42 protein-coding genes are annotated in these 44,131 nt (G+C 53.8%); 16 read left to right on the top strand and 26 right to left on the bottom strand.

Going from position 1 to position 44,131, the window contains the following annotated elements; all coding sequences use genetic code 11:
• Positions 1-374: 374 nt before the first annotated feature.
• The 4 genes from KKG35_07720 (at position 375) to KKG35_07735 (ending at position 4,287) form a co-directional block, all read left to right on the top strand.
• Positions 375-1,979, top strand: coding sequence for a HAMP domain-containing protein (locus KKG35_07720; protein MBU1738017.1), 1,605 nt, complete (start codon positions 375-377; stop codon positions 1,977-1,979).
• Between the two features lie 241 nt (positions 1,980-2,220).
• A complete protein-coding gene (locus KKG35_07725) occupies positions 2,221-3,567 on the top strand; it encodes a sigma-54 dependent transcriptional regulator (protein MBU1738018.1) in 1,347 nt (448 codons plus the stop codon).
• Between the two features lie 79 nt (positions 3,568-3,646).
• Complete coding sequence (locus tag KKG35_07730) at positions 3,647-3,895, top strand: AbrB/MazE/SpoVT family DNA-binding domain-containing protein (GenBank protein ID MBU1738019.1); 249 nt, start codon at positions 3,647-3,649, stop codon at positions 3,893-3,895.
• The gene (locus tag KKG35_07735) at positions 3,892-4,287 is read left to right on the top strand and encodes a PIN domain-containing protein (GenBank protein MBU1738020.1); all 396 of its coding nucleotides are present in this window, start codon (positions 3,892-3,894) and stop codon (positions 4,285-4,287) included. The genes KKG35_07730 and KKG35_07735 overlap by 4 nt, the downstream gene beginning before the upstream one ends.
• Before the next feature lie 118 nt (positions 4,288-4,405).
• Here KKG35_07735 and KKG35_07740 read toward each other — a convergent pair whose 3' ends face one another.
• The 6 genes from KKG35_07740 to KKG35_07765 form a co-directional block, all read right to left on the bottom strand.
• A complete protein-coding gene (locus tag KKG35_07740) occupies positions 4,406-6,148 on the bottom strand; it encodes a hypothetical protein (protein MBU1738021.1) in 1,743 nt (580 codons plus the stop codon).
• Positions 6,114-6,641: a chemotaxis protein CheW gene (locus KKG35_07745; protein MBU1738022.1), complete on the bottom strand. Its 528-nt coding sequence runs from the start codon at positions 6,639-6,641 to the stop codon at positions 6,114-6,116. Before KKG35_07745 ends, KKG35_07740 begins: the two co-directional genes overlap by 35 nt.
• A 617-nt stretch (positions 6,642-7,258) precedes the next feature.
• Positions 7,259-7,462 (bottom strand): cold shock domain-containing protein, encoded by a 204-nt coding sequence (locus KKG35_07750; protein MBU1738023.1) that lies wholly within the window; start codon positions 7,460-7,462, stop codon positions 7,259-7,261.
• A 412-nt stretch (positions 7,463-7,874) separates the two neighbouring features.
• Entirely contained in the window at positions 7,875-8,090 is a 216-nt protein-coding gene (locus KKG35_07755; protein ID MBU1738024.1) for a hypothetical protein, read from the bottom strand.
• Between the two features lie 58 nt (positions 8,091-8,148).
• Positions 8,149-8,352 carry a hypothetical protein gene (locus KKG35_07760; GenBank protein ID MBU1738025.1) on the bottom strand — a complete coding sequence of 68 codons (204 nt, stop codon included), beginning with the start codon at positions 8,350-8,352 and terminating at the stop codon, positions 8,149-8,151.
• 52 nt (positions 8,353-8,404) lie between these two features.
• Positions 8,405-8,608: a hypothetical protein gene (locus tag KKG35_07765; protein ID MBU1738026.1), complete on the bottom strand. Its 204-nt coding sequence runs from the start codon at positions 8,606-8,608 to the stop codon at positions 8,405-8,407.
• 337 nt (positions 8,609-8,945) lie between these two features.
• On the opposite strand from KKG35_07765, the gene mtnP reads away from it, so the two are divergent.
• The gene (gene mtnP, locus KKG35_07770) at positions 8,946-9,710 is read left to right on the top strand and encodes an S-methyl-5'-thioadenosine phosphorylase (GenBank protein MBU1738027.1); all 765 of its coding nucleotides are present in this window, start codon (positions 8,946-8,948) and stop codon (positions 9,708-9,710) included.
• Between the two features lie 70 nt (positions 9,711-9,780).
• Positions 9,781-10,314: an adenine phosphoribosyltransferase gene (locus KKG35_07775; protein ID MBU1738028.1), complete on the top strand. Its 534-nt coding sequence runs from the start codon at positions 9,781-9,783 to the stop codon at positions 10,312-10,314.
• 27 nt (positions 10,315-10,341) lie between these two features.
• Here KKG35_07775 and KKG35_07780 read toward each other — a convergent pair whose 3' ends face one another.
• Both KKG35_07780 and KKG35_07785 read right to left on the bottom strand, forming a co-directional pair.
• Entirely contained in the window at positions 10,342-10,872 is a 531-nt protein-coding gene (locus KKG35_07780; protein MBU1738029.1) for a helix-turn-helix domain-containing protein, read from the bottom strand.
• Positions 10,869-11,789: a P-loop NTPase gene (locus KKG35_07785; protein MBU1738030.1), complete on the bottom strand. Its 921-nt coding sequence runs from the start codon at positions 11,787-11,789 to the stop codon at positions 10,869-10,871. The genes KKG35_07780 and KKG35_07785 overlap by 4 nt, the downstream gene beginning before the upstream one ends.
• A gap of 293 nt (positions 11,790-12,082) precedes the next feature.
• Between KKG35_07785 and KKG35_07790 the strand changes: the two genes are divergently transcribed.
• The 5 genes from KKG35_07790 to KKG35_07810 are packed head-to-tail and all read left to right on the top strand — an operon-like array spanning position 12,083 to position 17,159.
• Positions 12,083-12,811, top strand: coding sequence for an outer membrane lipoprotein-sorting protein (locus tag KKG35_07790; GenBank protein MBU1738031.1), 729 nt, complete (start codon positions 12,083-12,085; stop codon positions 12,809-12,811).
• A gap of 3 nt (positions 12,812-12,814) precedes the next feature.
• The gene (locus tag KKG35_07795; GenBank protein MBU1738032.1) at positions 12,815-14,032 is read left to right on the top strand and encodes an FtsX-like permease family protein; all 1,218 of its coding nucleotides are present in this window, start codon (positions 12,815-12,817) and stop codon (positions 14,030-14,032) included.
• 4 nt (positions 14,033-14,036) lie between these two features.
• Positions 14,037-15,263 carry an ABC transporter permease gene (locus KKG35_07800; GenBank protein ID MBU1738033.1) on the top strand — a complete coding sequence of 409 codons (1,227 nt, stop codon included), beginning with the start codon at positions 14,037-14,039 and terminating at the stop codon, positions 15,261-15,263.
• Positions 15,264-15,279: 16 nt separating this feature from the next.
• Complete coding sequence (locus tag KKG35_07805; GenBank protein MBU1738034.1) at positions 15,280-15,969, top strand: ABC transporter ATP-binding protein; 690 nt, start codon at positions 15,280-15,282, stop codon at positions 15,967-15,969.
• Positions 15,966-17,159 carry a hypothetical protein gene (locus tag KKG35_07810; GenBank protein ID MBU1738035.1) on the top strand — a complete coding sequence of 398 codons (1,194 nt, stop codon included), beginning with the start codon at positions 15,966-15,968 and terminating at the stop codon, positions 17,157-17,159. The genes KKG35_07805 and KKG35_07810 overlap by 4 nt, the downstream gene beginning before the upstream one ends.
• A gap of 145 nt (positions 17,160-17,304) precedes the next feature.
• On the opposite strand, the gene KKG35_07815 is transcribed toward KKG35_07810, so the two are convergent.
• The 4 genes from KKG35_07815 to KKG35_07830 all read right to left on the bottom strand — a co-directional run bounded on the left by KKG35_07815 (position 17,305) and on the right by KKG35_07830 (position 22,302).
• Entirely contained in the window at positions 17,305-17,850 is a 546-nt protein-coding gene (locus KKG35_07815; protein MBU1738036.1) for a DUF4118 domain-containing protein, read from the bottom strand.
• 362 nt (positions 17,851-18,212) lie between these two features.
• Complete coding sequence (locus tag KKG35_07820; protein MBU1738037.1) at positions 18,213-19,646, bottom strand: NapC/NirT family cytochrome c; 1,434 nt, start codon at positions 19,644-19,646, stop codon at positions 18,213-18,215.
• Positions 19,647-19,902: 256 nt separating this feature from the next.
• Positions 19,903-20,319, bottom strand: coding sequence for a MerR family transcriptional regulator (locus KKG35_07825; GenBank protein MBU1738038.1), 417 nt, complete (start codon positions 20,317-20,319; stop codon positions 19,903-19,905).
• 222 nt (positions 20,320-20,541) lie between these two features.
• The gene (locus KKG35_07830; protein MBU1738039.1) at positions 20,542-22,302 is read right to left on the bottom strand and encodes a hypothetical protein; all 1,761 of its coding nucleotides are present in this window, start codon (positions 22,300-22,302) and stop codon (positions 20,542-20,544) included.
• A 362-nt stretch (positions 22,303-22,664) separates the two neighbouring features.
• Between KKG35_07830 and KKG35_07835 the strand changes: the two genes are divergently transcribed.
• From KKG35_07835 to nrfD, 3 genes are read left to right on the top strand one after another with little or no spacing between them, the layout of a single operon-like run.
• Entirely contained in the window at positions 22,665-23,135 is a 471-nt protein-coding gene (locus KKG35_07835) for a cytochrome c3 family protein (GenBank protein MBU1738040.1), read from the top strand.
• The gene (locus tag KKG35_07840) at positions 23,135-23,908 is read left to right on the top strand and encodes a 4Fe-4S dicluster domain-containing protein (GenBank protein MBU1738041.1); all 774 of its coding nucleotides are present in this window, start codon (positions 23,135-23,137) and stop codon (positions 23,906-23,908) included. Before KKG35_07835 ends, KKG35_07840 begins: the two co-directional genes overlap by 1 nt.
• 20 nt (positions 23,909-23,928) lie before the next feature.
• A complete protein-coding gene (gene nrfD, locus KKG35_07845; GenBank protein MBU1738042.1) occupies positions 23,929-25,167 on the top strand; it encodes a polysulfide reductase NrfD in 1,239 nt (412 codons plus the stop codon).
• 100 nt (positions 25,168-25,267) lie between these two features.
• Here nrfD and KKG35_07850 read toward each other — a convergent pair whose 3' ends face one another.
• The 9 genes from KKG35_07850 to KKG35_07890 form a co-directional block, all read right to left on the bottom strand.
• Entirely contained in the window at positions 25,268-25,933 is a 666-nt protein-coding gene (locus KKG35_07850; GenBank protein MBU1738043.1) for a response regulator, read from the bottom strand.
• A gap of 242 nt (positions 25,934-26,175) precedes the next feature.
• Positions 26,176-28,326: a 5-bromo-4-chloroindolyl phosphate hydrolysis family protein gene (locus tag KKG35_07855; GenBank protein ID MBU1738044.1), complete on the bottom strand. Its 2,151-nt coding sequence runs from the start codon at positions 28,324-28,326 to the stop codon at positions 26,176-26,178.
• A gap of 291 nt (positions 28,327-28,617) precedes the next feature.
• A complete protein-coding gene (locus KKG35_07860) occupies positions 28,618-30,084 on the bottom strand; it encodes a hypothetical protein (GenBank protein ID MBU1738045.1) in 1,467 nt (488 codons plus the stop codon).
• 59 nt (positions 30,085-30,143) lie between these two features.
• Complete coding sequence (gene ftsH / locus KKG35_07865; GenBank protein MBU1738046.1) at positions 30,144-31,952, bottom strand: ATP-dependent zinc metalloprotease FtsH; 1,809 nt, start codon at positions 31,950-31,952, stop codon at positions 30,144-30,146.
• A gap of 276 nt (positions 31,953-32,228) precedes the next feature.
• On the bottom strand, positions 32,229-34,346 hold the full coding sequence (locus KKG35_07870; protein ID MBU1738047.1) for a U32 family peptidase: 2,118 nt from the start codon (positions 34,344-34,346) through the stop codon (positions 32,229-32,231).
• A gap of 37 nt (positions 34,347-34,383) precedes the next feature.
• Complete coding sequence (locus KKG35_07875) at positions 34,384-34,743, bottom strand: iron-sulfur cluster assembly accessory protein (protein MBU1738048.1); 360 nt, start codon at positions 34,741-34,743, stop codon at positions 34,384-34,386.
• 60 nt (positions 34,744-34,803) lie between these two features.
• A complete protein-coding gene (locus tag KKG35_07880) occupies positions 34,804-36,135 on the bottom strand; it encodes a protein kinase (protein MBU1738049.1) in 1,332 nt (443 codons plus the stop codon).
• 7 nt (positions 36,136-36,142) lie between these two features.
• Positions 36,143-36,874, bottom strand: a complete 732-nt coding sequence (locus KKG35_07885; GenBank protein MBU1738050.1) for a metallophosphatase family protein — start codon at positions 36,872-36,874, stop codon at positions 36,143-36,145.
• A 41-nt stretch (positions 36,875-36,915) separates the two neighbouring features.
• Positions 36,916-37,503 (bottom strand): zinc ribbon-containing protein, encoded by a 588-nt coding sequence (locus KKG35_07890; protein MBU1738051.1) that lies wholly within the window; start codon positions 37,501-37,503, stop codon positions 36,916-36,918.
• 261 nt (positions 37,504-37,764) lie between these two features.
• Between KKG35_07890 and KKG35_07895 the strand changes: the two genes are divergently transcribed.
• Positions 37,765-39,348, top strand: a complete 1,584-nt coding sequence (locus KKG35_07895) for an OFA family MFS transporter (protein ID MBU1738052.1) — start codon at positions 37,765-37,767, stop codon at positions 39,346-39,348.
• A 7-nt stretch (positions 39,349-39,355) separates the two neighbouring features.
• Here the strand turns inward: KKG35_07895 and KKG35_07900 are convergent, their stop codons facing one another.
• Both KKG35_07900 and KKG35_07905 read right to left on the bottom strand, forming a co-directional pair.
• Positions 39,356-40,174: a nitroreductase family protein gene (locus tag KKG35_07900; protein MBU1738053.1), complete on the bottom strand. Its 819-nt coding sequence runs from the start codon at positions 40,172-40,174 to the stop codon at positions 39,356-39,358.
• A gap of 76 nt (positions 40,175-40,250) precedes the next feature.
• On the bottom strand, positions 40,251-41,552 hold the full coding sequence (locus KKG35_07905; GenBank protein ID MBU1738054.1) for a hypothetical protein: 1,302 nt from the start codon (positions 41,550-41,552) through the stop codon (positions 40,251-40,253).
• 293 nt (positions 41,553-41,845) lie between these two features.
• On the opposite strand from KKG35_07905, the gene KKG35_07910 reads away from it, so the two are divergent.
• Complete coding sequence (locus KKG35_07910) at positions 41,846-42,046, top strand: cold-shock protein (protein MBU1738055.1); 201 nt, start codon at positions 41,846-41,848, stop codon at positions 42,044-42,046.
• A gap of 224 nt (positions 42,047-42,270) precedes the next feature.
• Here the strand turns inward: KKG35_07910 and KKG35_07915 are convergent, their stop codons facing one another.
• The 3 genes from KKG35_07915 to KKG35_07925 form a co-directional block, all read right to left on the bottom strand.
• On the bottom strand, positions 42,271-42,831 hold the full coding sequence (locus KKG35_07915) for a hypothetical protein (GenBank protein MBU1738056.1): 561 nt from the start codon (positions 42,829-42,831) through the stop codon (positions 42,271-42,273).
• Entirely contained in the window at positions 42,828-43,400 is a 573-nt protein-coding gene (locus KKG35_07920; protein MBU1738057.1) for a PspA/IM30 family protein, read from the bottom strand. The genes KKG35_07915 and KKG35_07920 overlap by 4 nt, the downstream gene beginning before the upstream one ends.
• Positions 43,401-43,474: 74 nt before the next feature.
• A partial coding sequence (locus tag KKG35_07925; protein ID MBU1738058.1) for a hypothetical protein occupies positions 43,475-44,131 on the bottom strand: 657 nt, incomplete at its 5' end.

Genomic DNA, 44,131 nt, shown 5'->3' on the forward strand with positions numbered 1-44,131 from the left:
GAGTGAAGAGTGAAGAGTGAAGAGTGAAGAGTGAAGAGTGAAGAGTGAAGAGTGAAGAGTGAAGAGTGAAGAGTGAAGAGTGAAGAGTGAAGAGAACTGTGGGCTACGCTTGCCGGAATGTCAAGCATTATTTTATTTATAAACGTCTGAAATTATTATAAAATACCCTCATTACATCCATTGAAATTTCTTCTCCCCCCGCTCATTAATTTTACATTTTGCATTTTGCATTCTTCATTCTTAATTCTTCACTCTTAATTCTTAATTCCCCTTCGGGGCTCACCTGATTTTCCCTTTTCATATTCCCTGTTTCCTTATAGAGTGAACCGAATTACCCGAAACGAAAAATCTGCCAGCGCAGGATAGAACCGCACATGCCTGAAGTCCGAAAAAAACTGAGCCGCTACATCATTGCCGCCTTCTTCCTGAACATCTTCGCGATCATGAGCGTCGGGGCGGTCTGCATCTCCCTGGTCGGCAACCTGGTCAACAATATCAAGGAAATCAAGGTGGAGAGCGAAGATGTCTTCACTGCCAATGATGTCAATATCAAGGTCTCCCAGATTATTTATGCGATCGACAAGGCAATCATCAAGGCCGACCGCCAGCACTTGAACTATGCCAGCGATATCATCCATGACCTGATCGGCGAGGTGAACGCCTTTCTTGCCGACCGTGCCGAGCTCGGCCATGACCGGGATGAGCAGGAAAAGCTCGGCAACATCCTGCCGATCCTCCAGCAGATCAGTGAGAAAGTGACCATTCTGCTGGAAAACCCGGCCAACATCATGTTCGACCCGGAACTCGTGAAAGATCTCGGCAAACTCGGCAGCAGGGTGCAGGCCAAAACCGTCGAACTGAAGGACTACCATGCCCCGATCATCACCACCCTGGTTGACGATTCCTACCATAAAATGCGCTCCATTCTCGCGCTTTATCTGCTCTCCTCGCTGATCGGGATCCTCGCGTCGATTGTCGGCTACATCATTCTGACCAGAAACACCATCACCCCGATCATGAACCTCGCCCGGGCGACCCAGGATGTGGCGAGCGGCGACCTTTCGGTCCGGGTCGACAGCCGTTCGCAAACAGAGATCGGCGCCCTTTACCAATCTTTCAACCTGATGACCAGTCAGCTGGAAAACCATGAGCAGAAAAGAGTCGAGTTCGCCAACGAGCTGGAACGGCAGGTCGAGGCGAGAACCGCCGAATTGCGGGAGGCCAATGAGAACCTGAAACGGACCCAGTCGGATCTGGTCCGGATGGAGAAGATCGCCACCCTGGGCCAGATCGCAAGTTCGGTCAACCACGAGATCAAGACCCCTTTAAACTCCCTCTACCTGAACCAGCAGCTCCTCGCCAGAAAGATCCGCAAGTATGACTGGCACGACGACAAGACCCGCGACAGTCTGCTTTCAGTCACCGATATCATCGACAATGAGATCAAACGGATCAGCGAAATTCTGGATGAATTCGTCCAGTACGCCCGCTTCGCGCCGCCGAATCTGATGGAATGCAACGTGAACGACCTGGTGGTCGAACTGCTCCGGATGGTCGGGGAGTCAGCCCGGGAAGCAAAGGTCGAAATTGTCAGTGAACTTGTTGACGGCCCTCTCAACGCGATGATCGACCGGAAAAAAATTACCCAGGCGCTGCTCAACCTCTCGGTGAACGCGATCCACGCGATGCCGGATGGCGGTCATCTGAAACTGATAACGCAGCGAACCAAAAACGGCGAAATCGTGATCAGAGTTGCCGACGACGGCATCGGGATCAAGGAGCAGGATCTTAAAAAAATATTTGAGCCGTTTTTTACCACTAAAGAGAAAGGAACCGGTTTCGGACTGGCCATCGTCCGCCGGATTATTGAAGACCACCGGGGCAAAATCACCTGCCGCAGCAAGGTTGGCGAAGGCACCGAATTTGAAATCGTGCTTCCCGAACCCGGTGCAGCGCGCAGAATTTTTGCAAAAACCTGAATCCGTGAGCGTTCGAGAGCGGTACAGATGCAAGGCGACGACGATGTTGATTATACATATGGTATATCAACGAGTTGTCAACGCAGCAGATGTGCGGCTCTCGAACGCCCCGCAGGGCGGCGGGTGAGTATTCACCTCCGCAACTAAGCAAAAAATTCTTGCGTAATCACAACCACCTGAGCTGATTGATCGCGCGAAGCCGTCACGGAATCAGGAAAAATTATAAACCAGCAGGAAGACCATGAATGACGTTCAGATCCTGATCGTGGATGACGATTCGATCACCCGGCAGACCCTCTCCATGTCCCTGGAGGATGACTTTACTACCGTTACCGCAGGAAGTGGCCCGGAGGCACTGAAAATTCTCGGCCGCGAGCATATCGATCTCGTCCTCTCCGACCTCGACATGCCGGGAATGTCGGGCATTGAATTGCTGGAGAAAATAAACCAGCTCGATAACCCGCCGCCGGTCATCTTCATCACCGGCCAGGGCACCATCGAAACCGCAGTCCAGGCGATGAAACTCGGCGCTTACGACTACGTGAGCAAACCGGTCAATGTAGACCGGCTGATGCTCCTCATCGACAAGACCCTGGAAAACAAGAACCTGAAAGAGGAAAACATCAGGCTCAGGCAGCAGCTGAAGGAATCCATGCCCGACCTGAACCTGATCGGCGCCTCCCCGGCCATGGTGAAAATCACCGACCTCGCCCGGCAGGTTGCCGGCACCAGGGCCACGGTGCTGATTGAAGGGGAGTCAGGCACCGGCAAGGAGCTGGTGACCAATATCATCCATTACAACAGCCCGGTCGCCCACGGGCCCTTCATCAAGGTCAACTGTTCCGCCTTTGCCGAAGGGGTCCTCGAGTCGGAACTCTTCGGCCATGAGAAGGGGGCCTTTACCGGGGCGGTCGCCACCAAGAAGGGCCGTTTCGAGCTGGCCGACAAGGGGACCCTGTTCCTGGACGAGATCGGCGAGATGCCGCCCTCGATCCAGGTCAAACTGCTGCGCTTCCTGCAGGAGATGACCTTCGAACGGGTCGGCGGCACCAGAACCCTGAAGGTCAACGTCCGGATTATTTCCGCCACCAACAAGAACCTTGAAGAACTGGTCCGCGAGGGAACCTTTCGCGACGACCTCTTCTACCGGCTGCGGGTGGTAAAGATCGAGGTGCCGCCCTTACGGAAAAGAAAGGAGGACATCCCGGCCCTGGTCAAGAGCTTTATCGCCAAATTCTCCCACCTCCACGGCAAGCCGATTTCCGGGATCACCGACGAGGTCATGGAGCTGATCAGATCCTACAACTGGCCCGGCAATGTCAGGGAACTGATCAACTGCATCGAAAGCTGCGTGGTGATGACCAGGAGCGAGACCATCGATCTGGAGAGCGTTCCCGAATATCTCGCCAATAAACCGATTGAATCAGGCAATGGTAATGAAGGCGGCATTCTCCAGGAGCTGGAGATCAAAGCGATCACCGAAGTGATGGATGAAACGGGGGGCGACAAGACCGCCGCCGCCAAAAAACTCGGCATCGGCCTGCGCACCCTGTACCGCAAGATCGAGAAATACGGCATGCCGTATTGATCCTTTATCAGAAATCTTGACAACAACCCCCTTACGCCTTACCCTGATGTAAGGAATTAAATCAAGTAAGGAGAACACTATGGCGCTGGCAACCATAACAACAAAAGGACAAATCACAATCCCGCAAGAAGTAAGAAAAAGTCTCAATCTTCACACCGGAGACAAGCTGGAGATCATTGCCACAAGCGAGGGTGAAGCCCTGATCAGGCCGGTATCCAGAAAAGTAGACGATGTCTTCTGCATGTTGCAAAAATCAGGCAGGAAAGCTGTCTCAGTCGACACCATGAATGCCACGATAAAAAAACGACTCGCAGAGAAATATAAATGAAAGGGGTCGACACCAATATTCTGGTCCGGTTCCTTGTTGGGGATGATGACCGGCAAACGAAGAAAGTCTACACAATTTTCAAGCAGGCGGAATCTGCGAAAAACCAGTTATTTGTTCCTCTGTTGGTTGTTCTGGAACTCCTCTGGGTTCTCGATTCCGTTTACAGTATCCCAAGAAATAAAATACTCGATTGCCTGAGCGAATTGATATTGATGCCTGTTCTGAAATTTGAAAGCCATACAACCATTCAAGAATTCATTTCAACTTCCCAAAAGAGCAAACATGATCTTGCTGATCTGTTAATTGCCCATTCTGCAATCTCGCAGGGATGCGAACGGATTATCACTTTTGACAAGAAAGCCGGCAGATTTGAACTGTTTGAATCTGCATAAAGAGTTCCAGACCCCCGGTTTTCACCGGGGTGACGAGTTGTTCCATGGTCATTAAAAGAAAGGGCCGTCCGGATCATGGACGGCCCTTTCTGCAAAGCTCTCTTTTCAATATCCGGAGTTAAAAATCCTCAAACTCCTCATCATCCATCGGGATTACCTCTTCGGGTTTTTTCGCCTTCGGCGCTGATTTGGCCGGTGCGGCGAGAGCGGGACGCCGGGTAACCGGAGCCGGTGTCCGCCGGTTTACCGGACGACTTGCGCCTGATGCCCGGTGCACAGGAGGAGCACTGCCGACCCCTTCAACCAGGGAACGCAGGTCCATGATTGAAGCCATCATCACCTCGGACTGGGCATTCAACTCTTCTGCGGCAGCTGCAGACTCTTCAGCAGTAGCCGAGTTCCGCTGGGTCACTTCATCCATCTGGGAAATGGCCTTGCCGATCTCGGAAAAACCGGTGGACTGCTCCTTGGAGGCCGCTGAAATCTCACCCACCAGACTGCCGACCTTGGAGCTGCTTTCCGCCACTTCCTTGAAGGCGGCATTGGTCCGGGAGACGATCTCCTTACCGGAGTTGACTTTAACAACCGTCCCTTCAATCAGGGCCGCGGTATTCTTGGAAGCTTCGGCGGCACGCATCGCGAGGTTCCGCACCTCGTCGGCCACCACCGCGAATCCGGCGCCCGCCTCTCCGGCCCGCGCCGCTTCAACCGCCGCGTTCAGGGCAAGAAGGTTGGTCTGGAAGGAGATCTCGTCGATGGTTTTGACGATTTTCGAGGTCTCGTCACTGGCCTTGGAGATTTCCTCCATGGACCGGCTCATCTCGTCCATCGCCTTGTCCGCAGCAGTGATCACGCTCAGCGCCTCGCGCATCAGGGTATCCGCCTGGTTCGCGTTGTCGGCATTCTGCCGGGTCATCGAGGTCATCTCTTCCATGGAGGCGGAGGTTTCCTCAAGGGAGGCGGCCTGCTCCGAAGCGCCCTCGGCCAGCGACTGGCTGGAGGAGGCCACCTGACCGGCGGCGCCGGAAACCTGCTCCGCGCCGCTGGTCATGTTCTTGACCGCCTCGTTGATCGGCCTGGTGATCGCGCTGGTGAGAAGAAAGCCGATGGCCAGGGCGATGACCAGGCCGACAATGCCGATTATGGTCGCAACAAGAATGGTCCGGGTGCTGACCGCATCATACTCCTTGTCCCCTTCGTTCATCTCTTCGTGAAGTGACGTGAAGAGTTTTTCAAGCTCATCGTCAACCTGGCCCCTTTGCACGTCGATCTTTTCGTCCAGCTCCCGGATCTTCTTCAGATTACTGATCCCCTCCTCACTTCCCGGCGCAACTCCTTTGTCCTTTTCCAGAACCGGGAACATTTGATCTTCGAAGATCGCGAGATACTCGGAGTAATCAGCGCCGAACTCCTTGGCAATCCGCCGCTCCTCATCAGTATCAACCAGTTCCAACACCCGGGCGATATCTTTTTTGCTCTGCGCCTTCAACTCGGCGAACTCCCTGCGGGTCGCCTCGAGATTCCGGTTGATCACCGCATCGGCGATCACGCTGTAGGAACCGGCCAGTCTTTCCATGATCTCTCCCATCTCAATCGCGTCATCGGCCCGTCCGGCGCCTTCATCCTGAAGAGCGGCCAGACTCTTCATGCCGGAGACCATATACAGGATGGCGAGGCCGAGAATGACCGCGACCATGATAAACCCGCCGAGAATTTTCTGTGACATCTTGAATTTTGCTAACATTGGCTCTCCTTTTTCTCTTTGATGAACATGTCCATAAAAAGACAGTTTTCCGAAAATATCCGGTTGCATCAGCCCGCCGGAATCAGGCCACCGCCTCCAGCGCGACGATCTCATCATCGTTCAACGCCTTGTCGATATCGAGGAGCATGATCACCTTCTTGTCCTTCTTGGCAATCCCCAGGATATAGTCGGTGTTGGCTCCCCTTACTTCAGGAGTATCCTCGATATCATGCGCGTTCACATTCATAACTTCCGATACGGAATCAACAATAATCCCCATCAGGGCGGTGGTCTCTTCCTTGTCGATTTCCATCAGGATAATGCAGGTCCGTGAAGTGTAGTCGGCCCGGGGCATCGCAAACTTGAGCCGCAGATCGATCACCGGGCTCACCTTTCCCCGCAGGTTGATCACCCCTTTGACGTAATCCGGCATCCGGGGGATCTCGGTGATATCGAGGATCCCGATGATTTCCCGGACCTTCAGAATCCCGACTCCGTATTCTTCATTGCCCAGGGTAAAGGTGAGATATTTCCCGCCTCTGCTGGTTTCCGCTCTGATCTGCTTGTTTAACTCTTCCGCCGTCACATCGCACCTCCCTGAGTCAATCATCTTTTCCGATATTGTTTTCATCCCACCTTTCGATTATCGGCCTCCTGATAATTCAAAGTCAACCCCCCCCAAAAAAAAAAGATTATCAATGAGTTACAGCCAAGGTTGAGATTGGACTCCCCAGCCACACACTCCCCAAGGTTGAGATTGGACTCCCCAGCCACACACTCCCCGCAGCGGATAGCGAACAGGGCAGGGAAAAAACCACGAGGTGATCGGTGTAAGCTTTTCACCCTTCGGACATGGGCTGGGCCATCCTTCGACCGGCTCAGAATGATCCTTCGACAAGCTCAGGATAAGCGGGCTTCGACAAGCTCAGGATGTGCGGGCTTCGGCGGGCTCAGGGGGAGCGGATTGACAAGCTCAGGATGTGCAGGGATTTGACAAGCTCTGGATGAGTTGGATCACGGAGAGGCTGCACACCCGGGTAGATCGGGATACGGCGAGGCAGCAAAGCTGTGATGACAGGCATAACCGTTACTCCGCTCACCCTGAGCCTGTCGAAGGGTGAACCAGCCGAAAAGATTCCGGCTGAAATTTGAGAATGATCGGCAAAAAAAATGGCCCCCGGTTTCCCGGAGGCCATTTGATCAGGCAATCAGTATGGATAAAGTCAGTTATTTCTTCTTCTGCACATTGGCAGCAGCCGGGCCTTTAGGACCATCGACGATCTCGAAAGTGACTTCTTCTCCTTCAGCCAGAGTCTTGAAACCTTCTGTCTTGATTGCAGTGTAATGAACGAACACATCATTACCCTGAGCCTGCTCGATGAAACCAAAACCCTTTGACTCATTGAACCACTTGACTTTACCTTCTAACATTTCAACTCCTATCAATACTTGTTGAACAAATACCAGGCTCTGACCCGACAGAACCCATTACTAAAAAAGGCCACACAATATTTTCACTGTGCGGCCGACAATAACAACTGTTCCAGTACTGCACATATACAGAGATAGAATTTTATAACAGAAAAAAACTGCGATTGCAAAAAAAAACAGGCCCCCCGAGTTGAATCGAAAGGCCTGCCCCATCCCCCTTTTTTTTTCACCCTGCGGGTATAAGTCTCGATGTCTCGCAAGCTCGCTTATCGGTACGAGCAGGCGAGCTGCTCAACTCAGCTTTTCACCCTTCGGGTATAAGTTTCGTACGAGCAGGCGAGCTGCTCAACTCAGCTTTATGTTTTCAATCCCCCAAAAAAGAGGATGCGAGTGAAAACAATACCGGGATATCTTACATACCGAGAACCGCCGAGAACCATCCCTTGAGCAGCTCGATCGGCCCGCCGTCGACCATGGCGCTGACCAGGCAGGCTACCGCCCAGATCCCGACCAGGGAGGAAACAACTCCCATGGTGATCATGCTGCCCCGTGATACCGAATCCACACCACTGCGGGCTGATGCACCGGCGTTTACGTTGACGTTGGTCTTTGCTTTAATCTCGCTCATTTTCTTTCCCCTTTTCATTCAGATCAAATAATTGTGTCTTCTTCTGTTCAATCTCTTCTCATATTCCGGTGAGGGCGGTAACAAACCCGCGTACCAGTTCGGCAGGGCCGTTCAACAGGGCGTTGGCGAAACAGGCTACCGCCCAGAGTCCGACGAGTCCTGAAACTCCGCCCATGGCGATCATGGTGGCGCGGGAGAAGGTGTCGACTGCATCCCTTGAAACATCTTTGGCTATCGTTCTGGTTTTTGTATTGGCGTTCATGGTCTCTCTCCTTATGATTTTTTTTCTTTGCTCTCTCTCATCAGCCTGTTCATCAGATCCCGGTCACTGCACTGATGAATCCCTGTACAAGACCGATGGGGCCGGCGGAAACGATGGCGCCGACAAAACAGGCAGCCGCCCAGACACCGATGAGCATTGAAGATGCACCGAACATGGCGATGGTGGTTTTGCCGAATGTATTCTCATTTGTTCTGGTGGTGGTCCTGGTTGCTGTTTTATTGATTGCAGTTGTCATGATCATTCTCCTCAGTATTTAAAATTCAGTTCTCTGAACTTCTGAACTCTTTCCTTTGCCTGGTAATATTGCCAAAACCGTGCCACAACACGCAAACAACGATTTATCAGCAAGTTAGATTTTCGCCGCTGGATTTTCCGTGTCAGCATGACACAAGGTTTTGTCATTTTGGCAGGGAATGAACAGCGAACAGGCATTCTATATTTGCCCGTTGGGATTCTTGATGCTATATTGACCGGTCAGAATAAACATTACCGAAATCTGCATCCGTGAGCGTTCGAGAGAGGCGAAAGATCGCACGAAGCCGTCACGAATTCAGGAGAAAAGGACAACCGACATGATCAGGATTGGAATTATCGGCGGTTCGGGACTCGACAACCCGGATATACTGAAAGGCACCAGAGAAGTGCGTGTGGACACCCCGTACGGCCCGCCATCCTCTCCGCTGACCTGTGGAACCATAGAAAATATTGAGGTTGCCATTCTCGCCAGGCACGGCCGGGACCATTCAATATACCCGTCCGGCGTGAACTTCCGGGCCAACATCTCTGCCTTGAAGGAATATGGCTGCACCCACATCCTTGCCGCAACCGCAGTCGGTTCCCTGCGTCAGGATATCGCACCGGGACATCTGGTTTTTCCGGACCAGTTCATCGACCACACCCGTAAACGGGAAACGACTTTTTTTGATCGGGGTCCGGTTGTCCATACCCCGATGGCGGAACCGTTCTGCCCTGAACTGCGCGCCCTGCTCGCCGAATCGGCCGCATCTCTTGGCATCCCCCACCACACCGGGAAAACCGTAATCACCATCGAAGGGCCGAGATTTTCGACAAAAGCCGAGAGCCATATGTTCAGGAGCTGGCGCGCGGATGTCATCAATATGAGTACCGTACCGGAAGTGAACCTGGCCCGCGAGATGAAGATCCATTACGCCTCGACCGCCATGTCGACCGATTATGACTGCTGGCACGAGGATGAGGAACCGGTCACCTGGGAAATGATCCTCGATACCATGAAAAACAATGCCGACAGTGTAATCAGGCTCTTTCTGGACGTTATCCCCAGGATCAGAAAATATAACGATGTTTGCGTGAAATAAAGCTGAGTTGAGCAGCTGGTCTGCTCTTACGAAACTTATACCCGAAGGGTGAAGCTCAAGGAGAAAAAAGATGCCGATCAAATCAAAGATTCGAACCGTTCCGAACTATCCCAAGAAAGGGATCATGTTTCGTGATATCACCACTCTGATCAAGGATCCGGTAGGCTTCAGGCTGGTGATCGACAACCTGACCCAGAGATATCTTTCAACCGAAATCAAGTATGACATTATTGCCGGGATCGAAGCCCGCGGATTCATCATGGGCGGCGCCCTTTCCTACACTCTCGGTAAGGGCTTTGTCCCGATCAGAAAAAAGGGCAAACTGCCTGCCGAAGTCGAATCCCAGGAATATGCCCTCGAATACGGCACCGACATTATCGAGATCCACAAGGACGCATTCGTGAAAGGCGCCCGCATTCTGCTGGTTGACGATCTTCTTGCCACCGGCGGCACCGCATTGGCGGCCGCGGCCCTGATCGAAAAACTCGGCGGGACCGTGGCTGAAATGTCTTTCATCGTCAACCTGCCGGACGTGGGCGGCCAGAAAAAACTCGAAGAAAAGGGATACAAGATCTTTTCTCTGACGGAATTTGAAGGGGATTGACGGGAAAAGAGAGATAAGAGTTGAGAGTTATGAGCCGTTCTCCTCGCTCCATTTCTTGAACTTTTCAAGATAGCTTTGCGCCACAACCTCCGGATCGAGGGAGAGGAATTTGGCGTAGTTCATCACAAAACCTCTGGTGTATACCGCCACCGGCAGGGCCGGGTAATTGTTGTTTTCGATGTTGAGCAGGTGCTTCTGCTGGACCCTGGTCGACATGGCGACATCATCCAGAGAGAAACGGAGCTTTTCCCGGACCATTTTCAACGCGGCGCCGTCGAACTCGTGAATTTCGGCGACCAGCTTGCTCACATCTTCGACCGTTGTTTCCTGTTCCTGGTTGAACATGACCGTCAGGGCATGGTAAGCCTCTTCAATCTCGTCAAGAATCTCCTGTTTCTGCTCTTCCGAGAACTCCTCTTCAACCGACATGGTGACGATGGACTCGGTTGAATAGATCTCCTTCAGGAGCAGATAAGCTTTCTTCACCTCGGGGAAGGTGGAATCCGGCGGCAGTTCCAGCACATCAAAAAAATCTATGCAGCGTTCTCTTTTCTTCATTTGATGATCTTGACCTGCCGACCGGCCAGAAGGTTTCTGGTGAGCCTTTCCAGTTCACGGGCACACCTCGAATCCGGATAGGCGGTCATGTAGGTCTGTCTCTGGTTGATCGAACGGGACACAAGCTCGTCGTATTCCACGTAGCCTGAATACAGGGCATTGATCCCGAAAAACTTCCTGCAGATACTCTTGACCGAATTACCGATCATGATGTCCTTGTTGGTTCTGGCCTTGTTTAAAATCAGATGGACCTTGAAATCAGCCACTTCCCGGGTGACGACATCCCTGACCTCATCGGAAGTGCTTTTCAGATAGTCGACCAGCTCCCGGAAATTATTGATCCCGAGCTCCTTCCGGTCCTTCCACAGGGTGACCACGAGGTCCCGGTACCCATAGTCGGACAGGACTACCCCGAGCCGTCTGAAAAAAACGTTGCGGAGAAAATTATACATATTCTCAATGGAGATGATTTCGGGAACGATGACCAGGACCATCTTGTCGGCGAGGAGAAAGGTGTCGATTGTGTTGTGATGCGCCCCGGCGCCGAGGTCGATCAGGATATGATCCGCCTTGATCTGCTTGATGTGGGCGAACAGTTTTTTCTTCTGGGCGTACTTGATGCCCTCCGCGCCGAGGGAGCCGATCACCCCGGAGAGGAGGCCGAGATTTTCGACCCCGGTCTCGCTGATCAGTTCTTCGAGCGGGGTTTTATTCTCAAAAAAATCAGACAGGGTCGCTTTCGGACGATGGATGCCGAGAAAGTTATGGAGGTTCGCACCGCCAAGGTCGGCATCGATCATGACCACCCGACCCTCCTTGGCAAGATTCATCCCGATGCTGGAGAGGACAAAGCTCTTGCCCACACCGCCCTTGCCGCCGCCGATGGCCCAGATCTTACAGTTGTTTGAACCGTTCATGTCCATATTCATTCTCACGGTTACCGACTGGGATAAAATTGAGATCCTGCACATACTAACCGATCGTGCGGCAAAGATCAAAAAAGGTGTGCAGAACCATATACAAGGCAGGAATGACTCCTGAAAAGGGATGGGCCTCTACGCGGCGCGACGGACCAGATGCATTGCCCGACGCTGTTTATTGGCGATAATATAATTTATCGGTATATAATGCATGCAGACTCTTTTGCCCAACTCAGCAAAACAAGGAGGCAGATATCAAATCCCTATCACCAACACTGCTTGTTGCCTTGATGCTCCTCTGTATCTCTACTCCTCTCTCAAACGCGAACGAGCAGCCCGACATCGACGAGATCATCGACAAAATCGACCGGCTTTTCCGGAGCGAATCGAGTCGGACCAGGTTCGAGATGCGCATCGAAACCCCGGACTGGCAGCGCACTCTCCAGATGGAAGGGTGGTCCGAGGGACTCGACAAGGCTTTCATCCGGATCTTGAGCCCCAAGAAAGAGACCGGAACCGCCACCTTGCGCATCGAAAACGAGATGTGGAATTACTTCCCCAAGATCAATAAAGTCATGAAAGTTCCGCCCTCGATGATGATGGGCTCCTGGATGGGCTCCGACTTCACCAACGATGATATTGTCAAGGAGAGTTCCATGCGGGACGACTACACCGCCTCTCTCATAAAACCACAAGACGCCGAGAGCGGCTTTTATTACGCCGAATTCATCCCCCGGGAGGATTCGCCGATTGTCTGGGGCCGCATCGTCGCCAAGGTCCGTAAGGAAGACTACATTCCGGTCAGGGAAGAGTTCTATGACGAGAAGGGCACCCTTATGCGAATCATGGTGCTCAAGGAAATAAAATCCCTCGGTGGGAAGACGATCCCGGCGGTCATGGAACTGATCCCGCTGAACAAGAAGGGACACCGGACGATCGTCACCTATACCGATGCCACCTTTGACCTGGAACTGCCGAAAGATATCTTCACCCTGCGTAATCTTCAGCAAAGGAGATGACCATTGCTCTTGAAGATCGCCTTCCGCAACATTTTCCGTCATAAAAGACGCTCCATTCTCACCGGCATGATGATGGCCGGCGCCTTTGTGCTCTTCTCCCTCTCCTTCGGTTTCGTGGACGGCGGGTATGACATGATCATCGACATGTTCACCCGCGACCGCACCGGCCATGTCCAGGTCCATGTCAAAGGCTACCTTGACAAACACTCCCTGTACAAGAAGATCAATGATGTGGAGAGCGTCGGGGCAATTATCGGCAACGCGGCAGAGGTTCTGGCCTGGGCGCCGAGGATTTATGGCCCCGCCCTCGCCTTTGCCGGGCGGAAGACCACCGCTCTGAACCTGATGGGCATCGACCCTGATCGTGAACCGCTGGTGACCCGTTTGCGGGAAAAGGTCAGTGAAGGGAGTTTTGTATCAGACGATCCACTGGCCTACGAAATCATCCTGCCCGCGAAAACCGCCCGTATCCTGAAAATCGGCCTGGGAGACGAAGTGGCCCTGATCAGTCAGGCGGCCGACGGCTCACCGGCCACGGAACTTTTCACCGTCGTCGGACTGGTTGAGGACAAAAACAGCTCTTACGGCGACATGACCGCGTTCACCCATATCGATACGGCAAGGGACTTTTTTGTCCTCGGAAAGACCGCCCATGAAATAACGGTGCTTCTTTCAAACCACTGGCAGTCCAGGGAAGCGGCCTCCCTGATCAACCTGGCCCTTGCCGGGAGCGATCTGGAGGCCTCGCCCTGGGAGGTGGTTGAGGCGCAGTTCTACAAGGCGATGCAGGCCGACCTGAAGGGCAACTGGATCACCCTCACCGTGCTGACCGTAATTGTGGCGGTGGGAGTCCTGAACACCATCCTGATGGTCATCCTTGAGAGGACACGCGAGTACGGGGTGCTGAAAGCCATCGGCACCAGGCCTTCCCAGGTCTTCATGCTGATCGTTCTCGAAACCCTGATCCTGGCAGGGTTCAGCATTCTGGCCGGCGCCATCGGCGGTATTGCCGCCAACGGTTACTTCGCCGAGTATGGCATCACCTATCCGGAACCCATCGAATGGGGCGGGATGACCATTCAGTATATGAAGGCGCGCATTACCCTGCGAACCCTCTGGATCCCCTCGCTGGTGATCTTTGCCACCGCGCTTCTGGTCAGCATCTGGCCGGCCATCAGAGCCGCCAGGATCGTGCCGGTCAAAGCGCTGCGGGAAGGTTAGCACCATGGGTATGCTGCTCAAACTCGCCTGGCGCAATATGTTCCGCAACAAACGGCGCACCTTTCTCTCCGGCCTTGCCGTAGGAATGGGACTGGCCTCGATGATCTTCGTTTTCGGCGTTTATGACGGCATGCTCAAAAGCATGATCAGGACCGCCACCGACAGTTTTCTCGGCGAGGGACAGATCCACGCCCTTGGCTTCAGGGACACCAATGAGGTGGAGCTTACAATCAAAGACTTTCAAGGGGTCATGCAATCCCTTGAAATGGAAGAGGTGATCGAGCGCTTCACCCCCAGAACCATCACCATCGGGATGCTGACTTCTCCATCCGATGTTGCCACCGCGCTGGTCTACGGGATAGATCCGGTCAGTGAACCTCCGCTGTCCAGGCTCGACGAGGCCATGCGCGAAGGAAAATACCTGCAGAACGATGACCTGCGCGGCATCCTCGTCGGCTCAAAGGCGGCCGAGAATCTTGAAATCGGGATCGGCGACCGGGTGGTCCTGACCGCCGCCCGGGCCGGGACCGGCGAACTCGCCCAGGAACTCTTCAGGGTCAGGGGGATCTTCCATTACGACATCAAGGAAGCGGACTCGGGAATGATGTACATCCACATCGACAAGGCACGAGAGATGCTCGGGATCGGCCCGACCGCCCATGAAATAGCCCTCAAATTTACCGACATCGAACTTGCCGGCGACCGCAGCCTGCCCTTCTGGACGAGGTGCACAACAGGAGGAAACGAGGCCCTTGGCTGGAACGATATCGTGCCACAGCTCGACAGCGTGGTGGCGATGACCGACATCGGGGCGTTCATCATCGGCATTCTCGTTTTCTGCATCGTGGCGCTTACGATCATGAACACCCTCTTCATGTCGCTCTACGAGCGGATGTACGAATTCGGCGTTTTAAGGGCGATCGGCACCAGACCGCTGTCCATGGCCGGGCTCATCCTCTTTGAAGCGCTGCTCCTGGGGGTGGTCAGTTCCATCATCGGTGCTGCGCTGGGGCTACTGCTGACCGGCTATTTCAACATCTACGGCATCGACTACCGGGGCATCGAGTTCGCGAGCGTCACCTTTACCGAACTCCTCTATCCCACAATCATTCCCAGGCATTACCTTACTGTGCCCTTGCTTATCCTGGGCTTTGCCGGTATCGCGGCACTCTATCCGGCCTGGTTCGCAGCGCGGCTCAAACCGGCCGAAACCATGAGAAGAAGCCTGTAGGTCAAGGAGGATCAATATGGCGGAAGATGTCATCAGAATCGAAAACGTCTGGCGCACCTACAAGACCGGGGACGTGGAAGTCCATGCCCTGAACGATGTGACGCTCTCCATCGAAAAAGGCGAGTTCACCGCCCTTGCCGGCCCTTCCGGCTCCGGCAAGACGACTCTTCTGAATATCATGAGCGGCCTTGATCTTCCCTCCACGGGCACCGCGATCCTCGCCGGCAAGCCGATTACCATGATGAGCGGCGGCGAGCTTTCCGACTTCAGACGCGACCATATCGGCTTCATTTTTCAATCCTATAACCTGATCCCGGTCCTTTCGGCGCGGGAGAACATCGAATATGTGATGCTGCTTCAGGGAGTAGGCGACGCGGAGAGAAAACAGCGGGTGGCCGCGATCCTTGAGGAAGTGGGGCTCGGAGGAATGGAGAAACGCTACCCCTCCCAACTCTCCGGAGGCCAGCAGCAGCGGGTGGCCATAGCCAGGGCAATGGTCTCCAGGCCGGACATCATCCTCGCCGACGAACCCACGGCAAACCTCGACTCGGTCACCGGCCGCGAGCTGCTGGACATGATGCTCGAACTGAACCGGAAAAGCGGGATGACCTTCGTCTTCTCCACCCATGAGGCGATGGTCATGGAGCACGCACGGAGGCTCATCACCCTGACCGACGGCGCCATCAGCAGCGACGAAAGAAGATGAGCAGAGGACCTTCATACCCCCTGGCCCTTGCCCTGGTACTGATTACCGCCCTCCCCTCTGCCGCAGCGGGATCAACAAAGGTGTCCGGATCGAGCAGAAGTTTCGCGCTGTACTCCGACGACCCGCAGACGGATACCCAATCCGCGATGTTCGAAACCCGTCTCCGGCTGAAACTCTCCGCAGAACCGGCAGCGAAACTGCACTCGGAACTCGCCTACGAACTTGCCCCTTTCTGGCGGGATAAAACGACTCCCGCCTCGACCTCCCGGACCTATCAGGGCTTCTCATACCGGGCGGGCGACCTGGAAAACACATTGTACCCCGCTGCTCCTGATTCTTCCGATTCTTTCGTGGTCAGCCAGAACCTCGACCGGGCCTTTATCAGTTACCGGGCAACCACCTTCGATCTCCTCGCCGGCCGCCAGCCGGTCGCCTTCGGCTCCGCCCGGGCCGCAAATCCGACCGACGTCCTTGCACCATACCCTTACAACACCATCGCCAAAGAGGAGCGGATCGGGGTGGACGCAATCCGGCTCAGGGCCCCGCTCGGAGAGTTGTCCGAACTCGATCTCGGCGCCATCTTCGGCGACGATTTCCGTGAGGACAAAAGCGCAGCCTACCTGCGGCTCAAGGGGTATTCGCTGGGCACCGACTTCTCGGTCATGGCCATGCGCTTTCGGGAACACATTCTCTACGGGCTCGATCTGGCCCGGGCAATCGGCGGGGCCGGAACCTGGCTGGAGGCGGCACAGGTCTTCACCAGCAATCCGGATGATGACTATTTGTCACTCTCCGCCGGGGCGGAATACCTGCTTGCCGAAGATCTTTACGCATCGCTCGAGTATCACCACAACGGGGCAGGGACGACGAATAGACGGGAGTACCTCACCAATTCCCTCAGGACCGCATACATTGACGGCGGTGTCTACCTCCTGGCCCGGGACTATCTGATCCCCGGCTTAAGCTACCAGGCGACCCCTCTGCTTTCACTTTCCTTGAGCATCATCTACAATACGAACGACCGCTCCACCCTCCTCTCGCCCTCCCTGGAATACAACGTTGCCGTAGACCTCTACCTCGGTCTCGGCGGATTTGCCGGTACAGGCGGCAAAAGCGGCCAGCCCGGTGAGAGCAGCGAGTTCAGCAACTATCCCGACCTCTGGTATGCCTCACTCAGTTACTATTTCTAAGGGGGTGGACGGGAGAACAGGCAATCTTCTTTTTTCGTCTGCGCTGAATTTCGCAGGCGGCACTCGCACTCAGATCAGATTCGGGAACAGGATCCACACCTGCTCCATTTACCGCGAGAGATCAGGACATCCCCGTAAACCTGGATCACTCTTTGAAATATTCAGGATAATGCTCCTTCGCGCATTCGGGGCAGAAACTGTGACTGAACCGGGTCTGGGTCCGTTTGGAAATATAACTTTCCACCGGGTGCCAGACATCATCCTGATCCCGGATTTTTTTACAGAACGAGCAGATCGGCAGAAACTTTTCCAGCTGATCAACCCTCTGCCGCAACTCTCTTGCTTGCGCAGCAACCTTACTGAGCAGCAGGGCGAACAAGGTCAGCACGATGATGCGGATAGCCACATTGGCGATGTTCACCATCGTCGAATTCAGCGGGGTGTCCCAGACAAAAATAAATTGAAATCGCAGAATCGGTAACAGGATCGCCAAAGACAGGGCCCAGTTCCGGCTCCCGAACCAGGCGGCAAGTCCCACCGGCAGAATGAACGTCACCGGAAACAGAATATGGGGCCCGGAAAGGTAGTCCAACAGGAGAAAAAACATCGATAAGGCACACCAGGTCCACGGAGGGCGAAACTGATTGAGAAAATTCACGAAAAGATGATTCGAACCATTTGTTTTCATCATATCTTTCTCCTGCGAACTGGTGAGAAAATCCGCTCCCGCAAGAAACAACCTGTGAGCCGCAAAAGGTTTCTGGAGCACAGGAAGTACACCGATGTCATTTACATTAACGAGGATCTCATCCGGCACTCCGCTCTGGTTTGCCGCCAGGGGCAGGGCGCGCTTTTCTCATAACGGGGAGGTGAAAGAACAGGCCGCCGAGGTCAACTCATGCCTCAGGCTACCCCGTTACCGCAAAAGGAGTCAAACAAAAAACCAAACTCGCTCACTCGCTAATTATCTTGCTGCATTCAACAAAAAAGGCCCCGCGATTTTCATCGCGGGGCCTTTTGGCTTTCCTGCTCTAAATCTGCTGATCTTTCAGATCAGTTCGGCTCGTCGTGGCAGAGATCGCAATCCTGCTTGATGACCTTGCCGCTGTTGTTCTCATGCTCTTCGTCATGACAGCGGAAACAGCCGAAACCATCATCGGCATACTGATGGCCGAGATGACCCTGGTAGGTGCCCCAGTTGACCTTGGTCTCCGGCCAGACGTTGTCGAGATACTTCTGGGTCAGATAAAGACCGGCCTTCTTGATGTCTTCACGGTACTGTTCAACCGCATCTCCATTGCGCTTGAACTGCATTTCCATCAGCAGAGAGCCGATCTTCTCCTTGGCCTCATCTCTAGTGGTGTACTCGGTGGTGATTGCAGCGATGCTGTCTTCCCTGATGCCGTTGATTGCAGGGTTGATCTTCTTGCTGAGCAGACCGAAGTCAACCACCTGATCCGGCATATCATAGACGTGGGTCGGCCGGTTGTGACAGTCGATACAGTCCATGATCCGCCATTTGGCTTCACTGCCTTCGGGAAGTTCGATGGATGCCTTGGTGAACTCATCCTGGGTGCCGTCCGGCCTCTTGACCTTGACCTTGGCGATCTGGGTCCTCCGCTCGTCTGCCGCCAGATACTGGACCTCGACCGCGTTGGACACATGCCAGTGGATGCCCTCGAAAACATCCGACTCGGGATTGCGGCCGCCGATGTGCAGGGCGATCTCGTTTACTTCCGGCCTGGTCTGGTTGCTGTTGGTGAAATGTTTGAAGCTCTTGACCTTCTTGCCATGGAATTTCTCCGGCCAGTGACATGCTTCACAGGTGTCCCGGGCCGGTCGCAGATGCTCTACCGGAGCCGGAATCGGCCTGCTGTAGCTGTCGGTAAGAACCGCCACGACCTGGCGCAAACCCGAGAGCTTGGCCCGGACAAACCACTGGGCGCCGGAACCGATATGGCATTCAACACAGGCCACATTGGAGTGCGCCGACCGCTGATAGGCGGTGTATTCCGGAGCCATGACCTGATGGCAGACAACGCCGCAGAAATACGGAGAGTCGGTGAAGTGATACCCTTCATAGCCGATGATCCCGAGAACACAGACATTGATTACGGTCAGGACGATGAAGATGATCATGAACTTGCGGTGTTTATGATCACTTAAGTCAAGGTGCAGATGCTCGCGGGGAATACCGAACTTATGCCACTGCCGGCGTCTTAAAAAACCCGCTACCGGGATCAGGACCAGACCGGTAATCATGCCGCCGGGCAGGATCATGTAGGTGAAGATATTTGCGTACGGGTTCTCGATCAGACCAAGAATATCGAAGATGAGCCCGATCACCATCAGGGTGATACTGACGGTTGTCAGGGTAACCCCCATCAGGCCGAGCGGTGACCGCCACATGCCACGGATTATGAAACTCCATGGGCCTCTGTCGTATTCTTTGAATGTCTCCGGTTTGTTGATTTCATCTGCAGCCATTTGTAACAACTCCTTCCAAAATATTATAAAAAAACCCCCGGCCGGTTATTCGCCATCCACCGTACACGGGGCAACAATAAAGCGCCGAATCACTCTAGTGTCACGTCAACTCTGAACCGTCATATCTTTCTCGTCGTTTTTCGCGCCTCCTGCGTTACCTGTTGGGTTACATAGCGCTGCTATGCAACCCAACACGCGCCTTGCCGGCACAAAAAATGCCGGAGAAATATTATGACATTTCATCCTTGACGCGACACTAGACCGCGTCCCTCGCAGCACCCTCACGCATTGCTCCAACAAAGACATCACACTCGTCACACTGGTTTCTCTGCTGCTTGCAGAGACTCCCGGCCCGCTCCCAGCATGGTGTCGTTCGATCGACAAATGCGGTGCAACTGTTTCTGGTCTCGGCCGGACAATTTTTGATCTCCCAACAGGGCGTCAGTTCAAGCAGTTTTTTGACGCCCGGGATACTGATCCCCTCTTCATGGATCAGTTTGCGAAGACAGCGGACCCACTCGATATCATCACTGGAGAAAAACCTCTTGTTCCCCTGTCGCGCGGGTTTGAGGAGCCCTTCTTCTTCGTAAATTCGCAAGGTACGGGGATGCACATCAAGAAGTTTAGCCGCGACACTGATCGGGAAAATTGGGTTATTACTGTCAACTGCCATGATCTCAACCTGTTACCGAACTTCTTAATCTGTTCCGCATCAGAAGAGCCAGCGAATTCCGAGGCGGGCATTATAGCAGAATATCAATTTATTAAAACAAAAAATTACAACGATTTTGTGGCATTAAAAGTACCACAACATATCATCGGCAAATGGAGAAATGATTGATATGGATATCCTTCCCGCCTGTTTACCGCAAACTCTTTCTCCCGGCAGAACGCTTCATGCCGCCTCCCCCTTCTTCTGCCATTTCCCGAGGATGACCGATCCTGCCGCCGCAAGGACCCCGAAAGAGAGAACGCTGAAGACCAGCGGAATACCACTGGTCTTGAAAAGATCGGCGAGAAATACCTTCAGCATGGCAAAAATCCCGAGGGCAACCGCCACCCAGATGTACTCCAGGCTCCTCCGATGGTATCCCAGCACCATCAGAATAATGGCCGTCAGGTTGATCAGAATGGAACGACTGCACCAGGTGACATTAAACGGGTCGGCAAGCATTGAGGCCGCAAGGTGATCAATGGTCATTGAAAACATGAAAAAGAAACCGGCAAGGGCAACCAGCAGGATTGAAACCGCGGAGTAATCACCCCGGTCGGCCCTGGCGAAAAACGTTTCCGGTGGCGGCGGGTTGTTCCTGCACCAGCGAAACTGCATGACACTTGCCGCGGTCATCACCAGTGCCGCGACCAAGGAACCCGCCTTCATTCCACCATCGCCGACAACATAGATTCCGGCCATGAAACCGGCAAACAACGTGAAGATCTGGTAGGCGTAGGAAATAACCCGCACCGCGCCACTTCGTCCGCGCCCGGAGAGCAGGGCGAGGCCATAGGCGGTCAGCGACCAGAACGGAACAGCATACGCTACATTGCCGGTAAGCTCCGGCAGGCCGAGAGCAAGAATCACCGCCCCGGCCACAAATGAAGCGCCAACCCCGATACTGTAGCCCTCACCTTTCGCAGACAACCGCCAGCCGATGGCAAACATCGTCAAGACAAGCATCATGGCGAATATGCCCATCGCGAGGCTGGAATCCCAGAGTCCGATCACCACGATCCGACCTGCAAGATAGAACAGCAGCATATTGAAAGCCGGAAGCAGGGTATGGAACACTCCCGGCCCCTCCTTGTCGAAATATCTTCTGACCGGGACAATAAGGTACACAGCGCAGAAAAGTAACAGTTCGGGAATATACCAGCCGACATGCAGATACGCGGCCAATTCTTCACCACGTTTTAGCGGCGCCATCAGTTTAAATCCCCAGAGAAACCAAAAGAGGAAGGTGAACCCGGTAACATACCACTTGAGTCCTCCGGACACCTCTTTCCGGTCGGCGCGGAAAGCCACCAGATTGGCGAGCAGAAAAAGTGGGGCTACTGCTGCAAAAACCGTTTTCGGAAAATCTATCACCAGACTGGAGATAAGGGCGCCGAGCACCCCGATCGCCAGCAGCCGGTTGGCTTTGAACCTGACCCCGATAAAAGAAGCAATCAGGAGAGCGCCATAGAGGAAGATCAATGCCCGGAAAGTCGACAGGGTTTCAAAACGGAGCTTGCTCTCGACAACAATTGAAAAAAGGAGAAGAATACCGAAAGAAGCAAAGACAGGGGCGAGAACCTTCCCCTCCCGGTAAAGATACCAGCCGATACCCACCAGTACCGATACATAGCCGATTCCAAGGAGAGAACCCGCCCCGGGATCAATGAAACCGCTGTCGGTGATGGCCCTGAGCAGCAGGGCGAAAACCATGATAAAACTGATCGCGGCAATCCTCTGCAGCAGGGCTCCTCTGGTAATCCACTCACCAAACCCTTTGGCCGGTTCCACAACCCCGATTATCTCATGGTCTGCAATGAGGGGCTTGGCCGCTTGATCGGGAGAGACACTTCCCCGGAGCGTATTGACAATGTCTGCCAGCTCTTCAACCCTTGTCCTGAGAGCTTTGATCTCAGCCCTGACCTCTTGCAGTTCAACTTCCATGAAGCATACCCGTTAAAGCGAAGGATTTAACTTGAAAGATGGTTGCACCAATTCCTTGACGATGCCCGGGGGAAAAGCCGATACTGTTTTTAAGATAAAAAAATGGGGCTGCCGCCTGGATCCGGAAGGGCCCGGAACAACAACCACACCGTAGTACAAAAACGCAAAAACGAACACTTAACTGAAACTCAATTCTGCACTTGCTTACCATACCACAGTGTGGTATAGATACTAGCATTGGCAATTTTCGTTGTCAATACTAAAACTGATTCCCTGGTTGCAACCCGGAATTCCTTTACAAAAACTTGTAGTTGAACGATAACAACCTGCAGATCAGACAAACCGGCAAAGGAGAAAGTTGTATGAAAAATCATGTTTTGAGGCCCCTGTGGGTCGTCATCGCGGCCGTAGGCCTGCTCCTGCTCGTCAGGGCCTATATGGTTCCCGACGATTTTGGAGTCCATGGCAGCGGCTTCACTTACGGTTTTCACCGTCTCGGCAATATCGACGACTGGAAAGCCGAAAAAGTGCAGTACAAGGGAAAAGAGTATTGCGCCGAGTGCCACGAGGAGAATGTGGCGGCCAACAATGCATCAAAACACAATATCATCCAGTGTGAAAACTGTCATGGGCCGGCCATGGACCATCCGGACAACCCCGAAAAACTCGAGATCGACCGGAGTCGCGATCTCTGCCTCAGATGTCACGCTCTGCTTCCCTATCCGGACAGCGCCAGAGGACGGCTTAAGGGGATCAACCCACAAGACCATAATCCGGATTCGCCCTGTGCAGAATGCCACAATCCCCATAAACCGGCTCTGGAGGACATGTAATGAGTTGCTCAAGAAGGAAATTTCTGAAATCAACTTTATCAGGCACCCTCGCTGCCTCCGTTCCGGTTTCCGCGCTGAAGATACTGAGTCCCTCTGAAAGTAAAGCGGCGACCACCGGCACAGAGAACACCCGTTGGGGGTTCCTGATCGACACCAAAAAATGCGTGGGCTGCGGGATGTGCGTCAAGGCCTGCAAGAATGAAAACGCGGTTCCCTACGATGCGCCGGTCACCAGGACCTGGGTTGAACGATATGTTGTGACCAGGGATGGCAGAACCCACATCGATTCGCCCAACGGCGCCAGAGACGGATTCACCTCCCAGAAAATTCTTGATCAGGAGATCAGGCCCGAGGAGATCAACAAGACTTTTTTCGTCCCCAAACTCTGCAACCAGTGCGAAAATCCCGCCTGCGTCCAGGTGTGTCCGGTGGGGGCCACCTATCAGACCGGCGACGGGGTGGTCCTGATCGACCGGACCTGGTGCATCGGCTGCGGGTATTGCATCATGGCCTGTCCCTATGGCGTTCGCTTTTTTCATCCGGTATTCAAGGTGGCGGACAAATGCACCTTCTGTTACCACCGGATCAGCAAAGGGCTGCCCACCGCCTGTGTTCAGGCCTGTCCCTTCGGAGCAAGGAAAATCGGCAACCTCATGGACCCGGACGATCCGGTTACCAAAATCATTACCACCGAGAGAGTTGCAGTCCTTAAAGATGAATACGGCACCAAGCCGCAGGCTTTCTACATCGGCCTGGACATGAACGTAAGGTGATTGATATGACTCCAGAACTCATAGTCCATGGCGCTGAATGGACACAAAAAACCCTTTTTGTCTACCCGAACGAATTCATTTACTGGAGCATCCAGATCGTCATGTATCCTTATATGACTGGTCTGGTTGCCGGTGCGTTCGTGCTGTCCTCTCTGTACCATGTCTTCGGCCAGAAAGACCTGAAAGAGATGGCCCGCTTTTCGCTGGTCTTCTCCCTCTGCCTGTTGCCGGTTGCGATGATGCCCCTGCTTCTCCATCTCCAGCAGCCATTCCGGGGGATCAATGTCATGTTCACCCCGCATTTCACTTCGGCAATCGCCGCCTTCGGCATTGTTTTTTCAACCTATGCCGCCATTGTCGCAACCGAAATCTGGTTCGTCTACCGGGTCTTTTTCGTAGAGCAGGTACACGCCCTGAAAGGGAAAGAAGGGTTTGCCGACAATTTCAAACGGATCCTGTATCTCGTTCTTTCTCTGGGCGCTTTCGATCTCAGTGAAGAAGCCGCCGCCAAAGACAAAAGGGCCATCACGATCATGGCCTCGATCGGGGTTCCGGTCGCCGGTTTCCTGCATGGGTATGCAGGCTTTATTTTCGGCTCCGTCAAGGCCAACGCCCTCTGGATGTCTCCCCTGATGCCGGTCATTTTCATTATGTCGGCGGTGGTTTCCGGTATCGCCCTCTGTATGCTGACCTACATCATCATCATGGAATGGAAAAAGTTTAAGGCCATTCTGGCGAGGGGGCGCGGGGATGAGCGGGTGAAGGTGATTCGCGGGGTTGAAATGGAAGTGATGTCCACAACCTCCAGATACCTGATGATGTTCCTGGTTGCAGCCATCTCCCTTGAGCTTCTCGACCTGATCTTTCGGGGCTACACCCAGATGAAATCGTGGGATATTCTCAGATCAGTCATGTTCGAGGAGGACTTCGTCAAGATCTTTGTCCTGCAGTACGGACTGGGAAATCTGGTCCCGTTCATCCTGCTCCTGATCCCGGGAACCACCATCAAACGATTGGTCATCGCCCTCCTGCTGGTTCTCTACGGGGTCTTCATGATGCGTTGGAACGTGGTAATCGGCGGGCAGGCCTTCTCGCTCTCGTTTGAAGGATTCATGCACTACCATCTTCCGGTCATTCCGCATAATCTTGAAACATTCAAGGAAGGTGTAGCCGGCGCACTCATGGTGGTGGCCACGCCATTTATTCTCTTCTGGGGAATAAACAAGATCCTCCCCTCACTCACCGTCAAGGAAGGATAAAAACCTTTACCGGACGAGTGCCCCGTTGCCGAGCCCAAACCGGGTAAGACTTCGAACTTCGGGGAATACTTGGTATGTTCAAAACGGCAGGTTCCGATTTTCAGGAACCTGCCGTTTTTTTGTATTTGCTTACAACTCCGGGATACAGTTTCTCAGTACATTCCGGACATATCCCATGGCTGAACTGCACGTCGGCGTGACTGGATATGTACTCCTCCATTCTGTTCCAGTACCCGTTATCATCCCTGATACTTTTGCAGGAAGCACAGATCGGCAAAAGACCATGCAGGGTTTCGATTCTTCCCAGCGCCTCTTCAAGTTCACTGTTTCGCTTGCGGAGTTCACGGTTCAGTTCCTTGATCTTTTCCAGGTCCTTAAACCTTTCCATCGCCAGATAAATGGCCCGTTCGAGGTCATTTGCCTTCGGCGGTTTGACAAGATATGCGGCCACCCCGGCCCAACCGGCCTTCTCGATGAGCTCAGGAGTCTCGTATCCGGTGAGAACAACAACCGGCGCCGGACACTTTTCGTTTACCAGCCGGGCCGCTTCAAGCCCATCGGTTCCCGGCAGCATGATATCCATCAGAATGACATCCGGCTTCAAAGTGCAGGCCATTTCCAGACCGGCTGCTCCGGTGCCGGCACAACCCGCAATCGCAAACCCGCTTTTCTTCAGAACCTGCTGGATTGAAACAGCGGCAACCGGATTATCTTCCACCACCAGCACCCTGACCTTTTTTTGAGTGATGTTGGATTCGTTTTCCATATTCTGACCCTGTATGATTTTAACAAGCGACATCGATGATTAATCATCACATCATAAACTTATTCATCAGGTCAAGAGGGAAGTCGCAAAGAATTGACAGGCAGTAACGGGATCGGAAAGATCAGAAACAGAGGCAGTTTGAAAAACAGGCCGAAGAATGAAAAAGCCATCAAAAGTTCCTTCCCGGCACCCTCGATGGCTTTAGTTTGTAAAAAGTGTAAAAGAAAAAGATTTTTCTGCGTTTACTCTCCCGCACTCTGTGAATTTGAAGATTTGTCGAGAAGATGCCATGAGTCTTTCTGACGGTCATAGGCGTACTGTACTTCATAATTGGAATACACCCCCTGCCCGCCACCCTTTTTGACGTATGATTTCGCGGAAATGCTGAATTTCAGCAATTTCTCATCCTCACTCAGAAGAATGACTTCAGGGTTCAGGAAGGTAATGTCCGCACCTGTCCCGAAGGCATTTTTGAGGATTGACCGGTACTTCTCCTCCAGATAATCTTTTTTCGACTTGATAAAAATCCGCTCACCGGTGATCGCCAGTTTTTCCCTGCTGTTTACCAGAATAGCCGCAAACTCCGGACTGCCGGCAAAAGCAGTGTTGCCGGCCATTGCCACCAGGTTCTTATAAGTGTCATGCGCTTCCTGCCAGGAAGACTCCGCGAATTGCTTCGCTCCGGTAAGCTCAAGGCGCTTCAGTTCATCCAGGGATATTCTCGTCTCGGCAAGTTTGGCATTTTTGACCGCCTGTTCAAGAACGGGCAGATTTCGGAGCCCGGCCTTCACGGATAATTCCACCGCATTGTTATAGAATTTGATGGAATCCACCCACCGGGAAAGCTTAAAATTCTCGTCTCCTTTAGCCAGAAGTCCGAATATCCTGGCCCTGTTTATCGAGCCATATAGCCTGTTGACGGTGTCATTGCTGTCCAGCTTGTTGAGCCTGGCAAAATCAAGGGCCTTTTTGTACCCGTCGATGGCATCATCATAGGCTGCCGCATTCAGGAGAGCGTCGCCATCGGCGATCAGGATATCCAGCCGGTCGCCGATTGTCCGGCCGGCGGCTGTTTCAATATCCCGACTGATGGCGTCATTCCTTTTAAATCCGTATCCCTTGGCCAGGTTCCGGGCCTCGGCGAACAGAGCGGTAGCCTCTTCATAGTTCCCTGCGCCATGGAGGGAATTGGCCTTTCGGAGAACAGACTTCACATGCGCAGTCTGACATTTGACGGCGGATGCTTCAATTTCTTCATTGATTTTCGCGGCAAGTGCAGCATCCAGAAGGCTTGCAACATTTCTCGCATCTGCAAATCTTGCCAGGGCAGATGAATAATCACCGGCCGCCATCAGTCCTTCAGCCTCTTTAATAATTTTTTCCGACTCCTGGGCTCCGGCAAGAGACTCTTTCTGAATGTATTTTCCGTCGACCAGGATTTTACCCTGAACACCCTGGATGACCCTCTCGGAATTCAGGAGTTCTTCCACTTTGACGAGCAGTTCCTTTTTCCCCGACTGGGAGGAAAAACTCACCTTTCCCAGACTCGCCTTGACCTCCTCAGCAGCTGTACGCGCGTCGGCAAACTTCTCCGCTTCAAGGAATGCGGCTGCCTCCTGCCATTTCCCGTTGGCCGACTTGAAAGTCATCAACTCGAAGGCAAAATAGACAATGATCAGACCCAGAAACCCCGCTCCGGCAGCAGCAGCCATGAAAAGATTTTTCCTGACCGCAGCCTTTCTCGTTTTTTCCTTTTCCTTGTTCTGAATCATGAATTCAAGGCGGCCAACGGAAGCGTCTTCCGGATAAACCCCCTTGAACTGGTCGAGGAAACTCCTTGCCTTCACGGTATCTCCGGCAGCGACAGATGCCTCGACACCCGCGATATAGTCGTTGTAGTTCTGCCGTGATGCGGCAAGTGCGTCAATATCTGCCTGCAGACCGGGATAATCCGGCATCAGGGTGAATGCTTCCTCAAGCATCGGCAGCGCCTGGCTGTTGCCGGAGCGGGGGAGATTCTTCGCCCCTTCAATCAGGCTCTCGACTTTCCTGACCTTTTCGGCAAGCTGATCAACCGTACCGCTCTTGTCGAGGATAATATAGTTGTCCGGAAGTTCCTGCAGAAGCTGAAAGGCGCGATAATTTTTCCCACCCTTGAGCTGTGCGACAATATGCTGCAGAACCCCATCGAGCTTCTCAATCGCATCTTCCCGCAGGAATATCTCATCTTCCAGATCAGGGTAATCCGGAGAGATTTTGAGCGCCTCGCGAAACATCCCGAGGGCCCCCCGAAGGTCCTGCTCCGAAAGAACTTCCGCCTCGGCGATCAGCGTCTTGGCCCGCTCGCGGGCCAGAAGCTTCTTTCCTTCCTGTACAATGTCCTCTTTCGCCATATTTTCCCTGTCTGCTCAGAACTTGTTATTGCAAACCGCCGCGACATAACCCGGCCTAAATTACCACATGAAAGCTCCCCGCGGCAAGCCCCGGGCAAGCATCACATGGCAGATTTCTTTCAGTAAATGAACTCCCTTCGACAGCGGTCAGGCGATCCGGATAAAACATGGCGTAGCCGGGGATATACCATAAAGACCCATGAAGATTAGGGGCTCTCCCCTGAAGCTTTTAATTTATCTCCCTGCCTGCTTGACTTTTACCTGTCTTGGGCTGATATCACCCATCAGCCGCTATTGTTCTTTTTTCCCGTGAAGGATCCGCATGATATCCGGCGACTCTTCCTTTTCCGCCAGAACCACATGACAGAGGCTGCAGTCATCAGAAATCACGCGCCCGTCCTTTGTTCGGTAGGCATCGGAATGGCACCGGAAACACCCCCGGCCCTCTTCATGACCCAGATTGTCCTGGTAGGTGTTCCATCCGACGTTCATCTCCGGAAAAACATTCTCGCTCCACGCCTGGTAAACACTGTTCACCGCCTTCTCCAGGAGCTCTTCATCGGAGGTGAGCAAACCGGGGTAGTTGTCCCGATACCAGCTTTCAAGATCAATGCTGATTTTCTTCCTCGCCTCCTGCCTGTCCCGATACTCCTTTTGAATCACTTCAAGGGCCCGTTGTTTAATATAAGGGAGATCACGGGATATTGACCCGTCCGAAATTTTCCGGTCAAGAGCCTCTTCAGGAGAGAGAAAGATATGGGTCGGTCTGTTGTGACAGTCAAGGCAATCCATGAGTTTATATGTATTGCCTCCGGAAACATCAACTTCCGCTTTGTGATCGTCAACCCTGTTGAAGACAAACTCATCACCGTCATGATCCAGGAGTTTCACGGAACTGATCCTTCCATCACTCCCCGCCTCCTCCTGAAAGAAGGTCCGGTGTTCAGGAGACACATGCCAGTGAATCCCGTGCGCATGCTCACCGCGGGAACCACCCGAACCGACATGCATCAGAAGCACCGTCTGAACATGGGTGTTTTTCTCGTCTGCGAGAAAATAGTCTTTTATATAAAGTTTGTCTCCGTGGAATATTTCCGGACGATGACATTGTTCACAAACCTCCCGGGAAGGACGCAATGAAGAGATGGGCGTCCTGATCGGCTTGTCATAGCGGTCAAAAAGGGTGGCGAAAATCATCCTGATTCCGGAGATCTTGCTCTTGTCAAAAAGACCGGACTCGCTGCTGATATGGCAGCGGACACAGGGGATCCGGGAATGAGGGGAGTTCTGATGACTGATATACTCCGACTCCATGACCGTATGGCAGAATGTGGCGCAGAAGCGGACGGATTCGGTGTAGTCGAAACCCTTGATCGAAACGACACCGATTACCAGGAGGGTTGCCGCCGCGATAAAGGATGATATGTAAAGATGCTTGCGAACCCTGCTGAAGCGGCCCGGCATCGTCAACTGCTCCTTCAGGTATTCAAGGGTGAAGAGACCGATTTCCTCAGTATCCCGGAAAAAAATCAGGCCGACCAGGGTGGTCAGCACCCCGCCGACGAAAAGCGGGCCCATGACCATGTAAATCAGGAATCCGAAATAGGGGTTCTTGACCACCCCCTGGATATCGAGGAAGACCGAGATTGCCAGCACCGGAAAAATGACGCTCGAAACCACGGCCCCTGCCATGGCCACCCGGCTGCTTCCCAGCACCTTGATAAAATCCTTCACGATGTCGCTGTATCTGTCGATCATATCGGTAAACTCAAACCTGTGTTGCCGGATGAATGATTTGTATTCTCTGGATCATCGGGTCAGGAAAACTCCCCAACCCCCTTCTCTGAGGCCTTTTTAACGGAACAGTTGTAAATAATATCCAGTTCTTCCCGATCTATGGTTTCTGATTCGAGAAGGATGTCACTCAGGCTTTCGAGAAAATCCTTCTCCTTTTCCAGAAGAATTCTTGCCTCATGATAACAGTCTTCAAGCAGTTTTTTGATCTCGCCATCAAGAAGCCGGGCCGTTTCCTCACTGTGGGAACGAATTCCCCCGGGGCCGCCTAGGAAACCGCCTTCTCCCACGGCATAGGCAAGGGGGCCGACCACATCACTCATGCCCCATTTACTGACCATATTGGTCGCGATATCGATGGCCTGCTGCAGATCTTTTTCAGCACCGGTTGATCTCTGTTCGAGCAGAACTTCTTCGGCAGCCCTGCCGCCAAGGAGAATCGCCACCCTGCTTCTCAGATACTGGTATGAATAGGCATGTCGGTCCTGCAGGGGCATCTGCTGAGTGTGGCCCATGGCCCTGCCCCTGGGGATAATGGTGATCTTGTGCAGGGGATCAGCCTCCGGCATGAATTTGGCCACGACTGCATGCCCTGCCTCATGAACGGCCATGGTCTTCTTGTCCCGGGCACTGATCACCAGCCCTTTTCGTTCAACACCCATCAGGATCCGGTCCTTGGCCACTTCAAAATCCTGTTGGGCGATTGTGGTTTTGTTGCTCCTGCCCGCCACCAGAGCGGCCTCATTGACCAGGCTCGCCAGTTCGGCGCCTGTAAAACCGGGAGTACTGCGGGCGATTTCCTGCAACTCCACATTGCTGTCAAGCTTCATCTTGCTGGTATGTACCTCAAGAATCTTGGCCCGTCCCTTCACATCGGGAGGCATGACATTGATGATTCGGTCAAATCTGCCCGGCCGCAGCAGGGCTGGATCGAGGATGTCCGGACGATTGGTTGCGGCAAGGATAATAATGTTGTCTTCGGTATCGAAGCCGTCCATTTCGACCAGCAGGGCGTTCAGGGTCTGCCCTCTCTCTTCCTGGCCGCTAGCCATTCCCGAACCGCCGCGATGACCGCCGACCGCATCTATCTCATCGATAAAGATAATGCAGGGCTTGTTCTTCTTCGCCTCACTGAAGAGTTCCCGCACCCGGGAAGCGCCGACTCCGACAAACATCTCGACAAAATCGGAACCGCTGATACTGAAGAACGGTACATCCGCCTCACCGGCAATGGCCCTGGCCAGAAGGGTCTTGCCGGTACCGGGAGGCCCCTGGAACAAAACCCCCTTGGGGATGATTGCCCCGAGCCGGTTGTATTTTTTTGGATTCTGCAGAAAATCGATCACTTCCAGAAGCTCACCCTTCGCCTCGGGGATGCCCGTCACATCACGAAAGGTGACCCGCCTGCCGGTCCGGGCAAAAGAGACCTTGTCCTTGGCAAAGTGCGACTCCTCCTCCTGATTCTGCCTGCGCATGATGGCATACCAGGCAAGCATGACGATCATGATCGGTAAAGACACCGAAAGCAGTTTCCACACTCCGGACTCTTCCGCATTCTCACCGAAAACCGTCACCTTCTTTTCAATGAGCTGCGGCAGAAGGGCCGACACATCAGGGGCATAGGTCAAAAACTCCCGCTGGTAGACATCGGTTACCCGGATTTCACCGCCGCGGATCCTTACCTTGGAAACTTCACCGTTCTTGAGAGAGGTCGCAAATTCATTATAACTTATCTGGGGAGCTTTCTGCTCAAGGTGCCAGAAAAGATACCCCGACCCGCCGAGCAGCGACGCCATGAAAAGAAAATATAAAACCTTTACGAATGAAGCCATCAGAACACCTGCTGAAATTCAAATTTCCCACCCGGCCTCTGACCGAAACCTGTGAGGAAACGAAATAAAGACTTTTCAGTCCGGAAAGACAATCTGTTAGAATTGTGAAACAATCTATTCAATTAAAGAAGATCTTTCAACACTTTCACCCACCGGGCACACGTTTCTCTGTCACGCAAACTCGCCTTTCGTGATGAGCAGACAGGCCGCTCAATTCTTCCATCTCCCCTTCTGCCTTCCGACCCATGCCTTCCGCCTGCAGTTCACCTGCCTCCATCAACTCAGGGTGTGCAGGAAATTAAAGGTGTTCGCCTTCCGGCCTTTCTGTTTCCCGGAAGGTTTGTAAAGGTCGGGAACTGTTTTCGCAGTCAGCCTGATCCCGGAAAGATCGATGACCGTGAAATCAACCCCGCTCTTCTCCACCTCGGCAGAATTTTCAAGCAGCGAAAATGGCTGGACCGGCAGAATCTGGGTATATCCCCAACTGTTGCTGATGATGAAATCCTCACCCTTCGGACTCTTGATCCTGCGTCCCGGTTCCATTGACGGGCCGGTGAATCTGGATGTGAAAAGAGGCGGGGAAGCGTATACCGTCATTCCCACCCGGAAATCAGCCCGGTTGCTGCAGAAAGCACGAAGGTTGTCAAAATCGGTCTCGATCGAGAAGATCCCGGTCCTGACTCCCATGCCGGACAGGGTCCGGGCTGCAGCTGAATTTAATGTGTTGAGGGTGAAGGCGGCCGACAGCCTGATCTTTTTATCATTGGCGAACAACGGCAGCTGACCGATATGACCGATCTGCCAGTCGGTATATCCATTGCCGGTCAACCGGGAAATCGCGTCGGCATAAAAGGCGAGATCAGCTTCATCGATTACCGGCGGCAGAGCCCAGCAGAGTCTTTTGAACAGCGGACCGGTGTGCTTCATTTTGAAAAACTTCCGGTACGAACCGCGACTTAAAAGAAGAACAACTTTTTCCGGTGGAAAGAGAAAATGCTGCCGCAGGATGTTCGGGTCATCGGACTTGAACCAGAGGGGCGAAGATCCGCCCTTGCCGCCGCTTTTTCCCCTGCGGTTTAAAGCAGCCGGGAGCTTCTCCCTGGTGCCGAGATCGTCCAGGATCTTCTCAATCCGGGCTGAAACATTGATCGCTTTCACCTTGGTCCTGGCGCGGTCCAGCCTTACTCCGGCTGCAGCCCCTTTCTTTTTCCGGTCGGCGACATCAACCCGGTAGATACTGTCTCCTGCGCTGACCTGGCCGGGCAGGTCAATGGAGATCGTCTCTCCCGCAGCCGCCCGGTTGACTCCCCGGCCGTTGACGAAAACTTTCTGCAGGGAAAACGCCTGCCGTTCACCGCTGTTTTCCTGATGCAGACGGAGACGATCTCCGGATGAAACAGGGGCCACAAGCTTCACCGTTACCCGACCGCCCTTCACATTCCCGATCTTGCCCAGAAAGGTCCCGATGTTGCCGGAATGCTGATGTGAAATCAGATTGTCCGGGGTAGCGGTGTCGAAATACCCTCTGGTAGTCTTGCGCCCCATGGCAGCCGCCAGCAATTCCGCCGCCGTTTTCCGTGCCTTTTCGTCACCGGGAGGGTTGTCAAGCACGGTCCGGTATGCCTCAACCACATTGCCGACGTAGCTTGCGCTGCGCATCCGCCCCTCGATTTTCAGGGAGGTGATCCCGGCCCTGGCGAGATCCGGCAGCAGGTCAATGCCCTCAAGGTCGTTCATGGAGAAGAGATACCCCGACCGGCTGCCCCGACCCGACCCCTGCCAGGTATAGCGGCGGCGGCAGGGCTGGACACACCTGCCCCGCAGACTGCTCCGCCCCCCCTGAAAACTGCTGAACAGGCAGAGCCCGGAATAACTGAAACACATGGCGCCATGAATGAACACCTCCAGCTCAACCGAGGTGTTGCCGGCAATGGTCGCGATTTCGTTGACCGACATCTCCCGCGGCAGGACGACCCGGTCAAAACCCATGGCCGCAAGCTGGCCGACCGCCACCGAGTTGTGGGCGGCCATCAGGGTGCTGGCATGGACCCGCATCTTCGGAAAATATCTCTTCAGCAGATAATAAAGACCGAGGTCCTGGATGATCAGCCCGTCGGGCTGGAGCTTTTCCAGCATGGCCAGGCTTTCAACCGCCAGCCCGATCTCCCCTTCCTTGACCAGGCTGTTCATCGCCAGATAGAGCCGGACCTTCCGACTGCGGGCAAAATCGATCATCGCCGCAATCTCGTCCATCCTGAAATGGTGGGCCAGTTCCCGGGCGTTGAAAAAAGGAGCGCCGATATACACCGCATCGGCGCCGCGGGCCACCGCAGTTTCAAAAACTTCAATACTTCCGGCCGGGGCCAGCAGCTCCATGGTGTCGGCTCTCTTCATACCCAACTCTTCATCCTTAACTTTATACTCTTCACTCTTATTTATTACAGCTTCCCTCGGGTATTTTCGGGAACCCGGCCAGACTGAAACTCTGGCCGCAGCCACAGGTTTTTTTGGTATTGGAGTTGGTGAATTGCAGACCGCCATTGATCAGGGCATCGGAATAATCAACGGTCAATCCGTCAAGATATTTGCTGCTCTCCCGATCGGACACAACCCTGATCCTGCCGAGCTCAAAAACCACACTGTCGCCTTTCCGCATATCACTGGCGATCTCTGCGCTGTAGGTCAGACCGGCGCAGCCGCCTTCGGTCACCACCACCCGCAGGAACTGGTCCGGCCCCAGTTTGTTCTCAAGCATCACTTCCGCATTTTTTTTAATCGTTATCTTCATCATTCACCTCGCTGTTTGTATTTGTTCCGATATATACACTTATTGACAAGGAAATGATACATGTCAAGTCGCTTCATCAGAGACCGCCCTGACAAAATTCCGGCAGGAAACGTCCTGCCAGTCCACATACCCCATATCAAGATTCACATACCAGGCATCACGCCTGCCATGCAGATCAGAGCTCCAGAGCCAGCCCTGTCGCGGACTCACCTCTCGCCCTGCCTCAGGCGTCATGCTGTGCAGCAACGAAAGAAGCTCCGAAACAGTCGGCAGCCGCCAATTTTCTCTCCCGCCGATTTTTTCCCGATTCAGACCGGCAAGATATTCACCGGCCTCTTCCAGAGTCATTGACCGGTCACTGCCCTGAAACTGCCAGACCAGACCGGTGGCCCGGTCAAGGACCATTTCCCTGTCGAAAGACACCAGATCATTGACCACCGGATTCTCCGGGAGGAAGAGTTCATCCAGATCGAAAGCGGCAAGCGCCTTTCTGCCGCAGACATTCAACGGTACTTTTCGGAGGATGACGATTTTCTCCGACTCTTCTCCGCCACTACTCCTGGGAGAGACCGAAAGTCGATCGACGTCCCGCAGCTTGAGCCGGCCAAGGCTCTCATTCATTTCCTCCGCCGACTGAAAACGGCTGTCGGGCTGCAGGCTTAAAGCCCGGGCGAAAAATTCATCCCAGAACGGGTCGAACGCCGGATTCACCTGGCTTAAGGAAAACCCCCGCATGGAGGGCAGCTCCCCGGTTACCATCCGATACAGCAGGACCCCGGCAGAGTAGAGATCCGCCCGGGCGTCCACCTTGCCGGGATCACGGTTCTGTTCAGGGGCGGCATAAAAAGGGGAGCCGATTTTCACCCCCTCGACACCCGAGAAGGAAATATCATCCACCAGGGCCGAGCCGAAATCACAGATCCGTAAGAGATCGTTATCGGTAATCATAATGTTGAAGGGTTTGATGTCCCGATGGACCACCCGGTTGCGATGCAGGTGGGAAAGGGCGTGCAGAAGTTGGCGGCCGTAATCGAGGACCTTTGCCGGCCGGATCAGGCGGGACCGGCTTTCCATCCGAAAACCTTCGCCGATCATCCGGCCGAGGTTGTTGCAGAAAAACTCCATGACAAAATAGGGGGTGCCGTCGTCATCTTTTCCCGCGCCGAGAATATTGACCACCGCAGGATGGTCGAGGAACGACATGGTCTCGGCTTCGGAAATGAAGAGTTCACGGAGCCTGTCAAAACCGACAATGTCAACCAGCGCTTCAAAGGGCCTGAGGGTCTTGACGGCGACAACCTCCCCGGTATCGGGATCAAGGGCCTTGAACACTTCACCCATCCCGCCCCGACCGATCTTGCGCAGAACCTGATACCGACCGATCTCCTCTCTCATGATTTTCTCACCAGAGAAGCCGCTGGCCGTTGAATTCCGGGAACCCTCTTTCATTGATCAGATCAACGGTTGCCTGCACATCGTAGGGAACCGCCCGGTTTTCAAAACAGTTCAGTCCGGTGTCCCAGAGCAGGTATTTGGCCTGATTGCTCAAGCCGTCCCGGGGCTGGCCGACACTTCCGGGATTGATGAGATACCTGCAGGGTTTGGAAATTTCAGAGATTCCCGGTTTCACCTTCACGGCCGAAAAAGTGTTTTCCCGGGCAATAAAGCAGGTCATATCGTGGGTATGGCCGTAAAAACAGACCCGTGCGGAGAAGGTGGAAAACAATCGCTCCAGACGGGTAACCGACGGACTCCAGAGATAGGTGGTGCAGGAGGTGGGCGGACAGCCGTGGACGAAAAGGGCGTCGTGTTGTTCCAAATTCAGGGGCAGGGAGACACAGAACTCCATCGTCTCCTCCCCCATCAGCCGGCGGGTAATCTCCAGCGACTGCCGGGTCGCCGGGTTCAGACGCTGGAGATAGCTGTCGGTTTTCAAGGCGAGTTCATGGTTGCCCATCACCGACCGAATACCGCGATCGACCAAAGTCCTGACAACCTCTTCAGGCTCCGGTCCGTAACCGATATTGTCGCCCAGGGAAACGATATGATCCGCTCCCGCCAGATCAATATCGGCCAGTACCGCCTGCAGGGCCCTGAAATTACCGTGGATATCCGAGATTACGGCTAAACGCATCCCGTTCGGCTAAAATCCGGATTTTCGTAGAAAACCGCCCATCAGGAGCGACGGAATTCAGTTTTCTTGCATTTCGGGCAGGGCGGCATCCGCCCGGGTTTTTTCAGGTTAAGCGCCCCGCCGCAGGAGGTGCAGACAAACTCGCCGCCATGGGTCATCTCGCCCGTTTTATAGACGAGGGAGGAATCGAGTTTTTCGCTTAAATCCTTGCTCCACTCACTGAGCCCCCTGGTGATGTTCAAGAGAAAGGAGCCGCCTTTATCCAGGGAAACATCCTTGATATATTCAGCCTCCTTGGCAATGTCCCGCCACAGCGCACCACCCTTGTTATGTAACTGGTCATAATGTTTCCGGGCATCGCCGGTGACCCCGTCCACCTTTGGTTTGATCTGGCCGAGGGAAGAGGCGATATCCTTTTTCAGGGTTTCGCCGGCCCTGGTGATGATCTCTTTTGAGTGTTCACCCATCTCCTTCAGATCGGCCATTGCCTTGTCCATCGCCTGGCTGATGGTTTCCCGGTTTATCTTCTCATGGATCTCACCAAAAATCTTGCTGACCCGCTGCCGCAGTTTTTCGTAAGCGGCCAGTTCCTCTTCCATCTTTCCGTTCTCTTTATTTTCATTTTCCATAGTCGATTCCTCCTGGTCATTTTATTCGGAAGGGTTTCGTCCCGGCAAATCCACTTGTATGTATATCATATCAGTTCAGACAAATTTTTCATAACCAGTATTTTTCCGTATCATAAATGTATGCATTTTTTATTCATTGCACCAACCGCACACATTCTCCCATATTTCTTGAATTCATCTCTTCGGTTGTGAGATAACGATTTACGTCTCCGGTCCGCCGGATAACGCCGTATTTAAAACCTTTTGCCGGGAGAAGAACATATGGCCGCAAAAACCTCGCCTGTCACCACACCAGCAAATCAACTGGCCAGATACAAGGTTCTGGCCGGAGCGATCATCGTCCAGCTCATTCTGGGCACGGTTTATGGGTACAGTATTTTCTGGGAACCGCTTACAACCAATATATTTCCCCCGGTGATCACCGAACAGCAGCTGCAGTTGAAAATCGCGGCTGATGGGGCCTCGGCCAATGATTATGTGGTCGTCAAGGACCAGGCTGAAGTCAAAACGGAACGGGCCAAGCAGCAGGGAATCCTCAAATATGCCTTTTCCATCTGTATCTTGAGTTTTGCCTCGGTCATGGTCATCGCCGGCCGGGTCCAGGATATCAAGGGGCCCAGGTTCCCTGCGATCATCGGCGGCCTGATGATGGGGGGCGGATTTATCTATGCCGGGCTCATGACCAACGCCATTGTCTTCTACCTGGCCCATGCCCTTTTCGCCGGGGTAATCACGGTCCTTCTCCTGATGATGTTTCACGCCTTTTTCAGCCACCTGGAAAAAGACAGTGTTATTTTAAAAAATGTTCCGGCCGGGATCCGGGCCGCCTGCATCATTACCGGCGTCCTGCTCGGCAATCAGTATGTGGGCAAGGTGGCCGAAATGGACCGGCTGCTCCTGCTCTGGGGAACAATCGGCTTCATGGCCGGCGCCGGGATCGGCTTTGCCTACGTCTGCCCGATTGCCGCCCTGGTCAAATGGTTCCCGGACCAGAAAGGACTGGTCAGCGGGATCGCGGTGGCCGGTTTCGGCCTTGGCGCCTACCTCTTCAGCCGGAACTGGGGGGCGCTCGGCTACATCAGTCACCAGGGGATTTTTCCCTTTTTCATTGTGCACGGGCTGGTCTGCATTGTTGCCGTAACCGGCGGCGCCATGCTCTTGAGCAACCCCCCGGAAACAACCCCTTCCGCCGGCAAAAAAACGGTTCTGCCGGATTCCACCTGGCAGGAAACCTTGCGGCACCCCTCATTTTATCTTCTCTGGCTGATGTTTTTCAGCGGCGCCATGGCAGGATTGATGGTCATCGGGATCATCAAGGTCTTTGCCGGGGAACAGCTCTTAATTGCCGCCCGTGAAGCCGGTCGGGTTCTCACCGATTACGAAACAAAGGAAATCATGCTGAAGGGAGCGGCGGCCGTCGGGCTCCTGGCGATTTTCAACGCCATCGGCAGGGTTGCCTGGGGCTTTATCTCAGACCGGATCGGGCGCACCCCGACCTTTGTCACCATGTTTCTTTTGCAGGCGGTGGTGATGTTTCTGCTGGCCGGGATGAAGAGCGAGATGTCGCTCAGTATTGCGGCCGCCCTCGTTGGTTTCAACTTCGGCGGCAATTTCGCCCTCTTCCCGTCCGCCACCGCCGACCTCTTCGGCGCCAAAAACCTCGGCGCCAATTACGGCTGGGTCTTCACCTCATACGGAATTGCCGGGGTCGCCGGAATCGCCGCCGGCAATTACGCCAAAGTCGTCACCGGCAGCTACGGGGCGGCCTTCTCGGTGGCGGCAATTCTCTGCATCCTCTCGGCCATTTCAGCGGTGGTTCTGAAGCACGTTAAAGAAAAGTCCTAGCCTTTAATCAGCGGACCACGTTCACCAGGGTCGGGCCGCGCTGCACCGTCCGGTGGTATTCCACTGCGGGCTCGCCGAAGGCCATGGCATACCCGATGAGATGATCATCGGGGATCCCGAGTCTCTTAATCAGTTCAGGGCAGACGGCGAGCGCCATCATCGCCATCCCGTCCCAGACCGTGCCGACCCCTCTGGCGTGGGCCATCAGCTGGAAAGTGGCCAGGGCGATGTGGGTGTCCTGCACCGGGCAGGGCGAGCTCTTCGGGGCGCTGGTCAACAGCAGGTGCGGCGCACCCCGGAAGAGGATATCGTTGCCCTCTTCCACCCAGCCCTTGATCGCCGCGCCGAGATACTGACCGACAAAACCATCCGGCAACCCCCCTGCCTTCTGTTTATCAATGAGCGCAGCCATTACCTCCCGCCGCAAGCTGTCCATAACCGCACCCTCTCTGACCACCGTGAAAAGTACCGCCTGATTGTTGACCCCGGTTGGCGCATGCCAGGCAATTTCCAGCAGCTCGTCGATCAGGGCCGGGGGCAGATCGTTTTTGGTATAGCGGCGGACCGACCGCCTGCCCTTGATCAGCACTTCCAGCTTGCGGGGATCCGGCAGATTGTCTTTCAGGGCAAGGCTCGCATCGGGATCCCTGCCGAGAATCGAAACCGCGCCCGTCGGACAGACGGCCAGACAATGCTGGCACCGGTAGCATCCTTCTTCGTTGATCATCTGCGGAAATTCTTCCATCGCCAGAACTCCGGCCGGACAATCCGTCACGCACTCGCCGCACTGGATGCAGCGTTCTTCGTCAATTTTAAACTGCGTCATGGTTTATCTCCTTTTCTCTGGGGGCAAGTTTTCATTAAACTTCAAACCCTATTCGACAAAAAAAATTCCCATTCACTCATGGCCTGATCAGTATCTTCCCCTTGCGATTGATCACCTTGGCCTGCAGATAGCGTACCTTGTTTCGATGCTGCCGGAGATAAGACCAGGCCATCTGGGCCCTGGCCCCGGTGGCGCAGTGCAGAAAGATCTCCTTGTCGTCCGGGACTTCTGCAAGCCGGGCCGGCAGTTCGGTCAACGGGATCTTGACCGCCCTGTCAAAACTGCCTTTCGCCGTCTCCTCAGGGGTCCGCACGTCAATGATCAGCGCCTCATCGTTTCCGCCGGCCGCAGCTTTCTGAAAATCCTCAATGGAGACCTCATCGATATCCGGCTGACGCAGCCATCTTATTCCGGAGGAAAGCTTTCCGGTTTCCACAGGATTGCCACGGGCTACCCAGCCGGCAAACCCGCCTTCAACGAGTGAAACCTGTCGAAAGCCCCAGCGCCTGATGCTTGCCGCCGCATTCTCCGGATCAGCGCCGTTCCCGTAAACAATCACCGGGGCGGATTTATAGGTCGGAAAATCATATTCAGCCCCGGAAATTTCACCGGCCGGGATATTGACCGCTCCGGGAATATGACCCGCTTCCGCTTCCTCGCCGCTCCGAAGATCGACCAGAACGACATTCCCGTGCCTGATATACTCATCTCCTGAATAAAGATTCCCGCCACTCTCCTGCCATTCGGAAAGTTCAACCAGAATAACCCTGACGTTTTTGTATCCTGCCTCCACCGCCAGGGCCGCCGAATTCGGCCCAAGCTGGCAGGTCCCGCCCAGACAGTAGAAAATCAGGAGTTGCTCCCTGTCGGCCGGCAGAGCGGCAAGCTTCACCTCTTTCGACTCGGTCCAGGGGATGGACACGGCGGTTGGCAGATGGGTTTCGGAATAGAAATCAAAGGGACGGCAGTCGACCAGCAGATATTTTCCCCGCCTGCTCTCATCGTTCAACAAGGCAATCATCTCGGCCGTGTCGATCTCGGTTACCCCCTCCGGGATCTTCACCTGCTCGGGAATAACCTCCAGGGCAAGCTTTATTCCATCCCCAGCACGATAGCGCAGAAGAATATTATCCCCTTCTTCAACATCATCAAGCCCTTCGGTTTTCTCATCATAAGAAATCAGCAGGGTCTCATCCTGCTTCCGGATCGAGATCAGTTTCGCCTTGAACGATTTCCCCAGAAAAACCCCCTGGAGCGCGGCAACCCCATTTCCTGTTTCGGAAGCAGACGCATACGAATTCGGCAGAGCTGAAGAACAAAGGAAAAGGACAAGTTGCAGAACTACCGGAATAGCCGATAAATATTGGCCAATTTTCACCACGATCACCTCTTTGGCAATATTGTCATTTATAATTTTTTGCCGGCCGGGTGCACCGACCCGACAAATTAAAAGATTGCTTTCATCTTCAGACCTGTTATATACACTAATATCAGTGCAGTGTCTGTTTGTAGTTCGTAAATACGAAAACGTTAACCGCACATATCTCGCAAGAGGAGTGCGGTTTTTTTGTTTGTACAAACAAGCTGCCATCCGGGCCATCATTTAATGGTCCGGGCACATTATCAAGCTGGTTTCCCCTTAAGGAACAGCACATTTTAGGAGTAGTTACAATGGCAGAAGGAACAGTAAAATGGTTTAATGATTCAAAGGGTTTTGGCTTCATCGAGCAGGATGGTGGCAGTGACGTTTTCGTTCACCACACCGCAATCAAAGCCGATGGTTTCAAATCTCTGGCCGAGGGTGCCCGGGTTAAATTCGACGTTGTCGAAGGACCCAAAGGACCGTCTGCTGAGAACGTTATTCAGCAGTAAAATCGGTTTAGACCGTTTTTTATGAAAAAGGGCCGCCCGAAAGGGTTGGCCCTTTTTTTTGTCTGATGCCCATCGAACTTCAATCTGTACGCTTTGTCATTCCAGGCTCAAAGTCGTAGTATGTCTCCGAAGGATGCTTCTCTGACCCGGAATATCAAAACAGAGCTACTTAAAACCCACGCCGTCCGGCACTTACTCTGAGGAAGAATAAACCTTCTCAATTTTCAACCACAGGCTTCAGGCGACAGGATCGATTCAACCTCTTTTCGCGCCTTGTCAAACGGATCGCTCAGCCCCTTTTCTCTGCACCCTCGCTCAGCCTGATCGAAGATCACAAAGTACACAGCCTGGACCATAAAGAAAAGCAGGATGCCCAGCGCTTTGCTGACCAGTGTGCCCGGACCCAGGAAAACGAGCAGCAGCAAACCTCCGAAGCCAAGGCAGATCTCCGCGGCAAGTCCCTTGAGAAGCCCCACAGGGAAACAGATCCGGCTTCTGGTCCAGCCGAGCATTGCCAGAAATGCCACAACCATCAACAGTTCCGAGCGGGCCAGAATGAAAACGGCCAGCAATGCAAGCGAAGGCATAAGAATTCGGATGGGATTTCTTTTCGCCCAGCGGGCCAGAAGCAGACCATATCCGGCAAAAACGAGCCAGGCCAGGAAATATCTCTCCGCAGGCCAGAGATAGAAAAAGCTTTCGAGCATCTGGATCGACAGGTACACTCCTGCCGCCAATAGGCCAAAGAGAATTGTTGTCCGCACAGGTCTTCCGGTCTGTTTCATTTTTTCCCCTCCTTCAGCTCCATCGCAGTCTTCCGCCTGATCAACTCGATTGCCACCTCTTCATCGGTGACCACCGTGGCCGGGGTGGAGAAATAGTCAACACCATTTCCGGCAAAAGTATCCTGCCAGTTCTGCTGCTCCTCTTTGAGAAAATACTCCCTCGCTCTGGCAAGAAACTCCTGATACTGGCTGTGCTGGCTGCCGAGAATTTCCCGCCGTTTCACCATCTCCCTTTCCATCTCCTGTCGCTGCCCTTCGAGGATACCCATCAGCTTTTCTTCCTCTTTCATCCTCCTGATCAGGGCGAGGCAGATTGCGTCGTGCCCACCGGCAAGACCACTTTCGAGATCTCTCTCCAGCTTGCCATACCGTTCAGCCGAACCATCATAGCGACGGACCGCCTGGTCCCGACTCGCCTCAAGCTGCTTCAAATGCATTTCTTTCCTCTCCAGCTCATCTTCCATATCCCGCAGGCTTTGCTTGAGTACTAGCCCCCGGTCTTCAAACTCATCCATCACTCCATGAATGTCCGCCTTCCATATTCTGACAAATCTACTCAGCATTCCCATAATGTCTCCTCCGGATTCACAAGTGTTTCTTCTGTTTCTGCATATCAATTCATGCCTAATAATCCGATTTTCAGCTAATTTGCCCGGCGTTCACCGTATGCCTGATACTGCATCGCTTTCGAGGCCGCCTTCTGTTTGACGGCCACTGCTGCCGGCGCTCCGGCAAAGGTCTGATTTACTGTTTCTTCAAGTCGGTCGAGATCATGCTCCAGACTCTTTGCGACTGCCGCTGAACCAACCGCCATGTTAACGACTTCCTGCTCTGCCTTGTATTCCCTGATCCTGGCCTGGGCCTGGGCTTTCCTGCCGGATTTGATGTCATCGGCAATCCCTTCCCGGAGTTTGTTCAAATCTTCTCCCAGCACCTTTTTCTCCCACGAATCCTTGCTGATTGAGGCATACACCTCCTGCCGATCCCGGACACAGGCGACCTGGAAAGTATCATCGAGTTGCGCCTGCAGAGTCCGTCCATTATGGCTGTAGCTCAGGGCAACCGGCCCGATACGATATTCTCGCTCTACCGCCACCGGGACTTGCAGAGTGAGGAAAAGACGACGCTCCTGACCGCTCAGCAAACTGCCCGGCCGGAACGAGGCCATTCCGTCGGAAGTGGTCACCGGATACCCTCCGGCACTGACCAACCGGACTCCGTCAGTCACGGGAACCTTCACCTCCAGACCGGACGCCACCGTCGCCACCACCCGCTTGAACTCCTCCAGAAAAACCGCTGC

It is taken from the genome of Pseudomonadota bacterium (assembly GCA_018823285.1).
In the GTDB taxonomy this organism is placed as follows: Bacteria; Desulfobacterota; Desulfobulbia; order Desulfobulbales; family JAGXFP01; genus JAHJIQ01.

Excerpts from the sequence above, each read along its gene's own strand:
- KKG35_07720 (MBU1738017.1), top strand. The coding sequence starts at position 375 with ATGCCTGAAGTCCGAAAAAAACTGAGCCGCTACATCATTGCCGCCTTC.
- KKG35_07725 (MBU1738018.1), top strand. The coding sequence starts at position 2,221 with ATGAATGACGTTCAGATCCTGATCGTGGATGACGATTCGATCACCCGG.
- KKG35_07730 (MBU1738019.1), top strand. The coding sequence starts at position 3,647 with ATGGCGCTGGCAACCATAACAACAAAAGGACAAATCACAATCCCGCAA.
- KKG35_07735 (MBU1738020.1), top strand. The coding sequence starts at position 3,892 with ATGAAAGGGGTCGACACCAATATTCTGGTCCGGTTCCTTGTTGGGGAT.
- KKG35_07740 (MBU1738021.1), bottom strand. The coding sequence starts at position 6,148 with ATGATGAGATCGTCGCGCTGGAGGCGGTGGCCTGATTCCGGCGGGCTG.
- KKG35_07745 (MBU1738022.1), bottom strand. The coding sequence starts at position 6,641 with ATGATTGACTCAGGGAGGTGCGATGTGACGGCGGAAGAGTTAAACAAG.
- KKG35_07750 (MBU1738023.1), bottom strand. The coding sequence starts at position 7,462 with ATGTTAGAAGGTAAAGTCAAGTGGTTCAATGAGTCAAAGGGTTTTGGT.
- KKG35_07755 (MBU1738024.1), bottom strand. The coding sequence starts at position 8,090 with ATGAGCGAGATTAAAGCAAAGACCAACGTCAACGTAAACGCCGGTGCA.
- KKG35_07760 (MBU1738025.1), bottom strand. The coding sequence starts at position 8,352 with ATGAACGCCAATACAAAAACCAGAACGATAGCCAAAGATGTTTCAAGG.
- KKG35_07765 (MBU1738026.1), bottom strand. The coding sequence starts at position 8,608 with ATGACAACTGCAATCAATAAAACAGCAACCAGGACCACCACCAGAACA.
- mtnP (MBU1738027.1), top strand. The coding sequence starts at position 8,946 with ATGATCAGGATTGGAATTATCGGCGGTTCGGGACTCGACAACCCGGAT.
- KKG35_07775 (MBU1738028.1), top strand. The coding sequence starts at position 9,781 with ATGCCGATCAAATCAAAGATTCGAACCGTTCCGAACTATCCCAAGAAA.
- KKG35_07780 (MBU1738029.1), bottom strand. The coding sequence starts at position 10,872 with ATGAAGAAAAGAGAACGCTGCATAGATTTTTTTGATGTGCTGGAACTG.
- KKG35_07785 (MBU1738030.1), bottom strand. The coding sequence starts at position 11,789 with ATGAACGGTTCAAACAACTGTAAGATCTGGGCCATCGGCGGCGGCAAG.
- KKG35_07790 (MBU1738031.1), top strand. The coding sequence starts at position 12,083 with ATGCTCCTCTGTATCTCTACTCCTCTCTCAAACGCGAACGAGCAGCCC.
- KKG35_07800 (MBU1738033.1), top strand. The coding sequence starts at position 14,037 with ATGGGTATGCTGCTCAAACTCGCCTGGCGCAATATGTTCCGCAACAAA.
- KKG35_07805 (MBU1738034.1), top strand. The coding sequence starts at position 15,280 with ATGGCGGAAGATGTCATCAGAATCGAAAACGTCTGGCGCACCTACAAG.
- KKG35_07810 (MBU1738035.1), top strand. The coding sequence starts at position 15,966 with ATGAGCAGAGGACCTTCATACCCCCTGGCCCTTGCCCTGGTACTGATT.
- KKG35_07815 (MBU1738036.1), bottom strand. The coding sequence starts at position 17,850 with ATGATGAAAACAAATGGTTCGAATCATCTTTTCGTGAATTTTCTCAAT.
- KKG35_07820 (MBU1738037.1), bottom strand. The coding sequence starts at position 19,646 with ATGGCTGCAGATGAAATCAACAAACCGGAGACATTCAAAGAATACGAC.
- KKG35_07825 (MBU1738038.1), bottom strand. The coding sequence starts at position 20,319 with ATGGCAGTTGACAGTAATAACCCAATTTTCCCGATCAGTGTCGCGGCT.
- KKG35_07830 (MBU1738039.1), bottom strand. The coding sequence starts at position 22,302 with ATGGAAGTTGAACTGCAAGAGGTCAGGGCTGAGATCAAAGCTCTCAGG.
- KKG35_07835 (MBU1738040.1), top strand. The coding sequence starts at position 22,665 with ATGAAAAATCATGTTTTGAGGCCCCTGTGGGTCGTCATCGCGGCCGTA.
- KKG35_07840 (MBU1738041.1), top strand. The coding sequence starts at position 23,135 with ATGAGTTGCTCAAGAAGGAAATTTCTGAAATCAACTTTATCAGGCACC.
- KKG35_07850 (MBU1738043.1), bottom strand. The coding sequence starts at position 25,933 with ATGGAAAACGAATCCAACATCACTCAAAAAAAGGTCAGGGTGCTGGTG.
- KKG35_07855 (MBU1738044.1), bottom strand. The coding sequence starts at position 28,326 with ATGGCGAAAGAGGACATTGTACAGGAAGGAAAGAAGCTTCTGGCCCGC.
- KKG35_07860 (MBU1738045.1), bottom strand. The coding sequence starts at position 30,084 with ATGATCGACAGATACAGCGACATCGTGAAGGATTTTATCAAGGTGCTG.
- ftsH (MBU1738046.1), bottom strand. The coding sequence starts at position 31,952 with ATGGCTTCATTCGTAAAGGTTTTATATTTTCTTTTCATGGCGTCGCTG.
- KKG35_07870 (MBU1738047.1), bottom strand. The coding sequence starts at position 34,346 with ATGAAGAGAGCCGACACCATGGAGCTGCTGGCCCCGGCCGGAAGTATT.
- KKG35_07875 (MBU1738048.1), bottom strand. The coding sequence starts at position 34,743 with ATGATGAAGATAACGATTAAAAAAAATGCGGAAGTGATGCTTGAGAAC.
- KKG35_07880 (MBU1738049.1), bottom strand. The coding sequence starts at position 36,135 with ATGAGAGAGGAGATCGGTCGGTATCAGGTTCTGCGCAAGATCGGTCGG.
- KKG35_07885 (MBU1738050.1), bottom strand. The coding sequence starts at position 36,874 with ATGCGTTTAGCCGTAATCTCGGATATCCACGGTAATTTCAGGGCCCTG.
- KKG35_07890 (MBU1738051.1), bottom strand. The coding sequence starts at position 37,503 with ATGGAAAATGAAAATAAAGAGAACGGAAAGATGGAAGAGGAACTGGCC.
- KKG35_07895 (MBU1738052.1), top strand. The coding sequence starts at position 37,765 with ATGGCCGCAAAAACCTCGCCTGTCACCACACCAGCAAATCAACTGGCC.
- KKG35_07900 (MBU1738053.1), bottom strand. The coding sequence starts at position 40,174 with ATGACGCAGTTTAAAATTGACGAAGAACGCTGCATCCAGTGCGGCGAG.
- KKG35_07910 (MBU1738055.1), top strand. The coding sequence starts at position 41,846 with ATGGCAGAAGGAACAGTAAAATGGTTTAATGATTCAAAGGGTTTTGGC.
- KKG35_07915 (MBU1738056.1), bottom strand. The coding sequence starts at position 42,831 with ATGAAACAGACCGGAAGACCTGTGCGGACAACAATTCTCTTTGGCCTA.
- KKG35_07920 (MBU1738057.1), bottom strand. The coding sequence starts at position 43,400 with ATGGGAATGCTGAGTAGATTTGTCAGAATATGGAAGGCGGACATTCAT.